This is a genomic window from Streptomyces sp. NBC_01077, from assembly GCF_045162855.1.
Classification (GTDB): domain Bacteria; phylum Actinomycetota; class Actinomycetes; order Streptomycetales; family Streptomycetaceae; genus Streptomyces.
On the sequence record NZ_CP108669.1, the window covers coordinates 9,533,049 to 9,590,719 of the forward strand.

The 57,671-nt window shown below is 66.8% G+C and carries 41 protein-coding genes and 10 pseudogenes (2 of these 51 cut by a window edge); 28 read left to right on the top strand and 23 right to left on the bottom strand.

Annotated features, from left to right (window positions below; all coding sequences use genetic code 11):
* Positions 1-494, top strand: partial view of a helicase associated domain-containing protein gene (locus tag OG462_RS42815; protein WP_406066905.1) — the 3' portion only. Its footprint begins 37 nt before the window's first position; 494 of the gene's 531 nt are visible here — the last part of the coding sequence; its start codon lies off the left edge, out of view; the stop codon is at positions 492-494.
* Here OG462_RS42815 and OG462_RS42820 read toward each other — a convergent pair.
* Positions 420-890, bottom strand: a pseudogene (locus OG462_RS42820) (hypothetical protein); the annotation flags it as partial. The gene OG462_RS42815 and the pseudogene OG462_RS42820 sit on opposite strands and share 75 nt — an antisense overlap.
* Before the next feature lie 107 nt (positions 891-997).
* Between OG462_RS42820 and OG462_RS42825 the strand changes: the two are divergent.
* From OG462_RS42825 to OG462_RS42835, 3 genes are all read left to right on the top strand, one after another.
* On the top strand, positions 998-2,008 hold the full coding sequence (locus OG462_RS42825) for an IS630 family transposase (protein ID WP_406066906.1): 1,011 nt from the start codon (positions 998-1,000) through the stop codon (positions 2,006-2,008).
* 502 nt (positions 2,009-2,510) lie between these two features.
* Complete coding sequence (locus OG462_RS42830; RefSeq protein ID WP_406053947.1) at positions 2,511-2,978, top strand: lamin tail domain-containing protein; 468 nt, start codon at positions 2,511-2,513, stop codon at positions 2,976-2,978.
* 251 nt (positions 2,979-3,229) lie between these two features.
* Positions 3,230-3,421 carry a hypothetical protein gene (locus OG462_RS42835; protein ID WP_406053946.1) on the top strand — a complete coding sequence of 64 codons (192 nt, stop codon included), beginning with the start codon at positions 3,230-3,232 and terminating at the stop codon, positions 3,419-3,421.
* 755 nt (positions 3,422-4,176) lie between these two features.
* Here OG462_RS42835 and OG462_RS42840 read toward each other — a convergent pair.
* Entirely contained in the window at positions 4,177-4,506 is a 330-nt protein-coding gene (locus tag OG462_RS42840; protein ID WP_406053944.1) for a hypothetical protein, read from the bottom strand.
* Positions 4,507-4,669: 163 nt separating this feature from the next.
* Between OG462_RS42840 and OG462_RS42845 the strand changes: the two genes are divergently transcribed.
* From OG462_RS42845 to OG462_RS42865, 5 genes are all read left to right on the top strand, one after another.
* Positions 4,670-5,395, top strand: a complete 726-nt coding sequence (locus OG462_RS42845) for a hypothetical protein (protein ID WP_406053942.1) — start codon at positions 4,670-4,672, stop codon at positions 5,393-5,395.
* 2,337 nt (positions 5,396-7,732) lie between these two features.
* The gene (locus tag OG462_RS42850; RefSeq protein WP_406053940.1) at positions 7,733-9,760 is read left to right on the top strand and encodes a M4 family metallopeptidase; all 2,028 of its coding nucleotides are present in this window, start codon (positions 7,733-7,735) and stop codon (positions 9,758-9,760) included.
* Positions 9,761-10,328: 568 nt separating this feature from the next.
* On the top strand, positions 10,329-10,511 hold the full coding sequence (locus OG462_RS42855) for a hypothetical protein (RefSeq protein ID WP_406066311.1): 183 nt from the start codon (positions 10,329-10,331) through the stop codon (positions 10,509-10,511).
* Complete coding sequence (locus OG462_RS42860; RefSeq protein WP_406053522.1) at positions 10,508-11,380, top strand: IS3 family transposase; 873 nt, start codon at positions 10,508-10,510, stop codon at positions 11,378-11,380. Before OG462_RS42855 ends, OG462_RS42860 begins: the two co-directional genes overlap by 4 nt.
* 1,561 nt (positions 11,381-12,941) lie before the next feature.
* Positions 12,942-13,190 carry an IS3 family transposase gene (locus OG462_RS42865; protein ID WP_406066315.1) on the top strand — a complete coding sequence of 83 codons (249 nt, stop codon included), beginning with the start codon at positions 12,942-12,944 and terminating at the stop codon, positions 13,188-13,190.
* 528 nt (positions 13,191-13,718) lie between these two features.
* Here the strand turns inward: OG462_RS42865 and OG462_RS42870 are convergent.
* From OG462_RS42870 to OG462_RS42890, 5 genes and pseudogenes are all read right to left on the bottom strand, one after another.
* The gene (locus tag OG462_RS42870) at positions 13,719-16,382 is read right to left on the bottom strand and encodes a LuxR C-terminal-related transcriptional regulator (RefSeq protein ID WP_406053936.1); all 2,664 of its coding nucleotides are present in this window, start codon (positions 16,380-16,382) and stop codon (positions 13,719-13,721) included.
* A 189-nt stretch (positions 16,383-16,571) separates the two neighbouring features.
* Positions 16,572-16,922 (bottom strand): annotated as a pseudogene (locus OG462_RS42875) (transposase); the annotation flags it as partial.
* Between the two features lie 53 nt (positions 16,923-16,975).
* Positions 16,976-17,227 (bottom strand): hypothetical protein, encoded by a 252-nt coding sequence (locus tag OG462_RS42880; protein ID WP_406053934.1) that lies wholly within the window; start codon positions 17,225-17,227, stop codon positions 16,976-16,978.
* 99 nt (positions 17,228-17,326) lie between these two features.
* Positions 17,327-17,896 (bottom strand): hypothetical protein, encoded by a 570-nt coding sequence (locus tag OG462_RS42885; protein WP_406053932.1) that lies wholly within the window; start codon positions 17,894-17,896, stop codon positions 17,327-17,329.
* 613 nt (positions 17,897-18,509) lie between these two features.
* Positions 18,510-18,872, bottom strand: coding sequence for a four-helix bundle copper-binding protein (locus OG462_RS42890; RefSeq protein ID WP_406053930.1), 363 nt, complete (start codon positions 18,870-18,872; stop codon positions 18,510-18,512).
* Positions 18,873-19,313: 441 nt separating this feature from the next.
* Here OG462_RS42890 and OG462_RS42895 point away from each other — a divergent pair.
* From OG462_RS42895 to OG462_RS42905, 3 genes and pseudogenes are all read left to right on the top strand, one after another.
* Positions 19,314-20,407, top strand: a pseudogene (locus OG462_RS42895) (IS630 family transposase).
* A 97-nt stretch (positions 20,408-20,504) separates the two neighbouring features.
* Entirely contained in the window at positions 20,505-21,353 is an 849-nt protein-coding gene (locus OG462_RS42900) for an IS5 family transposase (protein ID WP_406066313.1), read from the top strand.
* 443 nt (positions 21,354-21,796) lie between these two features.
* Positions 21,797-22,404 (top strand): annotated as a pseudogene (locus OG462_RS42905) (transposase family protein); the annotation flags it as partial.
* A 51-nt stretch (positions 22,405-22,455) separates the two neighbouring features.
* Here the strand turns inward: OG462_RS42905 and OG462_RS42910 are convergent.
* A pseudogene (locus OG462_RS42910) lies at positions 22,456-22,595 on the bottom strand (IS110 family transposase); the annotation flags it as partial.
* 16 nt (positions 22,596-22,611) lie between these two features.
* Positions 22,612-22,757 (bottom strand): annotated as a pseudogene (locus tag OG462_RS42915) (IS5/IS1182 family transposase); the annotation flags it as partial.
* A 976-nt stretch (positions 22,758-23,733) separates the two neighbouring features.
* Here OG462_RS42915 and OG462_RS42920 point away from each other — a divergent pair.
* The 4 genes from OG462_RS42920 (at position 23,734) to OG462_RS42935 (ending at position 30,523) form a co-directional block, all read left to right on the top strand.
* Positions 23,734-24,711 carry an IS630 family transposase gene (locus OG462_RS42920; RefSeq protein WP_406066907.1) on the top strand — a complete coding sequence of 326 codons (978 nt, stop codon included), beginning with the start codon at positions 23,734-23,736 and terminating at the stop codon, positions 24,709-24,711.
* Between the two features lie 1,558 nt (positions 24,712-26,269).
* Positions 26,270-26,590 carry an integration host factor, actinobacterial type gene (gene mihF, locus OG462_RS42925; RefSeq protein WP_406066238.1) on the top strand — a complete coding sequence of 107 codons (321 nt, stop codon included), beginning with the start codon at positions 26,270-26,272 and terminating at the stop codon, positions 26,588-26,590.
* Between the two features lie 895 nt (positions 26,591-27,485).
* Entirely contained in the window at positions 27,486-29,114 is a 1,629-nt protein-coding gene (locus tag OG462_RS42930) for an ISAzo13 family transposase (protein ID WP_406053500.1), read from the top strand.
* 956 nt (positions 29,115-30,070) lie between these two features.
* Positions 30,071-30,523, top strand: coding sequence for a hypothetical protein (locus OG462_RS42935; protein WP_406053926.1), 453 nt, complete (start codon positions 30,071-30,073; stop codon positions 30,521-30,523).
* 1,023 nt (positions 30,524-31,546) lie between these two features.
* Here the strand turns inward: OG462_RS42935 and OG462_RS42940 are convergent.
* The gene (locus tag OG462_RS42940) at positions 31,547-31,672 is read right to left on the bottom strand and encodes a hypothetical protein (protein ID WP_406053924.1); all 126 of its coding nucleotides are present in this window, start codon (positions 31,670-31,672) and stop codon (positions 31,547-31,549) included.
* A 151-nt stretch (positions 31,673-31,823) separates the two neighbouring features.
* Positions 31,824-31,994, bottom strand: a pseudogene (locus tag OG462_RS42945) (IS5/IS1182 family transposase); the annotation flags it as partial.
* Positions 31,995-32,155: 161 nt separating this feature from the next.
* On the opposite strand from OG462_RS42945, the pseudogene OG462_RS42950 reads away from it, so the two are divergent.
* Together OG462_RS42950 and OG462_RS42955 are read left to right on the top strand one after the other, a co-directional pair.
* Positions 32,156-32,678: pseudogene (locus OG462_RS42950) on the top strand (winged helix-turn-helix domain-containing protein).
* Positions 32,564-33,172 carry a transposase gene (locus tag OG462_RS42955; protein WP_406066281.1) on the top strand — a complete coding sequence of 203 codons (609 nt, stop codon included), beginning with the start codon at positions 32,564-32,566 and terminating at the stop codon, positions 33,170-33,172. Before OG462_RS42950 ends, OG462_RS42955 begins: the two are co-directional and overlap by 115 nt.
* A 77-nt stretch (positions 33,173-33,249) precedes the next feature.
* On the opposite strand, the gene OG462_RS42960 is transcribed toward OG462_RS42955, so the two are convergent.
* From OG462_RS42960 to OG462_RS42970, 3 genes are all read right to left on the bottom strand, one after another.
* Positions 33,250-33,384: a transposase family protein gene (locus OG462_RS42960; RefSeq protein WP_406053922.1), complete on the bottom strand. Its 135-nt coding sequence runs from the start codon at positions 33,382-33,384 to the stop codon at positions 33,250-33,252.
* 535 nt (positions 33,385-33,919) lie between these two features.
* Positions 33,920-34,792 (bottom strand): IS3 family transposase, encoded by an 873-nt coding sequence (locus OG462_RS42965; RefSeq protein WP_406053522.1) that lies wholly within the window; start codon positions 34,790-34,792, stop codon positions 33,920-33,922.
* Positions 34,789-35,097 (bottom strand): transposase, encoded by a 309-nt coding sequence (locus tag OG462_RS42970; RefSeq protein WP_406053524.1) that lies wholly within the window; start codon positions 35,095-35,097, stop codon positions 34,789-34,791. The genes OG462_RS42965 and OG462_RS42970 overlap by 4 nt, the downstream gene beginning before the upstream one ends.
* A 122-nt stretch (positions 35,098-35,219) precedes the next feature.
* Between OG462_RS42970 and OG462_RS42975 the strand changes: the two genes are divergently transcribed.
* Positions 35,220-35,513 carry a hypothetical protein gene (locus tag OG462_RS42975; RefSeq protein WP_406053920.1) on the top strand — a complete coding sequence of 98 codons (294 nt, stop codon included), beginning with the start codon at positions 35,220-35,222 and terminating at the stop codon, positions 35,511-35,513.
* On the opposite strand, the pseudogene OG462_RS42980 reads toward OG462_RS42975, so the two are convergent.
* Positions 35,510-36,654, bottom strand: a pseudogene (locus OG462_RS42980) (transposase). The gene OG462_RS42975 and the pseudogene OG462_RS42980 sit on opposite strands and share 4 nt — an antisense overlap.
* A gap of 1,689 nt (positions 36,655-38,343) precedes the next feature.
* Between OG462_RS42980 and OG462_RS42985 the strand changes: the two are divergent.
* Together OG462_RS42985 and OG462_RS42990 are read left to right on the top strand one after the other, a co-directional pair.
* Positions 38,344-39,105 (top strand): annotated as a pseudogene (locus tag OG462_RS42985) (DUF5954 family protein); the annotation flags it as partial.
* 31 nt (positions 39,106-39,136) lie between these two features.
* Positions 39,137-39,382, top strand: a complete 246-nt coding sequence (locus OG462_RS42990; protein ID WP_406066310.1) for a DUF5954 family protein — start codon at positions 39,137-39,139, stop codon at positions 39,380-39,382.
* A gap of 529 nt (positions 39,383-39,911) precedes the next feature.
* Here OG462_RS42990 and OG462_RS42995 read toward each other — a convergent pair.
* Positions 39,912-41,729: a S8 family serine peptidase gene (locus tag OG462_RS42995; RefSeq protein WP_406053918.1), complete on the bottom strand. Its 1,818-nt coding sequence runs from the start codon at positions 41,727-41,729 to the stop codon at positions 39,912-39,914.
* Between the two features lie 169 nt (positions 41,730-41,898).
* A complete protein-coding gene (locus OG462_RS43000) occupies positions 41,899-42,447 on the bottom strand; it encodes a hypothetical protein (RefSeq protein WP_406053916.1) in 549 nt (182 codons plus the stop codon).
* 1,037 nt (positions 42,448-43,484) lie between these two features.
* On the opposite strand from OG462_RS43000, the gene OG462_RS43005 reads away from it, so the two are divergent.
* From OG462_RS43005 to OG462_RS43030, 6 genes are all read left to right on the top strand, one after another.
* Entirely contained in the window at positions 43,485-44,321 is an 837-nt protein-coding gene (locus tag OG462_RS43005; protein ID WP_406053914.1) for an ABC transporter ATP-binding protein, read from the top strand.
* A gap of 161 nt (positions 44,322-44,482) precedes the next feature.
* Positions 44,483-45,193: an ABC transporter permease gene (locus tag OG462_RS43010; protein WP_406066308.1), complete on the top strand. Its 711-nt coding sequence runs from the start codon at positions 44,483-44,485 to the stop codon at positions 45,191-45,193.
* Entirely contained in the window at positions 45,193-46,293 is a 1,101-nt protein-coding gene (locus tag OG462_RS43015) for an ABC transporter substrate-binding protein (RefSeq protein ID WP_406053912.1), read from the top strand. The genes OG462_RS43010 and OG462_RS43015 overlap by 1 nt, the downstream gene beginning before the upstream one ends.
* Before the next feature lie 41 nt (positions 46,294-46,334).
* Entirely contained in the window at positions 46,335-47,177 is an 843-nt protein-coding gene (locus OG462_RS43020; RefSeq protein WP_406053910.1) for a class I SAM-dependent methyltransferase, read from the top strand.
* A gap of 240 nt (positions 47,178-47,417) precedes the next feature.
* Positions 47,418-47,804: a hypothetical protein gene (locus tag OG462_RS43025; protein WP_406053908.1), complete on the top strand. Its 387-nt coding sequence runs from the start codon at positions 47,418-47,420 to the stop codon at positions 47,802-47,804.
* 270 nt (positions 47,805-48,074) lie between these two features.
* A complete protein-coding gene (locus tag OG462_RS43030; protein WP_406053906.1) occupies positions 48,075-48,287 on the top strand; it encodes a hypothetical protein in 213 nt (70 codons plus the stop codon).
* A 384-nt stretch (positions 48,288-48,671) separates the two neighbouring features.
* Here OG462_RS43030 and tnpA read toward each other — a convergent pair whose 3' ends face one another.
* Positions 48,672-49,100, bottom strand: a complete 429-nt coding sequence (gene tnpA / locus OG462_RS43035) for an IS200/IS605 family transposase (protein ID WP_406053904.1) — start codon at positions 49,098-49,100, stop codon at positions 48,672-48,674.
* 52 nt (positions 49,101-49,152) lie between these two features.
* Between tnpA and OG462_RS43040 the strand changes: the two genes are divergently transcribed.
* A complete protein-coding gene (locus OG462_RS43040) occupies positions 49,153-50,367 on the top strand; it encodes an RNA-guided endonuclease InsQ/TnpB family protein (RefSeq protein WP_406053902.1) in 1,215 nt (404 codons plus the stop codon).
* Positions 50,368-51,128: 761 nt separating this feature from the next.
* On the opposite strand, the gene OG462_RS43045 is transcribed toward OG462_RS43040, so the two are convergent.
* The 5 genes from OG462_RS43045 to OG462_RS43065 all read right to left on the bottom strand — a co-directional run.
* Positions 51,129-51,518 (bottom strand): hypothetical protein, encoded by a 390-nt coding sequence (locus OG462_RS43045; protein WP_406053900.1) that lies wholly within the window; start codon positions 51,516-51,518, stop codon positions 51,129-51,131.
* Between the two features lie 1,484 nt (positions 51,519-53,002).
* The gene (locus OG462_RS43050; RefSeq protein ID WP_406053898.1) at positions 53,003-54,049 is read right to left on the bottom strand and encodes an LLM class flavin-dependent oxidoreductase; all 1,047 of its coding nucleotides are present in this window, start codon (positions 54,047-54,049) and stop codon (positions 53,003-53,005) included.
* A 243-nt stretch (positions 54,050-54,292) separates the two neighbouring features.
* The gene (locus tag OG462_RS43055; RefSeq protein WP_406053896.1) at positions 54,293-56,104 is read right to left on the bottom strand and encodes an aminotransferase class III-fold pyridoxal phosphate-dependent enzyme; all 1,812 of its coding nucleotides are present in this window, start codon (positions 56,102-56,104) and stop codon (positions 54,293-54,295) included.
* A gap of 155 nt (positions 56,105-56,259) precedes the next feature.
* Positions 56,260-56,532, bottom strand: a complete 273-nt coding sequence (locus OG462_RS43060; protein ID WP_406053894.1) for a 2Fe-2S iron-sulfur cluster-binding protein — start codon at positions 56,530-56,532, stop codon at positions 56,260-56,262.
* A gap of 1 nt (position 56,533) precedes the next feature.
* Positions 56,534-57,671, bottom strand: the 3' portion of a protein-coding gene (locus tag OG462_RS43065; protein WP_406053892.1) for a hypothetical protein. Its footprint extends 152 nt past the window's final position; the window shows 1,138 of its 1,290 coding nt (coding positions 153-1,290); its start codon lies beyond the right edge, outside the window — the gene reads right to left on this strand; the stop codon is at positions 56,534-56,536.

Below are 57,671 nucleotides of genomic sequence, written 5' to 3' on the forward strand. Positions count from 1 at the left end.
CGGCGCAGTGGCAGCGGCACTTCGCCGCGCTGCGCGGGCTTGTACGCGACGAGGAGGGGCCGGACCAGGTGATGCCGGGGTTCACCGTGCACGGGATGGACGTGGGGAAGTGGCTGGTCCGGCAGCAGACGCCGGGGGTGTGGGCGGCGCTGAACGAGGGGCAGCGCGAACGCCTGGTGGGCCTCGGCGTCGTCCCGCCAGCCCCGTGGTGGCGCCGGGGTGTGCCCGCGGAGCCGTCCACTGCCCCTATGAGCGCCTTCGAGCGGGGCGTGGCCGCGCTGGCTCAGTACGCCCACGCCTCATTCGAGGTGAGGAACCCCGTAGACGTCATCTCATTTGGTGAGTCTGCGGTAGCAGATGAGGGTACAGGCGATGGCTGTGAAGGCGAGGAAGTGCTCTGCTTTGCGTTCGTAGCGTCGGTGGAGTCGGCGGCAGCCGGCGAGCCAGGACATGGTGCGCTCGATGGTCCGTCTGCGGCGGCCCAGTCGTTGTGAGGGCTCGACTCCTCTGCGGCGATGCGGTGGGTGATGCCACGCTCGCGTAACCCTCGCCGCAGGTAGGGGCAGTCGTAACCCTTGTCGGCGTGGAGCTTGGCCGGCTGGCGCCGTCTGCCTCCGCGACGGGAGCGGATCGGCGGTATGCCTCTTGGCCAGAGGGATCAGTGCCTGGCTGTCGTGCAGGTTGGCCGCCGAGACTCCGACGGAGATGGGCTTACCGGTCCGCTCGGTGAGCAAGTGGATTTTCAGAGCCGTACTTGCCCCGGTCGGCAGGATTCGGACCTGTCGGTCCCCCTTTTCAAGGCCCGCATGTTCACCGAGTCGACCGCGCAGCGGGTCCAGTCCAGATCGCCGCCGCTCCCGGCGTTGCGTGGGGCGCGGGTGCTCCCGCACCTCTGCTTACTGACTTCAGCTCGTCGGGGTGAATCTGTGTGAAGTCCCTGACGGGTGAAGGCGGGTGGCTGTATCCGTGAGGTGTGAGATATGCAGATGGGGGCGGGCTGACGCCGACGGGGCGCCGGCGTCGGGAGACGGTTCGGATGCAGGCGGCTGAACTGTTCGAGCAGCAGATCAAGCCGTCGGAAGTCGCACGGCGGCTGCGGGTGAGTGTGAAGTCGGCTTATCAGTGGCACCAGTTGTGGCGGGATGGCGGTGTTCAGGCGCTGGCCTCCCGTGGTCCGAGCGGGTCGCGGTGCCGGCTGTCCCCGCGGTCTTTGGAGAAGCTGGCCGCGTATCTGGAGCAGGGGCCGGCCGCGCATGGCTGGGTGGAGGACCAGGTGTGGACCGCCTCGCGGGTGGCCACGCTGATCGGCAGGAAGTTCCATGTCTCCTACAGCGTCTCGGGTGCGACCCGGCTGATGCACCGGCTGGGCTTCAGCCCGCAGGTGCCCGCCCGGCGGGTCGCGGAGCGCGATGAGCAGGCTGTCGCCGTATGGAAGGAGGCGACCTGGGCGGAGGTAAAAGGGCGAGGGCGGCCTGCGGGGGCTACGTCTGCTTCGAGGACGAAGCCGGGTTCACCCGCAGGCCGCCGCGGGGACGGACCTGGGGCCGGCCGCGGAGTGACCCCGGTTGTCACCATCAGCGGCCGCCGTTCGGGCCGGCTGTCAGTGGCCGGGCTGATTGCAATGCGGCCGGGTTCCCGGACCCGGCTGTGTCACCGCCTGCGGAGTCATCCCGCGGGGAAAAGTGCCCGTCGCAGTATGGGCGAGCGGGACTTCATCGCGCTGATCGACGGTGTCCACCAGCTGGTCGGGGCACCAATCGTGCTGGTCTGGGACCGGTTGAACACCCACGTGTCCCGCAGGATGCAGGCCCTCGTGGCCGAGCGGGCATGGCTGACGGTGTTCCTGCTGCCCGCCTACTCGCCCGACCTCAACCCCGTCGAGTGGGGGCCCACGTCAAACGCAGCCTCGCCAACCTCGCCGTCATGGCCCTCGACCAGCTCGAAGCCCTTGTCCGTAACAGGCTCAAACGCCTTCAATACCGGTCCCACACCCTCGACGGCTTCATAGCGGGGACCGGCTTGACCCTCGTCGAGCAACTATCACCCTGACGAGCTGACGTCAGTAGACGCTACGAGCCGCCACTGAGAACACAGCCCGCCAGCCGTGCGCCGCTCGCGCAGGTGCCCATGCTCGCCCTGGCGTGCGAGAGGCGGCCTGGATGTGCGAAGAAATGTGCAGAATGGCTGTTACCCGGGCTGGTCACGCGGTTGGCGGAGTGCGCCGGGTGCTGCGACCGGTGGTGCGGGGGAGTGTGTAAGGGCTTGCGGTTGATCATTGGGCGGGTGGGTGTAGCTGTCAGTGAATGTCAGGGCCACGTCTGCCGCGTATCTGTGTCCGGTACAGCCGTCGGTTACGGAAATGTCCGTACCCGGTAACGGGCCCCGTGTGGCGCTCTGGCGGGGTGGGCGGGGCGGCAGAGTTCGGGTCCTCGGCCCAGCACCGGACCGGGACCTGCGCCGCTTTCACCAGCTTCTTTCGGCTGGTGGGGCACTGTTTTTGAGGATCGCCCATGTCTGCTTCTTCGACCGCCCGCCGTATCGCCGCGACCGTTCTCGCAGCCGGCGCTATGGTCTCGATCGTCGCCCTGCCGGCCTCCGCCCACGACGGCGACCGTCACCGGACGCCGAAGGTGGAGATCAGCGCCGTCCAGGCCGACAGTCCCGGACGTGACAACCGCACGGTGCGGTCGCTGAACGCCGAGTGGGTCGAGATCACCAACAACACCCGCCACGCGATCAACCTTGACGGCTGGACCCTGAAGGACGAGGACGGTCACCGCTACAAGTTCAACGACTACCGTCTCGCCGGACGTGCCACTGTCCGCATCCACACCGGTGAGGGCCGCGACACCCGCACGGACCTGTTCCAGGACCGCCGCAACTACGTGTGGGACAACCGCTCCGACACCGCGACGCTGCGCGACGACCGCGGCCGCACCGTCGACATCGAGTCCTGGGGCCACCACCACCGCCGCTGACCCCTCCCGTTGATGCCCCCTCCTCCGCCACGTCCCGGGCGGAAGACGGGGCACCGGCGTGTGGTCGGCCGGGTACGTCGAAAGCGGTGCGCGGGCCGGCCACCGCGTATGGGCAGCGCAGGCCCGGGTCGGGGAAATGCTCTGCGTGGTGAGGGGGCGCCGGTGCCGGGAAGACCAAGGCCGGGCGGACCGTCGCCTCTCGTACCTGCACCACCACCCGGGTCGACAACGGCGGAGCGGAGGTGTGCGTCGTGACCTGCACCTTCCCGGGCGGCCAGCTCTCGGTGCAGGGGATGGTCTTCGGCCATCTCATCCCAGGCCCTCCCTCTTCGTTCGGTAAAGGGATCGCCGGCGGCACCGGGGAGTACGACCGGGCTCGTGGCTCGGTTCACGCATACATGATCGCTCCGGGAGCGAGGCGTTTCACGATCGGTCTCGACTGAAAGGCGGGTGCCACCGGGCCCGTTCAGGGCGGCGTGGGGCACTGCTATGTCTTCGTGTTGATCGTGTCCCCCCGCGCCGCTGGCCTCCCGTGGGGAGCCGGGAGGGAGGCGCGGCCATGACTGCCGCGGGCGACGCGGAGCAGGGCCGACGGCCAGGTCGGCGGGTGAGCGGTGCGGAGGGGCCGCGTGCCTTCGCCCTGCCACCGGGACGGTCGGGTACGCCAGAGTCGTGCACGAACCGGTCAACGGCATGTGCATCCGAGGTCAGCGGTGGCCCGCGAGGCGCTGGTCGTCGTTCGCCCAGGTCCCTGTGGACACCGCAGGCCGGGTCGGCGAGCTCGGTGGCACACGCGGCGGCGTGTATGCGGTCGGGGGAGTCCATGTCGGGGATCCACTTGACGCATGAGCCCGGCGGCCGGCGACGGTTGGCCCATCGGATCGGGTCTGGTGGAGCGTCGAGAAGTCGGCTGTGCCGCGGGCAACCACCCGCGGTGAGCGCCGCGACGACGTGGGGCCTGTCACCGGCTGATGGCGGGCCCCATGGTTCGTCAGACGAGCGCGGGACGGCCGACGTCGGTTGATCCCGTGCGCCCTGGGCGTCAGCAAGCACCGCTCGTGCCTCCTGGACGAAGGCGTGACGGCGCTGGGCGACCCCGCGGTCAAGCTCGGAGTCGTGCCTGCGGTCTCCTGACTCGGCCCACGCCAGGAGCGAATCTACGTATTCCGATGCCCTGTCGACTACCTGGTGTGGGCCGTCAAGGCTCAGCGCAGCTCACTTCGGACAACGGAGTGGTGAGGGAGGTAGCGATGTCCCCGGGCTCACCGTCGAATAGCCGACTCCGCACTTCGTCCACCGCGCTGAGGTATTGCACACAGACCTGATACCGCCGGTCGACAGAGCGGACGCGGCGTTGTCCGTCGAGGGTGGCTTGCACGGTCGATATCAGCGCGCCCGCCTGCGCCTGCCCGGGCGCCTCTGCGGCGGCGGCTTGTCGGTGGCCGGCCTTCCACGCGAAGAACCCCGTCGTGATGCTGCCCAAGATGGCCGACCCAGCGGCGATCAGGGCGATCCCCCACTCACTCATGCCGGGATCCTGTCATCCGGGACTGACACTGCGGGGTCGCTTCGAGGGCTTCCGCTGCGAACGCGTTGTCCGGATTCATATGGCTGATCCAATGTCTGCCGGATTGTCAGTGCCGGGCCTTACCTTCGAGCCAGGAGTTCTTCGCGGGCGGAAGGCGGGTACGTTGGCGAACATCGTCTGGCACGAGAAGTGGGGCATCGAGCTGGACCTGACCCGGGATGACCTCGGGCACGAGAGCATCCCGGGGCTGTGGGATCTGCTCTACCAGGAGGCACAGGTCGACGCGCTCAGAAACGTGCCGCTGCCCAAACGCGGTCTGCAGTGCGGCGGCGTGTGCCGCAAGGCGGGCGCCGTCGCGTGGATGTACTTGCGGGAGCGGAACGGGCGCAGGGAGGCTGTGCACGAGCGGTCTGAGGACGAGGCGCGCCATCGGGCACCGCTGTCGGACGAGCACAAGGCATACCAGGAGCGGATCGTCCGTACAGCGCAGAGCGCGGGTTTCCGTGCGGACAGTGAGGTGCGCACTAGTGTGGGTCCTCGGTCATGGATCCAGACCGACACGCTGGTTCAGGGTGAGGGCGGGCGCCTGCTCGGGTGGGAGGTGCAGCTGTCGTCCGCCGGCGTCGAAGGCCCGCGTAGCGTGAAGGCGCGAGCAGCGAAGGCGGCGAAGCATGGGATCACGCCGGCGTGGCACACCGACCGCTCGGACTACGCGAGCCGGAGGGACACCCACTGGACGCGAAGCGACAGCCTGCCGGCGGAGGTGATCGCGAAGTCGGGCGACCTGCGTGTGGTGTCGGGGTTCAGGGCGCTCGACTTCTGGCGTTGTGACCATCGCGCCCTGTACCGGTGCCCGGAGACGCAGCGGCGGTGTGTGAGATGCACGTGACGCCGAAGCCGAGGGACGTGTTCTTCGACGACCTGGTGCGCAAGACGGCGGCTGGACTGATCGTTCCTGTCGAGCACAGCCTGGGGTCGAAGGTGCAGCGGTTCTGGGTGACGGACACGGATCAGGAACGGCTTGAGGACCTCAACAGCGGTCGCCCGGTGTTGCCGTCGGCCGATCCGGAGGACGAGCGGGAGCTTCCCACCGGCGCCAGCCACCGCGCGCCGACGTGTCGGCCGTCCGACCAGACTGCAGCTGTCCCCTCCACCGAGCCCGTCGTGACGACGGGCTCGATTCCGATCCAGCCCTCTGCACCGTCCCGGCCGGTCGGGGCGTGGCCGTCTGCGACGCCCGCCCCTGCGCAGCCGCCTGCACCCCCTGAGACCGCAGCGCCTGCGATTCCTCGGCAGTCAGGGCCGGATGGGGCTGTTGCACCGCTCCATCTGGACTGGCGGGGGAGCGAGCACTGGGCGTCTGAGAAGCGACCGTGCCGGTATTGCTCGGTCGCCACGAACCTTCGAGACGAGGAGGGTGTGCCGTCGCACAAGACCTGCGCGGAGGCTCTGGGGCCGCGGCGTCCGCGGTCTGCCAGCCCTGGCGTGTAGAGGGTCCGCCGAGCGGGTCTGCTCTGGCCCGGCGGGTTGTGAACCACCTTGCTGTCGTCGGCCCCATCGCTCCGGGCGAGGAGGAACCCGGCCGCCGCGACGGTCCGCCGCTGCCTCGAGGAACACCCTGACCGCAGCCGGCCGCGTTCACCGTGGCCGGCGGCCCGTTACTCGCCCGCGCCTTTCCCCGATGGGGCGCAGGAGAGCTCTCCCCGGCTGGGTGCGGAGTCTTGCCGGTCGGCACCAGTCGTGTCATGGCGCCACGCATGAGTGGTGACTGCTCTGGTTGCTCGCAGGACCGCATCCGGAGACTGAACACGTTTGAAGGTCAGCCCGAGCACGGAGGAATTACATGTCAACGAAGTTCAAGGGACGCCGTTACCGGCTCGGCCTGCTGGCAGGAGTCGCATCCGTTGCCCTTGGCCTGCTCGGAGCGCTGCCCGCGCAGGCGGCTGTGGGCGGGGACTGGGTGGGCAAGGGGGGCTGACCGGTTCGATGTGGATCCCCGATAGCGTACTGGTGTGCTCGGGGAGCCCGCGCAACGGCGTCCTCTCGTGACACATAAGCTTGCGTTCAAGGTTTCCCCTCGGCCCTCCGGCCCGGGGGACTTTTTGTGGCGGTTTTTGTCGGCGGAGTGGAGGGGTGCGGGGGGCTGGTGGTGCGGCCGGTCCGGGTGGCATTCTGCGGTTTCGCGGGAGTGCCCAGGATCCTGAGGAAGCGCTGATAGCCGCGGCAGACGCGTCCGGGGTGAGCCGGTCCGGTGTGAGGGGTTTCTCCCGGGGCTGCGTAGATCGCTGGTGAGGGGCCGGCCGAGGCAGGCGACGACTGCACACGTCTGCCTTCACCAAGACCTTCAAGGCCGACATTGCACCGGTGCACCGCGCCTCCGGCGGGAGTCACGCCGTGGTCGCCCGCAGGGGCGAGAACCGCAGACTGGCCGCCGGTTGGCTACATGTGGGCCTTCGCCGCCCTTCCGCCCCAGGCATCACGGGCCCACTGCACCGCTGCCGAGAGGGAGGTGAACGCCACACCCCACCCTGCGTAGCCTCTTCAGCAGGACTCTGCGGCCGTTCTGCGACTGCCTGCAAGACCACACCCTTTTACGACCCTGAGCGAGTTTCACCGGCAACTTCGCACTGGTCGCATGAGCGCCTAACCTTGACCCGGCAGCGATACATGAGATGCCTCATGGGCGACCGGATACCGAGGTCTAGCACGCGCTACGCGTGCCGCCCCGCTGACTGCCTGGCCGCCTTCCGCGGCCTTGCCGTGACCATCTGCTGCTACGAACACCTCATCACATATGGCGCGGTCTTGGAGGGGTAGGAGCCCGAGCGCACCGGAGAGTACGAAGACTGCGCCGGCACGTACGTGGCGAGCACCCGGCCGGTCTGCATCGGTTGCTCCTGCTGCACATGTGCGCTGAAAAGATGCCCTTCAGTGTCGGCCCTGCAGCCGAACCGCCAGTCCACGCCGCCGGCGGTGTATCCCGCCAAGGTCGGCACACTGCGGTGGACCTGTCGTACGTGCGACGCAACACCCCCGCGCGATGGGCGATTTCAAGCCAAGTCGTTGACGCGGTCCTGACAGGGGCTGTACTCGGCTGTCACCCTTCGTCTACTCCGCATCTCGCATGTCGAACGCACCAACGTTCGATCGCTCCACTGCTTTTGCATGCGCCACCCGGCCGAGCCCCGTCCGGTCGGCCGGTACCCCCCTCGCAAAAGGAGTTCGCGTGAGATCCATATCCAGCCGTCGTGCCACCGCGACCGGCGCTCTGATCGCTGCCGCCGCCATGCTCGCCGCCGGCGTGCAGACCGGCTCCGCCACTGCGGCGAACACCTCCTGGACCGCGGCGCCCAAGGCCCAAGCCGGCGGCCAGGCCAACCCCGGCAAGCTCCCGGCCGACCTCACCCCCGCCGAGCGCACCGCGCTCATCAAGGCGGCCGACGCCGGCAAGGCCGCCACGGCCAAGGAACTCGGCCTCGGCGCCCAGGAGAAGCTGGTCGTCCGTGACGTCGTGCAGGACCGCGACGGCACGACCCACACGCGTTACGAGCGCACCTACGCCGGACTGCCCGTCCTGGGCGGCGACCTGATCGTCGCCGAGACCAAGGCCGGCGCGACCACCGGTGTCACCAAGTCCACCCGCGCGGAGCTGAAGAACATCTCCACCTCCGCCACCGTGGCCCCGGCCGCCGCCGAGAAGCAGGCCGTCGGCCTCGCCCAGGCGGACGGCTCGGACAAGGCCAAGGCCGACCGCGCCCCGCGCAAGGTCGTCTGGGCCGCCAACGGCACCCCCGTCCTCGCGTACGAGACCGTCGTCGGCGGCCTCCAGCACGACGGCACCCCGAACGAGCTGCACGTCGTGACGGACGCGAAGACCGGCGCGAAGCTCTTCGAGTGGCAGGCCATCGAGACCGGCACCGGCAACACGCAGTACAGCGGCCAGGTGACGCTCGGCACCGCGCCCTCGTACACGCTGACCGACACCGGCCGCGGCAACCACAGGACGTACAACCTCAACGGCGGTTCATTCGGCACCGGCACACTGTTCGGCAACACCACCGACACCTGGGGCAACGGTCTCCCCTCCAACAGGGAGACCGCTGGCGCGGACGCGCACTACGGCGCCGCGCTCACCTGGGACTACTACAAGAACGTGCACGGCCGCACCGGTATCCGCGGTGACGGCGTCGGCGCGTACTCCCGGGTCCACTACGGCAACGCGTACGTCAACGCCTTCTGGTCGGACTCCTGCTTCTGCATGACGTACGGCGACGGCGCGGGCAACACCAAGCCGCTCACCTCCATCGACGTGGCCGCGCACGAGATGACGCACGGCGTCACCTCCAACACCGCCGGCCTGGTCTACAGCGGCGAGTCCGGCGGCCTCAACGAGGCCACCTCGGACATCTTCGCGGCGGCCGTCGAGTTCTACGCCAACAACGCCAACGACCCGGGCGACTACCTGGTCGGCGAGAAGATCGACATCCGCGGCAACGGCACCCCGCTGCGCTACATGGACAAGCCGAGCAAGGACGGCTCGTCCAAGGACGCGTGGTACTCGGGCCTCGGCGGCATCGACGTCCACTACTCCTCGGGCCCGGCGAACCACTGGTACTACCTGCTCTCCGAGGGCAGCGGCGCCAAGACCGTCAACGGCGTGAACTACGACTCGCCGACCTCCGACGGCCTGCCCGTCACCGGCATCGGCCGGGACAAGGCCTCGCTGATCTGGTTCAAGGCGCTCACCACCAAGTTCAGCTCGAACACCAACTACGCCGGGGCCCGCACGGGCACCGTCGCGGTGGCCACCGAGCTGTACGGCGCCGGCAGCCCCGAGGTGCTCGCGGTCGAGAACGCCTGGGCCGCCATCGCCGTCGGTTCCCGCCCGGGTGGCGGCGAGCCGCAGCCGGGCAAGGTCTTCGAGAACACCGCCGACGTGTCCATCCCGGACAACGGCGCCGCGGTGACCTCGACGGTCAACGTCACGGGCGTCACCGGCAACGCCCCGAGCAACCTCTCCGTCGGTGTGAACATCGTCCACACCTGGCGCGGTGACCTCGTCGTCGACCTCATCGCCCCCGACGGCTCGGTCTACAACCTGCACAACCGTACCGGCGGCAGCGCCGACAACATCGTCCAGACCTACACCGTCAACGCCTCCTCCGAGGTCGCCAACGGCGCCTGGAAACTCCGCGTCCAGGACAAGGCCCGCCTCGACACCGGCTACATCAACAGCTGGAAGCTCACCTTCTAGTACAGCCGTATTGAAGGAACGGCCTGGCCGAGCCGCCCAGGGCCCCGCCGGGACGGGGCGGGCGCTGACCTGCCGGAGGCCGTCCGGGACACGACGCCCCGCACACCTCAGCCCGCCGACGCACATGTCGAACAGCGCCGCCTGCCCGCCACAGCGAGGGAACTCATGAGGGGAGGCCTGTCGGCCAGTCGAGCTGCACGACCGGGACATCCCGGTCGTGCAGCTCGCTGATCACCACGTCGGCGATGGGGTCGTACAGGCTGGTGACGACCACGTGTGCTAGTCACTGGTCGCCGTCGCTCCCTGTGTCGCTGTCCTGGGTGAAACCGTTGGTGTCGGGGCTGGTGCCGGTCGAGGTTCCGTGGCCCGGCATCTGGGCTTGATCCGCTTTGACGGACATCGGAGATCAGGGGCTTGGGCCCCGGAAGGATGATGTTCATCATGGAGAGCATGGGGAAGAAGAAGGCGCGTCCTCGGCGCTCGTTCACGTGGGAGTTCAAGGCCGAGATCGTCGAGCTGTCGCCGGCGGGGTGACCGCTCGGTCGGTCAGGTCGCCAAGGACTTCGACCTGACCGAGACCGCGGTCCGCGACTGGGTCCGCCAGGCCCAGGTCGACGCCGGTGAACGTGACGGCCTGACCAGCAGCGAACGCGAGGAACTGGCGGCTCTGCGGCGGGAGAACCGCCGCTTGCGCGAGGACGTCGACATCCTCAAGCGTGCGACGGCTTTCTTCGCGACGGAGACCCGGTGAACGTGGACCCGTTCACCGAGGCGGAGAAAACAGCAGGTCACACCGTCAAACGGACGTGTGAACTCCTCAAGGTCTCCCGGACCGCCTACTACGCCCGCCGCAACGGCACCCCCGGCCCCCGTTCGGTGAGAGACGCCGAGCTGACCGAACAGATCACAGCCGTCCACCAGCAGTCCCGCGGCACCTATGGCGCCCCGCGCGTCCACGCTGTCCTTCAGCGTGAAGGAGCCGGCTGCGGGCGGCGCCGGGTCGCCCGTCTGATGCGACAGGCCGGCCTGACCGGCCGGCACCGCAGGCGCCGCCACCGCACCACCGTTCCCGACCCGCACACGGTGACCCGGCCTGACCTGGTGCTTCGCGACTTCCAGCCCGACCCCGCCGCGATCGACACCCGCTGGTGCGGGGACATCACCTACATCGCCACCGACGAGGGCTGGCTCTACCTCGCCACCGTCATCGACATCGCCTCCCGCCGCGTCGTCGGCTGGGCCACCGCCGACCACCTGCGGACCGAACTCGTCGCCGACGCCCTCACGGCCGCCTGCCGAACCCGCCGCCCGGCCAGCCCGGTGATCTTCCAGTCCGACCGCGGCTGCCAATACACCAGCAGTGAACTCGCCACCCTGGCAACAGATTTCGGCATCAGGCTTTCAGTCGGACGCACTGGCCAATGCTGGGACAACGCCCTCGCCGAATCGTTCTTCTCCACCCTCAAGAACGAGCTCGGCGACAGCCGGCCATGGCCCAGCCGGGCCGCAGCCCACACCGCGATATTCGAGTGGACCGAGAGCTGGTACAACTTGCACCGGCTCCACAGCAGCCTCGGCTACCGCAGCCCCGCCGAATACGAGACCGCCCTCGCAGCCTGACCACCACACCAAACGTGTCCGTCAAAGCGGAACAAGCCCAATCACCGCTACAGTTCGATCACATCAGCTCTTTCGGCCGGTACGTGTTCCTTCACCTGACCGAGGCCGACTGCTGCGCGAACCATCGGTCGGTGACGATGAGAGCGGGCGATAGGTCAAGGCCGTCAGGTGATGACTCCGGGAGCGCTGGCAAGTGCACTCTGGTCTGCTGAACTTCGGACGGGAAGCGGAGCCCCGATAGAACTGGCAGCCGGCCAAGTCAACCGTTCACAGCACCGGAGGCTCTGCTGTCCGGTCAGTGTGTCATCACGCGTGATCACGGTAGCCAATGGCCTGTTCGCCCACGGGCACCTTGGGGAGCTCGCCCAGATCCACCCGCTTGAGATGGCCGGTGTGGCCCTCGCCGAGACCGGTGCCGTTCAGCAACGGCTGCCGGAGGATCTCCGCCCGGGTGGTGGTTTACCTGCTGCCGGCCGCAGCCCCGTTCGAGGAGTGCGGCTACCCGGCTGTGCGGCGCAAGTTCACTGCCGCACTGGTGCGGGCGCCCTGCTCGACCTGCTGCGCGGACCGGCCACCGCGATCCCAACAGGCTCCCTGACGAGCGAGCTGGAATGTCTCGCTCAATCGCCCGGCAGTCTGCCCGCTACGCGCCTTCGACTGTCGCCCCTCAGGCTTCAACTCGAAGGAGCAATGCAGGGCGAAGATCATTCCGTACTCCACGATCATGATGAGTAAACACTCCACTGTTTCGCATCGCGGAAGGAGGTGACCGGCAGGTCTTTCCGGGGCGAGCGGGCGGGTTGGGGTCAAGGCGACCCCTGTGGTACCGAAGGGGACTTCACGTGATAGGACCAATAGTTCGCGTCAGGCATGCGGGAGCTCAAACTCGCAATTGTCCTGAGGGTTCCGGAGGTCATGGAACGGCCCCCTCTGCAGATGCGAGGCCCTTCTCCTGGGGCAGTCGGATTGGAATGCCGAAGCGTGTAAGCGGCTTTTCGTGCGAGCAGGAGACGCGGCAGAGCGAGGCTGGACGCGCAGGTTCTCACTACGGGGCGTCGGCCCTTCGCGTCGTGTCCGGGTTCACGGTGGCCGACAGGTGCTGCCGCCCCAGGCGCTCCAGCCGTGATTCCTGTCCGGGCGCGGAGCCGGACGGTCTTCTGCAGGCGAGCCGGCGTCGTGGCTGGAGATTCGGCCGACGGACGCCGGCCCTCCAGGCGACGTGTGGATTGGAGCCCTCTCGGTGATCTCTCCAGGCCTGACGGTGCTTGGCCGGATGCGCTGGTCATGGCAAGTGCCGAGGGGGCGGGCTGTCGAGCCTGACGCGAGGGGTGATCGGGCATTCTTCGACACCGGGGAAGGAGTGGAGTGCTTCTGCTTCGCCACTTTCTCGTGAAGCCAGCCCAACGCGAAGAGCACTTCGTACTCCATGATGGCGATGAGCAATCGCTTCTCTGTTCCACATTGCGAAGGGCCAGGGCGGGAGGGCTAAGCGAAGCGGGACGAGCTCGCACAGGATCACCGTGCTTATCCATCGCCTCCCGTAAAACCTACGGCGTCCCGGATCCACGCCGAACTGAGACGTCTGGGCCGGCGGGCGAACCACAAGCGCATCGCCCGGGTGATGCGGGAACGCGACATCCGTGGTGTCACCCGCCGCAAGCGGCGCTCGCTGACCCGGGCGGACAAGAAGGCCCGGCCGTTCTCCGGCAGCGCCGCCCGGCCCGGTTCGCCAGCCGGGTGCTGCCGGAGTGGACCGTCCGTGCACAGCCCCAGCGCAGATGCGGCCAGAGCACGGCAGGCCCGCAGATGACAGGAGCCGTAGCCGGGCAGGTGTCCTGGTCGACCGCCCACAGGTCGCCGCCGGCACCTGGCCGTGGCGCTGCGTCTCTGCCTTCCAGCGGTTGCGGCGCCGGACGCAGCTCCAACTCGTTGGTGCGGGAAGGCCGTTCAGGGCGGACGTGGCAGCGTCGCTCCTCCGTCATCCGGGTCGCCTTCAACGGCTCGGCAGCGTGCACGAAGTCGCTCTTTCCTGCTTCAGTGGCCCGCGTCTCCTGGCACCGCTGATCGTGGACGGTGCACAGATCCCTTTCTCCCATCTGGGCCGTTTCCAGTCGGGCACGACCGCGCACCAGGGACAGACCGAGTGCCGGGGCGGGATGCGGATCACGTCATCGTGGAAGAGCGCATCGCAGCCGGGGCCGTTGATCAGAGCGGTCAGTCATCTCCAGCTGGTCCCGGGCCTCACGCCAGTCCGGATCAGGAGCGCCGGCAGCCGGCGAGCCCTTCACGCCTCGCGCTGGGCCGGGCGAAGCCGGGCAAGGTCATGGGGCAGCTCCTTTTAGGGTGCATCCGCCTGGCTGAGTGTCTGAGCAAGTTCACGTCGGTTTGTGACACCAAGTTTGGTGTAGGCGTGCTGCAGGTGGTTGTCCACTGTGCGCACTGACAGGTGGAGGCTGGTAGCGATATCCCTGCTGGACATGTCTCTCGCAGCCAGGTGGGCGACCTCCTGCTCGCGGCGCGTGAGTACTGCCGTGCTCTCAGCCCGGGCAAGCAGCTCGGTGCGGACTCCTTGGCAGCGGTCCGCGCAGGCTTTGCCACGCTGCTCGGCGGCTGTGGCGTGCCGGGTTCCTCCGCGCCGCCGCCAGGCCACGGCGGCTGTATTGAATGCCTCGGCGGCGAGGAGGTCTGCTCCGGTCTCCTGTAGTTCGCCGGCAACCTCCTCGAGCAGCTCGGGGGCACCATCAGCGAATGCCACCGCCAGGTGGGCGCGCGCTGCGGCGAGGTTCCCGTCGCAGGCATCGGCCAGTTGCGACAACCGCGTCACGACGTCGGGAGCACCGCCGAGGCGGGCGGCTTCGGTCAGGAGAAGGGCCTCGGAGGTGGCGTACCCCGCATCTTGGGCCGCCGCAGCCGCCTTGAACAGCAGTTTCCGGGCCTGTCCCAGATGGCCTTGGGCAGCCTGGACCCAGACGTCCCCCAGGGAATCCTCTCCCACGAGTATTCCAGAGGCCGGATGCTGCTGACTCTCAGCAAGAACGGCTTCGGCGGCCGGCAGGTCACCGAGCATCGCAGCAGCCGCGGCAAAACCGGAGTCGATCAGCCGGGTGCCGAACATGTCGTTCTGCTTATGGGCCTCCCTGGAAGCCTCGTCATAGAGGTCGCGAGCCTCCCTTATACGCCCGGCGAAGAATTCGCTGCGTGCGGTGAAGAACAGACCCCACAGATACGTCACCGGAAGGTGCTCGGACAATCCGTGAGTGATTACTTCCCGACCTACCGATCGTGCTTCCGTGAACCTCCCCAGCTCACTCAGTGCAATTATCAAGGGAACACGCTGGAAGATGGGCTGCTGAAACTGTGATTCCCGCTCCAGCTCGGTATGCACCGCATGGGCGTGATCGGCGACACCAAGCGCGAAGAGACTCTTTCCGGCAAGGGCACTGTACGTCGCCCGCATGAGAGAACCATAAAGCCACGCATCAAGGACTTGCGGGTTCGCAATATCCTTCTCCAATTCGTCCACCGCTTCGAGTAGTCGCAAACCCGGGACCGGCTCTCCTGCCGCACAGCGATGGATCCCCTCATTGACCTGGAGCGTTCCCCTTCCGTGCCCCTCTCCGACTCTCTCCTGGGCGCGCATGAGAACATCCAGGGCCTCTTTCATGCGGCCCTGCATCTGAAAATTCATGTTCCATTCTTGAGCGCTGCGCACAATTTCATCGTCGGTAGCAGCAGATTCATAGGAGCGAAGGAAATGGATTTCCGCCTCGTCGAATTGCTTCAGACTGGAATGCGCTTCGCCGAGAAGCAGGTGTGTTGCGTGTGTGTGCTGTTCGGGTGGCAGGGCCTGCAGTAGATTGATGACCTGCCTGTAGTCATGGGCATGGCGGGCCAGGCTGGCGGCTCGGATGAGGAGGTCCGGCGCGGCAGTGCCCTCACTGGCCAACTGCAAGACTGCCAGATTCAGGGGATCGCCGCGGCGCCGGATACCGTGACTCTTCACCCGCTGAGCCTCTTCCACCTGCAGAGACCGGCGGCGCACACGGGGTATTTGATCACGCAGGACCTCGCCGTACAGCGGGTGCGAAAACTGCACTGCAAATCGGCGCCGGTCGGTGGTGACCCGGATCAGCCCTGTCTTCTCCAACTGCATCAGAATCGCCGTGGAGGCCTTCGCCTGTGCATCGGCCAGCGGCAACGGCTCAGTCAGTGCCAGCAGCTCAAGCACCGGACGGGCATTCGGATCGGCTTCCTGGAGCCGGGTGCTGATGAGCTCGGCAAGCTTGGGCGTGCCCTGCACTCGGTCCCCAGCCAGTTCCCAGGCGCCCTTGTCCATGCGCAGGGTTCCGGCCTTCAGCGCACCGCTCACCAGCTCCCATAGAAACAGTGCGTTGCCCCCGCAGACAGCGCGGAGCCGGTGCAGGGTGTGCCGTCGGATCCTGCCGCCCAAAGCTGCGCCGAGCACCGCTTCCGTCTGCTGTGGGTCGAATTCCGAGAGATCGATGCGGTGTACTGCCTCCCCGCTGGTGAGTGTCTGCACCGCTTCGCTCACTGGTTCTCCGGTGCGGACGGTGCCAACGACCCGGACCACTCCGGCATCGGTCAGCTGCTGAAGCAACATGGCCGATGCCGCGTCCAGGAGTTGCAGATCGTCTATCAGGAATGCCCACCGGGAGCGCTGTGGCCCGGCCAGGGCGTTGACGACTGCCTTGAAGGCTTCCACTGGCTCAGCCATGTCGACATCGGCCGGCAGCAAGTGAGCGATCGCGCCCAACGGCACGGTACCTGCCGCTGCGGTAGCCGTCGCCCGCCCCGTTTTGAAGTCAGCCTTGCCCGCCCTGGCTATGCACTCCTCAGCCAGTCGCGACTTACCCACCCCGGGCGGCCCGAAGATCGCCACACCGCGACAGCGCCGGTCCGCCCACACCTGCGCAAACTGTCGCAGCTCTTCGTCCCGGCCTGTCAGTGGCCATCGCGTCGTTGCACGTTCGTGAACAGCCATGAAAGCCTCCTGTGCGGCGCTCCCGAGCCTCCGGAACACCCTGGCCTTGTGCCTCCAGGATAGTGACCGGGCAAATACCTGACACGCTGGCGCCGAGGTGCGCTGCGATCCCGTGGCGAAGCGGCGGTGCATGTCCGCCTTGGCGCCTCCAGCTTGATCTTCAACCTGTGCGGCGTAGGCGAGGAGGGGCTTCCTCGCTTTCAGTTTCGCGGCGTCTGATGTGCGGACTGTGCGGACGCAGTGGCGTGGGGTGGGCCGGACGCTCATGTGTCCGGGCGGTCCTCCAGGGCCGGGGCGGGAGGGCTTCGGTGCTTTGGCGGGACAGGTCGCCTTCGGGCGGAGGACCGGAGACCGCGACGGACTCGGGCGGGGCGAGCCTGCCGGGCGGGGTCGGCTTCTCCCACGGCCGAAGATCGGCCGCCAGCGGGCAGGCGAGCCGGAGCTGGGTGAAAACCGTGAAGATCAGCCAGGTCCAGCGGCCGTCGGCTTCGCGCGCAACTTCGGGCAGGTCCGGTTCAACAGCCGGAAGGTGTGCCCGATGCACCGTGGGAATGCTTGCAGAGATTGAAGGCATTCGAGGATTCCGGCAGCACCTACGGCCGCCGGCGTGTTGAGGCTCCGATGCCGGCTGCGGGAACGTAGTGGGCGTAGGCATCGACGAGGTCGCCCCAGACATGGCGGACCGTGATGGACCGCTGGGAGACGTTTGAGTGGAACTGCTGCTCGGGACCTGGCTCCTGGTCGACGTGGTAGATCTCCACGTGGCCGAGACCGTCGTGGTCGAGGTTCCGCTTCAGCCGTCCCGAGCGGGAGCGGGTTCTCGCGCCGATGGCTCCAGTAGGCACTGCCGTTCCGCTCCAGGGCGGCCGTCGGCCGAGCCCGTCAGCGAATCGGCGAGCGGTGCACCGGCGCGCGGGCACCGGTGGTAGGACGGAGCGGCCGGGTCAGAAGATTTCTTTGGAGGCGAACGGGGACAGCTCGGTTCGCGCCGCTTCCGCTGCTTCATAGAGTTCGGTCGTTTGGCGGACGGTGTTGTCCAGGGCGTCGACTACGGCTTGCAGCCTTGCCTCGGCGTTCTGGTTGAGGCCCTTTCGGTCGAGCTTCAGGCGGCCGGCCTCGTGCTCGGCTTTCAACCAGGAGGTGCAACAGTCCACAATGCCTGCGAGCGCTCTGGAGCTGCTGGACACGTCGTCGATGATCCGCTGGACATCGGAGGCATAGCGGAGGCCGTTTCTCTTCTCGACGGCGGTGGACAAGGTGTGCAGAGACATAGCCCATACGTCGGTGAGGCGCCTGGTGCGCTCTGAGGAGTGGGGGTTCTCCGGATTCAGGTCCACAAGGTCCAGGCCGGCCTCACGAATGACGTTCAGTACGCCTTCGGCCCAGTCGAGTGACTCAATTCGCGCTGGAATCTCCAGACTGTCCCACTCGAGACCTCTGCTCAAAGAGGCGTTGACGACGGCCAGCCGCCTCTTGAGGTCGATGCGCGGATCCGTGACGAACTTCTCGCTCATGAAGATTCAGACCCTCCTTCCACCACCATGCCGGTGTGCGGGTCCAGCCACTGCGCTAAATCGCAGCAGGACCATTGATCCCTCACGGTCCCGTCGCCCACAGGACGACTCCGCTCTCCGGCAACACGCTCGATACCCCCTGCCGGCCCGCGGCGGGTTGTCGTGTGATGCTGCGGTGTCACCGGGTTTTACGGGCCGAGGGTGCTGACTGTTCTCGTCTCTTGTCTTCGCCGGGCCGGGCCGACGATCAGGTGATGGCCGGAAGACCAGTGAGGCGCCGCCAGGCGGTGGTGAAGGCATCTGCCCAAGGCAGGATGATCTCGGCCGGGCGGGCCACCCCGCAGCCGGATGGGCTTCGACTACTCCACTTCGCCCTCGACGACCACCATTCGTGATCTCAGAGAAGGCAGGCCGTCCACGGCCGTCTGCGGAAATCGGGCGGGTACGGAGCCCGGAGCACCGGGCAGCAGCGGACACCGCAGAGCTCTTCCGGAATGCCGGACGGTTCCATTCGGAGATCGCTCGCTTGCTGACGGAAATCTGCAGCGCGGCGGGAGGCACGCCCCGAAGGCTGGGGCACCCTGCCGGAGCCCCAGCCTTCGCATGCTGTCTGCTACATCGCATCGGCCATCGAGCGGCACATCTCGGCGCAGCTGCGACACGCCTCGGCGCAGCGCATCAGTAGGGCATCGTCGGGCATGGACATACAGGCCTCCGCGCACATCTCGCAGGCTTTGGAACACAGAGTGCACATCTCGGCTGTCATGGGTGAGCGCCGCATCATCATGTCAGCGCACATGCGGGTCAGCTCGGAGCAGTCCATGAGCGCACGCATGATCTGCGTCTGGGCATGGCCGTCCGTGGACATGCAGGCGCTCAGGGACTCTTCACACACGGTGTGGCAGGACATGCACGCTTCGATGGCGTTCTGCATCTCGACGCTGAGCGGGGATACGGCAGACTGCTGCTGAGCCATGATTCCTCCTCGGACCGTTGGAAGCCGGATGCCGGCCGCCATGCTCCCGTTCTACGCCCCGCCGCTCATGTCCACCATTTGAGAGTGGGCGTACTCGTGGGTCCAGGTATCTGCTGCAGCGGCGTCTCCGGACGTGCGTCGGCCGCAGCTGCGGACGACGTTGTCGAGAGTGCGTCGAGCGGCGAACCCGCACCGGTGTCTCCGGTGCGGGGGCGGGCGGCTGCGTGGGACGGGTTACGTCGTGCTCAACGGTGCGGCCGCATGCTGTTCGCAGCTGGCTTGGTTGCCGCTGCTGGCTGCAGGGGCCTGTCCTAGGCCCCTGCGTGGGACACATTGGGGATGCCTGCCGTGTCAGCCCCAGAGGACCACAAAATCGTCTATTTCCGGGTGAGTGCCCGGTACTCTACTGACCTGAGTCAGAGGTTTGTCGTTAGTTTGGGTATGAGTCGTCCGGGTTCGAAGATTCCGCCGTTGTCAGTGACTGATGCCCAGCGGGTTGTGTTGGAGGGCTGGGTGCGTCGGCGCGGGTCGTGTTGGAGTGTGCGGACGGCCACTCGATCATGGACGTGTCCCGCCGGCTGCGGATCGCTCCGGACACGGTCCGCACCTGGCGGCGGCGCTTCTTGGAGAACGGTCTGGACGGCCTGTGTGACGAGCCCAGGCCGGGTGTCCCGCGGAAGATCACCGACGCGGACGTGGAACGGGTGATCATCAGGACGCTCGAGGAGACACCGAAGAACGCAACACACTGGTCGACGAGGTCGATGGCGGCGGCGACGGGCATGTCGCAGTCGACAGTCTCAAGGATCTGGCGGGCGTTCGCGCTGGCACCCCACCGGTCCCAGACCTTCAAGCTGTCGACCGACCCGTTCTTCATCGACAAGGTCCGCGACGTCGTCGGCCTCTACCCCGACCCGCCGGAGAAGGCCCTGGTCCTCTGCGTGGACGAGAAGTCGCAGATCCAGGCCCTGGACCGGTCCCAGCCCGTCCTGCCGATGATGCCCGGCGTCCCCGAACGACGCAGTCACGACTACATCCGCGCCGGCACCACCACCCTCTTCGCCGCCCTCGAAGCCGCGACCGGCAAGGTCATCGGATCACTTCACCGCCGCCACCGGGCCATCGAGTTCAAGAAGTTCCTGGCCAAGCCCGACAAGGAAGTCCCGGACGACCTGCAGATTCATCTCATCCTGGACAACTACGCGACCCACAAGACACCCGACATCAAGAAGTGGCTTCTGGCACACCCGCGGTTCCACCTGCACTTCACACCCACGAGCGCGTCATGGCTGAACCTGGTCGAGCGATGGTTCGCCGAGCTCACACAGAAGAAGCTCAAGCGTGGCGTCCACCGCTCCGTCCCGGCCCTCGAACGCGACATCCGGTCATGGCTGGCCGACTGGAACAACCAACCCAGACCCTTCGTCTGGACCAAGAGCGCCGACGAGATCCTCGACAAAGTCGCCGCCTACTGCCACCGAATCTCTGACTCAGGTCACTACCCGCACGAGGCGACCTCAGAGGGTGTTCGGTAGCGGTATCCCCCTATCCGCCCGATCTACGCTGAGGCGAGATGGACGTGTCTTCATGATCTCGTAGCGGGTAGCGCTTCGGGGCTGTATTGACTATGTGGTGACCGAACGACGTGCGTATCCCTCGGACTTGAAGGACGACCAGTGGGAACTGGTCGAGCCGCTGCTTCTGCAGTGGCGGGCTGCTCGGGTCGAGGGCCGGGAACCCACTACCGACCTGCGTGAGGTCGTCAATGCGATCCTCTATGTCGCCCGAACAGGGATCGCGTGGCGGTATCTGCCTCATGATCTGCCGCCTCACACGACGGTCTACGGCTACTTCCAGGCGTGGGAGGCGGACGGCACTACAGAGGAGATCCACGACACGCTCCGTGAACAGTTACGGAAGAAGAAGGGCCGCCGGATCCTGCCCACAGCCGCAGTGATCGACGCCCAGACGGTGAAGGCATCACCGAACGCACCGGAGGCCACGCAGGGATACGACGGAGGCAAGAGGGTCAAGGGCCGTAAGCGGCACATCGCCACTGACACCCTCGGGCTCCTCCTGGTCCTGATCGTCACCGCCGCCGGCGTGCAGGACACCAACGGCGGCAAACTCGCCGCCGACGAACTCGCCACAAAGTTGCCCACCGTGACGAAAGCCTGGGTGGACGCCGGATACAAGGCAAAAATGATCGCGCACGCCTCGGACCTTGGCATCGATGTGGAAGTCGTCTCACGTGATGCGGAGCAGAAGGGCTTCGTGGTCCAGAAAGTCCGATGGCGTGTGGAGCAGACTTTCGGGATCATGAGCCGGTACCGCCGCCTGCACCGCGACTACGAAGCCTTGCCGACCCGGTCCCGGTCAATGATCCACTGGTCCATGGTGAACTCCATGGCCAACCGGTTGACCGCCAGCCCGAACAAAACCGGGCAATACCTCCGCCCGAAACCCCCCGCGACAGCCTAAAGCAGTACCGAACACCCTCTCAGAGCCTGCTCTGCTTTGACGTGCACCATCGGTGTGCCGATCAGGCCGCCGAGGCGGTCTCGTATTCGGCGTAACTGAGGTGGCCGGGACCGTTGTGGAGCCGGTGCAGGCTTTACCCGGTTCTCGAACTACTCGAGTATTGCGTGTGTAGGCAGCCCTGCTGCGCCAGGGGTGGTTGCCGTCCACCTCATTCTTCAGGAGGAGAAGAATGATTCTGCCGACGTGTTGTCCCAGAGCTGGCCGGTGCAGCCGACGGACGGCCGGATGCCGAACGGTGTTGCCAGGGTGGTGAGTTCATGGCTGGTGTACTGGGTGGATTCAACTGGGCGTCGCAACACCTCAGGTCGGAGGTGGAGCGACGGGTGTTGGACCGTGGCAGCGCCGGGTGCGTGAGTGCCCGGAGACAGCTGCGGCAGTACTTTGAGAATGAGATGTTTCCACGGTTCGCGGCCGGTTTCGATGTCTCCACCGCAATGGCCTGGCGGTACGTTGACGAGACCGTCGAGGGCCTGGCCGCATGGGCGCCGGGCTTCCACAAGGCCCTCGTCGGCCCGGGTGAGGGCGGCTTCGTCATCGTCGACCCCACCCTCGTCCCCAACGACCGCAGCTACGCGGACGAGCCATACTACTCGATGTAAAACCATCGCCATGGGATGAACGTGCAGGTCATCGCGCGTGGGGGTGGGACACCGCTGTGGTTCCCAAAGGCCCTGCCGGCTGGACCCACGACGTGACCGCAGCCAGACCCCGCGGCATCATCCTGGCCCGCCTCACCCGCCAGATCCTGAGTCTCGCAGACCGGGCCTACCAGGGCGCCGGCGTAGCCGTCCCCCTCCCTCCCGCCACCGCGAACAACCAGAGCACTGCCAGTAGTTCAACCGTGATCACGCCCGCTTGCGGGCACCCGGTGAACGCGCCTCGCCCAGCTCGAAACCTGGCAGGTCCTCCGGTGAGCGCGACGTCCCACTAACCGCGCCACCAGATCACAAGAGCCATCCCCACCCTCCTGAACTGCGGGTATTCAGAATGAAAAGGTTCACCAAGGATCTTCGGAGTGGTCACCGATGGTGGTTGGTGGTGTTCATGCGGCGAGGGAGATGCCGGGGGTTCGGGATTCGTAGAAGGTGCCGTCGCGGAGCATGGCAAACAGGACGCTGATGCGCTGGCGGGCGAGACGGAGGAGTACTCGGGGGTGGTTCCATCGCGGACTCTTTGACGGTCACGGTCACGGTCGCGGCCCGATGCCGAATCCGGCAGCGAGCCGGCGCATAGGTGTCACCGCACCGCAAGGTGGCCCGGAGAGCAAGGCCTGACGTGCGGTGGGAAGGCGCCGCCATTGCGTCCCGATCGCCTGTCGCCCGGCTGTCCGGTCAGGAACCGCAAGGCGCGGCTGGATAGATCGGCTGAGGATGGGTGGACAAACTCGTGAAGCCCCCGGCGGACACGGGTGGTCTCGGTCGAGGACCCGTCTGCCGGGAGCTTCGTCGCTGCGCAGGACTGTCCAGCTCGCGGTCGACACCGCCAGCCGGAAAGACTCACTGCGCCCGGTGAGGCCCTACGAATGCATGCGAGGAGATTTTGTTGTTGAAATTAACGAGAACCCTGTATGAGTCGCAACTGTCAGCCTCTGTCTTCCCGCTGCCGCAGAAATTCCCGATCGGGGAGTGGTATAGAGAGGCGCCGCTTTCATTAGGGTTTTCATAGGCTCGAACCGGTTGCACATTCCGATTGCGGGTGGATGACGCCGTGTTCTGAACGCTGACCGCAGTGTTCCAGTAATAAACCCCTGCACTTATATAGTCGTTTTCGTTGGTTCGGAAGTCCGCTACAGGCGGGTAGTTGGACGTGTCGACTACGTATGCGTCGTAGATGCAAAACTCTCTGAGATCACATTTCCCATCAAACGAGTGTCCTGCGACGCTGCTCGTGCCAGCCGAGCTGAGGGTGTCGTCAGCGCCGGCGGCACTGCTGGCGCCGGCGCCAGCGAGCAAGAGAGCGAGAGCGGCGCCCGCGGCGGCTGCTGTGCGCTTGATCATCGAGCTTCCTATCGTCGTCGAATCCGAATTCGCTCGTGGGTCGCGACGCCTGTGGCGAAGAAAGAGACCGCAATAGCTCTACGGTTCCCTGATACGCGGTTCGAGGTCTATTCCTGGTAAGTCAGGATGGTGGAGTTTGGGTTTAATCCATCCATCCCGGCTGCTTGGGAGGATAGATGAATCGCCGGGAGGATTACTAGGGTAATCAATACCCTCCCCTCTATTGATCCGAAACGGTTTGGGTTCTGGGTCGTTGGTGGGGTGTGAGCGATCTGGTGGGGGACGCGCGGCATCTGTCGCCGTCGGCGCAGGAGGCCCTGCGGCTGCGGGCGGTGGCCGCGTTGGTGGCGGGGCGGGACCGTGAGGACGTGGCGGCGGTGTTCGGGGTGTCGCTGAAGGCGGTCGACACCTGGTGGGCGAAGTGGCAGGCCGGTGGCCGGGAGGCGCTGGTCATGCGCCCGCGAGGCAAGCCGGTCGGGGTGCATCAGGTGCTCGGGGAGGCCGAGCAGGCCGCGGTGCGGCAGGCGGTCCTCGATCACCGGCCCTGCGACGTGGGGCTTTCCGGTCAGCTGTGGACGCGGCGGTTGGTGGGCGAGCTGATCGCGAAGCTGTACCGGGTGCGGCTGACGGAGGTGGGGCTGGGCAAGTACCTGAAGCGGTGGGGACTGTCCTTCCAGCGCCCGGACAAGCGGGCCGTCGAGCAGGACCCGCAGGCCGTGCGCCGCCGGCATCAGGAGACCTGGCCGGCGATCCGGGCGAAGGCGGGGAAGGACGGCGGCGAGGTCCTGTTCGCCGACCAGGTCGGCATCCGCTCCGACCAGGTCACCGGCCGTACCTGGGGCGAGAAGGGGAAGACCCCCGTCGTGCGGCGGACCGGCAACCGGTTCTCGGTGAACGCGATGTCGGCGATCAGCACCAAGGGCCGGATGCACTTCATGGTCTTCACCGAGAGCTTCACCGCTGAGGTGATGTGCCGCTTCCTGGACCGGCTCGCCGCCCACCCCGACGACGTCGAACTGCACTTTCTGCCCCCGTACTCGCCCGAGCTGAACCCTGACGAGCTGGTCAACGCCGATCTCAAGCACAGCCTGCCCAAGCAGCACCGAGCCCGGGACCAGGCCGAACTCGCCGCGGAGACCCGCCGCTTCTTCCGCAGACGCCAGCGTCAGCCGCACATCGTCCGCGGTTACTTCGGCGGCCCACATGTCCGCTACGTCCTGGACGAGAACCCCATGTTTTCTGATAGGACGCTGAGTACTCAGATCTGCTGGCTCCTGCATTCCGTGCTCGGCTTGTCGTGACCGGCGCCGATCCCACAGGATCGGAGTCAGTGGCCGTGGATGGGCACGGCCCGCGGCTCCGGCACGGCCAGACGCCCGGTGCTCACCTGCTGGGCGCGATGACCGGTCACTGCCGGACCGTCACCTGGCTATGGGTTGCCGACAAGACCAACGAGATCACCTGCTTCGCCGCGCTGTCGCCTTACGGCCTGACCGGGGTCACGGTCACGGCGGATGCCCTGCACGCCCAGCGCAGTCACGCGCGTTTCCTGGTGGAGGAGAGGAAGGCGCACTACCTGCTGGTGGTCAAGACCAACCAGCCCGAACCGTCACCGCAGGCTGCGCTCGCCACTGGAAGGACGTCACCGCACGCCGCTGCGACCGTGGGATCGGCGATGGTCGGCGCGGGGAGACCCGGGCGACCAGAGCCCTCAATGTCACCGACCTCGCCCTGGACTTCCCCCCACACCGCTCAGGGCCGTGCGCATCCGGCGTCACCGTACGCACATTGTGACCGGCACCGGCAGCCGCCAGATCATGTAAGCGATCACGGACCTGACCTCTCACCAGGCCTCGCCCCAACGGTTCGGCCGGCTCGCCAGGTCGCAGTGGACCATCGAGAACCGGCACTTCGTCCGTGACACCACCTTCCGGGAGGACGCCTCGAACATCCGTACCGGCCGCGGCCCCGAGAACATAGCCACCCAGCGCAACCTGGCGATCAACACCCTCCGCGCCGCCGGGCACCGGAACATCGCCGTCGTTCTGCTCCACGCCTCCTACGAGTCTTTCACCCGCCCACTCGACCTCCTGGACAATGCCTGACCAGCCGGTCCACGTGATCACCGCGACCTTGAAACGCCCCTGCATCCGCTCCTTCGACCAGGGCCGAACCCACCGCCATCGTGCCTACCTCCAGGACCGTCTGTTTCAGGACGACACGGGAGGTGCAGGGGTTCCAGAGCAGCGGGCGTCTGATGGCAGCCTGCGGATTCGCGGCCGGGTTGCATGCACGGGCCGAGACTCACGCCTTGAGCGGTCTTGCGTCAGTACACCAGCCGGACTTGATGACTGACGTGCAGGTTTCGCTGGGCGGAGCGAGTGCCCCGGGCTGTCGATGAGCCAGGGACAGTCTGACTGGCCCGCTCCTCGACCGTGCGACCACGCCGCGGCAGCGGCGGGGCATCTTCCCGGGGTGACCAGCGCGCGTGTCGGCGATCAGTGGAACCTGGACCGGGGTGACCTCTTCGTGACCATCGGCCATCGATTCGGCCGGGTGGAAGAACACCGCCGCATGCGCTACTACGTACCGGCCCTTGACGGCGGGATCGCAAGGCCGGACTCCGTTCCCGCAAGGGCTGGAATGCGGTCCGCCTCCGCGGTGGCTGTGGCGAGCAAGTGTGCGGTGCGGGATGGTGCGGGGCGAGCAAAGGCGGTCCGCACTGATGGTGCCGCGACCTGCCGGAGGGAAGAGTGGTGGACCGCAAGAGTATTGCTTTCCCTGTCATGAGCCGCGGTATGAGGGCAGGCTGACCAAGACATCCGACTCATCGAGAGGCCGCGCATGGCGATACCGCCGATGACCCAGTCCGAACGGGCTGAGGCGTCCCGAAGAGCAGTTGCTCTGCGACGTGAACGTGCCGGTGTCCTTCGCGATCTGGAGCAGGGGCGTACCAGCTTGGAAGCGATGCTGGAGCGCAGGGACGACGTGGCCGGCCCGATACGCGTCCGTCGGCTGCTCGAGGCTCTGCCGGGTATCGGGCCGGTCAGGTCTGCGAGACTGATGCGGGAAGCGGGCATCTCCGAGCGCCGGCGGATCAAGGGGGTCGGGCCCAGGCAGAGGGAACGGCTTCTCGCTCTGCTTGCCGTGCCCCCATACGGCCCCTTCCTGCCGTCCTGAGTGGGGACCGTTCCATATCGGCGACCCCCGGGGTTCGCGGTGAGGGCGACGGCGCGAACGTGCGTGGCCTCTTCGAGCCGTACACGGTGTCATGGGACGTGCCCTGACTGCGTACCGGCTCTCGTTCGAAGGATCACGGGAGCCGGAGTCGGGGCAGGCGTGAGCGACCTTGGCCTGATGCCGGCCGGTCGATGTGTGTCCGACGACGGAGGAGCGATCCTGAGCATGAGCCGGTCGCGGATGTTGCCGTACACCCCTGCGCCGGAAGCGATCGGAGATCGCCTACCCCGGCCCATGGCGTTCGGGCAGGTCCCGCCACGGTACGCGTGGGCAGCTTCCGCCGGAGCCCGTGCACGACGTGAGGCAGGTTCCGCACCGGCCGGCTCATCCGACACGGCGCTGCCTACGACGTTGTCAACGCCCACGACTCATCAGTGAGTTCGGTTCGACACGACGCGAGCAGAGGTGCGAGGGACCGGCCTGGGGACGCCGTGCAGGCCGACAGGCCTCATGGTCCGTAGCGCGGCCGCAGCGGCCTCTCCCCTCTGTCCACGCCTCGACTCACAGCCGCCGGGAGACTCTCAGCGCACTGCGGCTGACGCCATGCCTCAAGTGGGGTGAGCTACTCGCCTCACGCATGGAGCACGTCTACTCATGTCAGCGGGCTGCTTTGAGCGCCCACTGGAAGATTCGGACGACACCGGACTGTTGGTTGTTGTGCACGGTCGGCAGACTGCCGCACCTCCCTGATTCCATCGAGCCACGAAGCTGCTCAGCGGAGGGGCGGCCCGGCCGTCGCCGGTCTCATCGTGACTTGCGGGTGCGTGGGTGAGCCTCCTAAGGGTCTGCCGATCATCAAGGTGTTGCTTTCAGAGCTCGGGCGCGTTGGTGTCGTATGCGCATCCCGGACGAGACTCGTGATCAACTTGCCGTGAAGTTCGCGGTGTTGTTCCCACACCTGGACGAACGACAGCGGCGGCTGCTGATGGCCGCGGAGGCCCGAGGACTGGGCCATGGCGGCATTCGGGCCGTGGCCCGGGCGGCCGGGGTGAGCGGGACGACGGTTCGCAAGGGCATGTCCGACCTGGAGACAGGCCAGTTCCTGACCGGGCGGGTGCGGCGGCCGGGCGGCGGACGCAAACGCGTCGCGGACCTCGACCCTGGACTGCGGGGTGCCCTGCTGAGCCTGGTCGAGCCGGACGAACGTGGTGATCCGATGTCGCCGTTGCGGTGGACGACGAAGTCGACCCGCACGCTGGCGGCCGAGCTGACCCGTCAGGGTCACCGGGTCGGTGCGGACACCGTCGCCGGTCTGCTGCGGCAGGAGGGGTTCCGGCTGCAGGCCAATGCCAAGACACTCGAGGGCAGCCAGCATGCCGACCGGGATGCCCAGTTCCGGTATCTCAACGAGCAGGCACGTGATCACCAGGATGCCGGCCAGCCGGTGATCAGCGTGGACACCAAGAAGAAAGAGCTGGTCGGCGACTTCCACAACCATGGCCGTTCCTGGCGGCCCACAGGCGAACCGGTGCCGGTCCGCGTCCACGACTTCGCCGATCCGCTGCTGGGCAAGGCCATCCCTTATGGCGTCTACGACCTGGCGGCCAACACCGGCTGGGTCAATGTCGGCACCGACCACGACACCGCCGCGTTCGCGGTGGAGTCGATCCGACGCTGGTGGCACGGTCAGGGCCGGGCCGACTACCCGCAAGCTTCCCGGCTGCTGATCACCGCCGATGCGGGCGGGTCCAACGGCTATCGCGCCCGGGCCTGGAAACTCCACCTCGCCCGCCTGGCCGCGGAAACCGGGCTGGTCATCACGGTCTGCCACCTGCCGCCGGGCACGTCGAAGTGGAACAAGATCGAGCACCGGCTCTTCTCCCACATCACGATGAACTGGCGCGGTCGCCCGCTGACCAGCCACGAAGTCATCCTCGAGTCGATCGCCGCGACCACCACCCGCACCGGACTGCGGGTGAAGGCCGAGCTGGACACCAACACCTACCCCACCGGCGTCGGTGTCGGCGACGCGGAGATGGCGGCCCTGCCGCTGACCCGGCACACCTTCCACGGCGAGTGGAACTATGCCCTGCACCCCCAGCCGAGCCCGGCCGTCCCGGCAGCCCGCAACGGCCGGCCACCGACACCGCCGTGGCACTCGGCGCTGCTGTCCGACCCCGAACTGACGGGCCTGACTCCACACCAGCTGCAGAACCTCATCCACACCCTGGCCGCGAAGGGCCTTCCCCGCCGCGGACGCCCACCCCGCCTCACCTTCGCCGACCAGGTCCTGGCCACCGTGCTCCACCTGCGCGTCAACCTGGCCGCGGAACCTCTTGCCGTTCTGTTCAACAGCAGCCGCACCGCAATGCACCGCACCCTGCTGAAGATCAGGAAACTGCTTGAAGCACAGGGCATCATCATCTCGCCGGCCGTCATCCCACCGACCGCCCTGCCAGCCCTTCGAGCCCGAGTGGCCGCCCAAAGCAGCAGCCCCAACAGCAAGATCAAAGCGGCAGGTTAATGATCGGCAGACCCTAAGGGCTCGCAGAAGAACAACACGCGGACGAGCAACGCGCTGACCTGCTGTGTCAAGGCCTAAAACACGCAAGTTTATTCTCTGCGAGCCCTTAGTTGCAGCGGTCCGACGGTAAACGCCGAGCTCGACACGGGCGAGTGTCCCACCGGCATACGCATCAGCGATGAGATCATCGCCGGCCTGCCGATCACCCGCCACCACTTCCACTGAGACTGGAACTGCACCGTTCACCCCGCGGACCGCCCCTGCGTCTTCCCCGGCAACGCGCGAGGTCGGACACGTTGCTCCCCGGGCTGGAAGAGCGCCGCAAGGGGGTCCGAGCTGTGGCCAGCCGCGGACCGTGCCACGCCTGCGTCATGGTCCGCAAACCCACCCTCACTCCCGCCAGCCAGATCCTGGTGGCCATCCTCTACCAAGGACATCGGAGCCGGCCGCCCGAGTGCAATGAGCACCGGGTACTCACGCCTTTCTATGGATTCACACGGGAAAATGGGTAAGCCGGTTGGGTTGCCCGGCGGCATCGAGAAACGAGGAGTCCATGATCTAGAGCCCAGACATTCCGGATGCGGCGGTACAGTCTGTGACGGAAATTTCGCTTTGAGTCCGTGAATCGATACAGGCCTGCAGCGCAATCCGCCTCGCGTGTAGCGAAGTAGCCGAAATAAGTGCTCGACGAGCCATCACATGCTTTCCTTCGGCGACATGGGGGAGAGCTGGAACTCTGTTCCCTGCACATGGCGCGGCGTCACCAATCGAGATTCCTCTGCCCACTAGACAGGATGATACGAATGGCCACCCGCATGTCCGATTCCGAATCTATACGGCAGAGCGGTCCCGAACCCTACGTTCCATGTGTCGATGGCGGTAGGTGCGAAGCAGAGAGGACTGCACGCCACCAACTGTGGTGGACGATCCACCAAATGTCCGGAGGCCATGGGCGTGTGCCACCCAGCACCGAAGACCTCCGCCAATGGTCTGGCGTACTGATCGACGGTCTCATCGCATACCGGGACGACGTCATTCGCCTGAGCGGGCAGCAAGCAGGCTTCTGGCAGATGCGATTGATCTTGGCAATCGAGAAGTACCTGCAGCCCGTATTAGGCGGCCTCCCAGCCAGACGCTGGCTCGTCCACGCCCGTCACCGCACCCATGCCCGTCCCGGTCCCGCAGTCGACCGACAGCTCTACCAGGTCTGGGTCCCCCATCTGGTCTTCACGGTCCGTGAGATCATCGCCGAGACCGCCGTAGTCGCTGCACGCGCTATCCGCGCCGATGAAGAACCCGTCACCGCGGCCCATCTGCTCCAAGCCCGTCACACCCTCCAACATGCCTGCCGCCGTCTGAACGATCCGCCCCCCGACCCGAAACCAGCCAGACGCAAGCGCACAGGGTGAGGGTGCCGACCGCCGGCCAGACGTCATCCGACCCCAGGCTCCACGGGGTGGCCACCGGGACAGGCGAGCCCGGGACGAGGCACCGAAGACGCCGTCGGCCGCCAGACCGCAGGGAGGCTCCTCTGCGGACGCGGTGCCTGCACGAAGAAGCCCAAGGAACTGACAGCGGCGCTTCATCCCCCGCAGGGCCTCCACCTTGCCTGTGGCTGGACGGTGAGCATCCGCAGCGGCCTCATCCGATGCTCCAGGCAGCGAGACCGGGCGGCCCCGCCGAGCAACACCCGCATTTTGGGAGAAGGACTACACAACGATGATCACCGTCGTAGGGCATGGCGACCTCACCGCGCCCACGTTGGCAATGCTCGAATCCGAGCTGACTTCCCGTTTGACCGCCTGCGCGGCTGCGGACGGGACGCTAGTGATCCGAGCCGGTCAGGGGCTTCCGGTCGTCGCCGGACGAGCCGCGGGAGCCGCGGGCCTGGCACCGGTGACCGTCCTGCCCGCAAAGGCGGGACTGCCCGTCCCGCTACGCCAGGGCCACAGGCCGGTCGAAGAGCTGCTCAAGCTGTCGCAGCAGACACGGCTGCTCGAGTACGACCCGTCGAGCCGTGACTCGTGCATCGCCGCGGACGAGACCCTGATCCGCAAATGTGCCAAGATCCTGGCCGTATGGGACGGCTCCCCCTCCACCGACCGGGATGCCACTGCTCACCTCGTCGCCTACGCACTCGGACGTGGTGTCGAAGTTGAGGTCCTCTGGCCCGAAGGAGCACGTCGCATACCGTGGGGCCCGCCAGGCCTGCCTGGTCGCGATCGCCCGACGGGTGCTTGCGCAAGCAGGGCAAGGGGAATCTCTGCTGAACGGCCTCGGCGCTCTGTCGACAACGGGTAGCGGCAGAGCGCCGAGGCCGATCAACGCATTCGATACGAGCCGCGCACGGCAGACATGCCGAGCCGCTGTCATCGGAATTAAATCAAACCCTGCCAAGTCGGCAGAGAGGAGTAGGAATGCTCAAATTGCGATCAGCCCGCGTCGTCATCGCTGGGATCGTCGATGACGCTGATGTCAGTCCGGTGGCAGGTGTAGTAGCCGTCACAAATCGGCTTCGGGCTCTGCTCCGGGATCAGCAGCTGCAATGCCTGTAGCATCGTATCTCCATGTTTTTGACGTTTAGTCCGCAAAGTGCAGCCGCCTTGGCCGGGCGGGACACGTGGCGGTAAATCTAGTCTCCAGGTTCACGACAGCTCCTGAGTACTAAGTACCGGGATCTCTAAAGAATCCGGTGTGACTGGGGCGTTTTCATCCCGAATAGCTGCAGGTCAGCCGTGTGTGGACGGCCTGGGCGAGGGAGCTGATGCGGCGGGTGGTACATCTGGCTCGGGCAAGGACGGTGGCTCCGGCGCCCTGGTAGGCGCGGTCCGCAAGGATGAGGATCTGCCTGGTGATGCGGGCATGGGCGATGCCGTGGGCACGCGTGGGCATTATGGTTCGTTACTGACTTCAGCTCGTCGGGGTGAATCTGTGTGAAGTCCCTGACGGGTGAAGGCGGGTGGCTGTATCCGTGAGGTGTGAGATATGCAGATGGGGGCGGGCTGACGCCGACGGGGCGCCGGCGTCGGGAGACGGTTCGGATGCAGGCGGCTGAACTGTTCGAGCAGCAGATCAAGCCGTCGGAAGTCGCACGGCGGCTGCGGGTGAGTGTGAAGTCGGCTTATCAGTGGCACCAGTTGTGGCGGGATGGCGGTGTTCAGGCGCTGGCCTCCCGTGGTCCGAGCGGGTCGCGGTGCCTGGCTGTCCCCGCGGTCTTTGGAGAAGCTGGCCGCGTATCTGGAGCAGGGGCCGGCCGCGCATGGCTGGGTGGAGGACCAGGTGTGGACCGCCTCGCGGGTGGCCACGCTGATCGGCAGGAAGTTCCATGTCTCCTACAGCGTCTCGGGTGCGACCCGGCTGATGCACCGGCTGGGCTTCAGCCCGCAGGTGCCCGCCCGGCGGGTCGCGGAGCGCGATGAGCAGGCTGTCGCCGTATGGAAGGAGGCGACCTGGGCGGAGGTAAAAGGGCGAGGGCGGCCTGCGGGGGCTACGTCTGCTTCGAGGACGAAGCCGGGTTCACCCGCAGGCCGCCGCGGGGACGGACCTGGGGCCGGCGCGGAGTGACCCCGGTTGTCACCATCAGCGGCCGCCGTTCGGGCCGGCTGTCAGTGGCCGGGCTGATTGCAATGCGGCCGGGTTCCCGGACCCGGCTGTGTCACCGCCTGCGGAGTCATCCCGCGGGGAAAAGTGCCCGTCGCAGTATGGGCGAGCGGGACTTCATCGCGCTGATCGACGGTGTCCACCAGCTGGTCGGGGCACCAATCGTGCTGGTCTGGGACCGGTTGAACACCCACGTGTCCCGCAGGATGCAGGCCCTCGTGGCCGAGCGGGCATGGCTGACGGTGTTCCTGCTGCCCGCCTACTCGCCCGACCTCAACCCCGTCGAGTGGGTATGGGCCCACGTCAAACGCAGCCTCGCCAACCTCGCCGTCATGGCCCTCGACCAGCTCGAAGCCCTTGTCCGTAACAGGCTCAAACGCCTTCAATACCGGTCCCACACCCTCGACGGCTTCATAGCGGGGACCGGCTTGACCCTCGTCGAGCAACTATCACCCTGACGAGCTGACGTCAGTACTGTGGCCGGTATCGATCACGTGCCGTCGGCGATGACGCAGTCGCCCTCGCCCAGCCTCGATCAGAGCCTCGTGCGGGCCCGGTTCACATGCTCCTGCTCGGCGACGTACCGCCAGACCGTCGCGGCCGAGACGCCGAAGCCAGCCTTCAGGGCGGGCGGTGTCTTGTTCTGGCGCAGACGCACCAGCGCGAGCAACGCCCTCTGGAGGCAGGATCAGCTTCCTCCCCCGCATACGATGTTGGCACCTTCATGCGTGGATGAGCCGGGAATTGTGTCGACCAGCGCATGTGGGATCTCGACCGTGGCACATATGGGACCGAGCGAGACTCCTCGGACGATGCGTGGTGGGTAGCGGACACCCCTGCAACGACCAGGAGCCTTGTCTCGTCACCCGACTCCGGCGACCTGCCAGTTCACCCCACAGAGACGGGATGCAAACGCCTCAGTTCAGGGCGAATTGTGCCTCCGAGGTGTATCCTTCTCATCGGTATCGGCCAGACACCAACGAGGTGTATCGGTGTCGGCGGTGCCGTGACTGGGGGGCTATGTCTTTGGTCAAGCTGGTCGGGTGGTCGTTCGAGGCGTCTGGAACGATGTGTCTCCGTGCATCCTGATGATCAGGTTGGTGAGTGTGTCCCTGCGGAGCTCGCGGTGTTCCTCCGGGAGGCGGTCGACGGCCGCCCGGTGAAGTGGGCTTGTTCCGCTTTGACGGACACGTTTGGTGTGGTGGTCAGGCTGCGAGGGCGGTCTCGTATTCGGCGGGGCTGCGGTAGCCGAGGCTGCTGTGGAGCCGGTGCAAGTTGTACCAGCTCTCGGTCCACTCGAATATCGCGGTGTGGGCTGCGGCCCGGCTGGGCCATGGCCGGCTGTCGCCGAGCTCGTTCTTGAGGGTGGAGAAGAACGATTCGGCGAGGGCGTTGTCCCAGCATTGGCCAGTGCGTCCGACTGAAAGCCTGATGCCGAAATCTGTTGCCAGGGTGGCGAGTTCACTGCTGGTGTATTGGCAGCCGCGGTCGGACTGGAAGATCACCGGGCTGGCCGGGCGGCGGGTTCGGCAGGCGGCCGTGAGGGCGTCGGCGACGAGTTCGGTCCGCAGGTGGTCGGCGGTGGCCCAGCCGACGACGCGGCGGGAGGCGATGTCGATGACGGTGGCGAGGTAGAGCCAGCCCTCGTCGGTGGCGATGTAGGTGATGTCCCCGCACCAGCGGGTGTCGATCGCGGCGGGGTCGGGCTGGAAGTCGCGAAGCACCAGGTCAGGCCGGGTCACCGTGTGCGGGTCGGGAACGGTGGTGCGGTGGCGGCGCCTGCGGTGCCGGCCGGTCAGGCCGGCCTGTCGCATCAGACGGGCGACCCGGCGCCGCCCGCAGCCGGCTCCTTCACGCTGAAGGACAGCGTGGACGCGCGGGGCGCCATAGGTGCCGCGGGACTGCTGGTGGACGGCTGTGATCTGTTCGGTCAGCTCGGCGTCTCTCACCGAACGGGGGCCGGGGGTGCCGTTGCGGCGGGCGTAGTAGGCGGTCCGGGAGACCTTGAGGAGTTCACACGTCCGTTTGACGGTGTGACCTGCGGTTTTCTCCGCCTCGGTGAACGGGTCCACGTTCACCGGGTCTCCGTCGCGAAGAAAGCCGTCGCACGCTTGAGGATGTCGACGTCCTCGCGCAAGCGGCGGTTCTCCCGCCGCAGAGCCGCCAGTTCCTCGCGTTCGCTGCTGGTCAGGCCGTCACGTTCACCGGCGTCGACCTGGGCCTGGCGGACCCAGTCGCGGACCGCGGTCTCGGTCAGGTCGAAGTCCTTGGCGACCTGACCGACCGAGCGGTCACCCCGCCGGCACAGCTCGACGATCTCGGCCTTGAACTCCCACGTGAACGAGCGCCGAGGACGCGCCTTCTTCTTCCCCATGCTCTCCATGATGAACATCATCCTTCCGGGGCCCAAGCCCCTGATCTCCGATGTCCGTCAAAGCGGATCAAGCCCAGAAGATCGCTCCTTCCGTATGCCATGGATGCGGCGGTCGGGTCTTCTTCGTGCTGGTGAACGCGTCTGGGGCGGAACGGGAGTGCTCTGGCTGCGGGAGCCGTGCGTTCATCGCGGACAGCGAGGAGTACTGGAACGAGGAGTCCTGGGAGGACGACGAGGCCGGTGCGGCCGGCTGCCCGTGCGGCAGCGAGGAGTTCGAGGCCGCGGTCGCGTTCTCGCTCGGCGGCGACGGATCCGTCCGCTGGGTGACCGTTGGCCTGCGGAGCATCAAGGACGGATTCTCCGGCGTCTATGCCGACTGGAAGATCGACTACGCACCGACGGATCACCTCCAGACCATGGTCTAGGTCTGCGGAGCGATGGCCCGAACGGGCTGTGGTTCGTAGAAAGTTCCGTCTCGGAGCATGGCGAACAGGATGTCGGCCTGGCGCCGGGCGAGGCAGAGCATGGCCTGGGTGTGGTGCTTGCCCTGGGTGATCTTCTTGTCGTAGTAGGCCCGGGAGGCTGGGTCGCGCAGGGCAGCGAAGGCGGAGAGGAAGAAAGCCCGTTGAGCAGCTTATTTCCCCTCCAGGACGGCTGTTCACCTCGGATCGAGGACCCCGAGGTGGGGGTCGCGGGGGCGAGGCCGGCGTATGCGGCGAGGTGGCCAGCGGTCGGGAAGGTGCCGCTGGCGCCGACCTCGATCAGGATGCGGGCTCCGGTCCTGACGCCGATGCCTGGCATCGAGGTCAGGACCTTCGAAAGAGGATGGTCCTCCAGCAGTTCCTCGATCCGCCCGGCCAGCAGCTTGCGCTGCTCAAGGACGGCCGCCAGGGAGCCTGTCAGGCTCGGGACGATCAGCGCGGCCGCCTCGGTTCCCGGACCCGTCACGGTCTGCTCGTCCAAGGCGGCGAAGATCTCCTCGACCAGCCGCTCGGCCATCCGCGGTGCCTTCGGCCGCAGCAGGGTGACCAGGCGTCGACGGCCGGCCTTGCGTATCTGGGCCGGTGAGCCGAACCGTTCCAGCAGGGTGAGGACGGCCGGGTGCTGCAACCGGGGCCCGAGCACCGTTCCAGCGACGGGTGGATCTAGGTGAGCAGGCCGTGCAGGCGGTTTGCGACCCGGGTGGCTTCGCCGGCCAGGGCGTCGTCGAAGCCGACGATCATCTCCAGTTCGGCGATGATGAATGCGTCCCTCGCGTCCGTCTTCGCTTCGCCGGATAGAGATCGGCGATCCGCCGCATCGTCAGCCCCGGCAGACAGGCGACCGGACAGCCCATGCCCCTTGCGACCGGCAGCGGCAGAGTACCGATCGAGGCCGGCTGATCGACGACGAGCACCTTTCCGCGCGTGGCCTGGAGTTTCGCGAACAGCTCGCGGGGCTTCGGCTCGGCGTTGGGCAGCCGCCTGTTGAACGCCTTCTTGCCGGCCGGGGTGACGGCGGGGCGTGGTGTTCGCCCTTGCCGACGTCCAGGCCGGGGAAGACGTCGATGTCGCCGGTGTCGATCACGTGCAGGCCCCTCCATCGCGCTTTCGTCCGGCCTTGCCTCGGCACAGAGCTGCCACATTCACGTAACGGAGAGCTCTTCCGGCTCGGGTGAAGCCGGTGCTCAAGCCCCTCATCAGCGGTCTGTCGATGCCTTCGGGCCCAGTGACACCCCCCCCGGGATCATCAACAACAGGAGGGGGAAGTCATGCCGGACTCGAAGGTCGGAGGCCCCATTGCGGAGCCATGAAAAGGTAACGGGGGGTCACCCTGGCGGCTCCTGAAGGGTTCGGACGGCCGCCAGTCTGGGCACGGGATCAGAACGGTACGGTCCCTCGGATGAGGCGAGGGCGAGGTCGGTCCTTTTCGTGAACCCGTGCCGGTCGCCCCCTGGAGTGCACCCCTCCGGCTTCTCTCCTGTCACACCCCGCGGTCGCTACTCATGTGCTGCCCCTGGCGTACGGCATAGCTTGGACTAGGGGCGGGTGGACTGGACATACGGCAACCCACGCGTTCCACCGTGGAAGTCATCCTTCAGGACAGAAACCCCTGATCCTGGATGTCCGTCAAAGCCGAACGATCCCGCCCTCAGGAAACGCAGCAGAGGAGTGCCGCCCTCGCCGTGGCTGCACTTCGTGTGGTTCAAGTCGAAGCGGAAGTCGGTCACCTGGAGCGCAGTCGCGCGACGGTGGGGCCGAGAGCGTCTGGCTCGGCCGCAATGCGCATCGGCCGTCGATGCAGTGGGACCCGCCCGTCGGGAGGGCCGACGGGCGGGTAAACCGGCACAGGGGGGTCGGTATGTGCCGGCTTGACGGCACACTTCCCCCAGAAAGCGCCGTCACTCCACCTTTTGCCTCGAGAAGGCCACTTCCCTGGCAGGGCAAATTCGATCATGCGGGGACGGTGTCAGGATGAGTAGGTGGTACTCCAGGGTGAGGCTGAGTGTTCGTCACCGAGAGGGGAGGCATAAAGGGGCGGTCACGCAAGGAGCGTCAGTGGATTTCCTTGTGCTCCACGACGTCCGAGGACGTCGACGTGACTGCACTCTGTTCCTGAGCAGCGGTCAAAGGCCGAGCCTCGGGCCATCGGGGGCTTCCTCGCGGCGTGGTCGGCATATATATGAATCCGCGGAGAGGACTCCGACGGGCTGTGCCGAGGCGATGCCGCCACGCCCATGTCCGACCTCGAAACGGGGCATCGTAGCCTTCGTGAACCTGGTGAGACGCATGCCGAACGTAGCTACCCCTTTCATCCTGCCGTCGGCTCATGCGCCCTCGAACTCCAGGACCTCAGGCCGAACGGCATGTCCCGTAAGCAACTCGGCGACCCCACTGACACCTTGCTCCCCGGGTTGGAAGAGCGCCGCGAGCGGGTCGGAGCCGTGGCCCGCGGCGGGCCGTGTCCTCGAACCGGCAGAGAACGAGATCGAACCGGTGTGTTGATACCCGGCACTCTCTTGAGTGCTCGTGAAGGGGCACGGCCTGGAAGGCGACTGTTGAGGAGGGTTGTGTCGGTGTGGGGGACGGTGTGGGGTCGGAGATTTGTGTGAGGACGAGAGCGTCGTCGTTTTCTCCGGCCGACCGGGGGTGCTGGTGTAGGGGATATTCCGGTGAAACCATGATGTGAGCGCAGAGTTGCCGCGACGATGGTGGTATGAGTGAGATGGGTGCGTGGCCGGTGGTGAGGGTTGTGGTGGGGCCGGTTGAGGTCGTGATGGAGGCCGGTACTCTTGGCGCGGCGGTACGCAGCAGCGCTCTGGCCGTACGGGGACCGCTGTTCGGGGTGGCCTCGCAGGGCAAGGACGACGGTCAACGGTGGCGTGTGGTCGTCGAGGTCACCCACGGCTGTCCGCAGCAGGCCCGTGACGGGCTGAACTCGCGGTTCTGGTTCCGGGCCAAGGACGAGGCGGACAGCAGGCGGGAACGGCGTGCGCTGCTGGCGGTGGTCGCCCGGCTGGAGAGCGAGTACGTCGACGAGCTCACCGTGCTCGGCATGCGCTATCGCGTCGTGCGGGCGGAGGAGTACGTGGCTCTCGATGCGCACGGCGACATCGAAATGCCATGGCCCACCGACTTCGGACCTCTCATTCCTGGCTGGGGCTCCGGGGCGGGCGCCCGCGGCCCGAGGGTGGACGGCGATCTCGTCCTGGACCCGGACGCACCCCTTTCTCCCGTTCAGGCGGCGGAGCGGCTGGCGTTGCGTTCCCTGGTCTACTCCGACACCAGGTTTCCCGGCCCCGTACTGCAGGACTCCGCGCGGGCTCTGGAGAGTCACCCCGATGTCGTGCTGATGCCGGTGGCGTTCCTGATCATCGAGCGGTCGGGTGAGAAGTCCTGGACGCCGGGCAGCGGTCTGCATGCCACCGTCCACGACGCACGCCGGACCCTGGCCTTCGCCCTGGCCTGGTGGGAACCGCGCAAGCGAGGTCTGATCCCGCGCGACGCAGAGAGAGACGTCGACGCGCGCACCATGGTCGCCGAGAACACCGGTCCCCTGGCCGCCGAGCTTGCGGTGTTCGCCGAGGCGGCGGACCGGCTGCGCGCAGGCAGGCAGGCTCGACGAGGTCGAGGTCCACGGCACCGTCTTCAGGATCGCCCGGGCCCGCCGCCTGCTGCGCTGGGGCTCCGACGGGCCGGAAGGCCCCCGCCCGTCCGACATCAACACGCACGCCCCCCGGGCCCTCCACCCGCGTATCGACGAGGATGGGACCATCCATTTCGAAGAGCCCACGGAGGAAGAAGACGCCTCGTGAAACATACGGGACCGTCACCGCACCCCCCTTACTCCGTCGAGGAGGCCGAGATCGAAGTCCGGCTGTCGTGCGGGACGGTACGCGACCCACGGGATTTCTGATGCCCAGAGCGCAGCCGGCTTGGGCTGACCGGCTGCACGCCTGTGTCGCATCCCTGTACCGGGCTCCGACGCCTTGAGCTCCATGTGCCGGGTTGCGCGACCCCCCAGTGGCTGTGCTCATGAGAACCGACAGCAGGTGCCTCGTGCTACCTCGAGGTCGGCGAGCTCCGTGGGGTTGATGAGCAGGGCCTCCGGGTCGCTTTCCCGAAGGGCTGCTCGCCGACTCGGCCAGCACGATCTCGGCCGCCCGAGGGCCCCCAGGCGGCGCAGAGTCCCGAAACCCACATGTCCCGCCAGGAGGCAGGAGAGACACCTGCCAGGAGGCTCGGCGCCGAGGCGGTGAGCCCCTGGCAGGACCGGTCCGGGTCCGTTCCCGGCGCTGCGGCTGTGATGGGTGCGCCGGGAACGGAGCATGGGGTTAGCGAGTGTTAGGTGCGGAGGTAGGGGCCGCCGGCCGCGGCGTACATCGGGTGGGTGCCGTGTTCCGGCTGCCAGAGCGCCGGTGTGCCCAGCGCGGTGGGGGCGTCGGCGATTCCCGCGCCCAGGCGGGTGGGGTCGGTGCCGGGCAGGGGGCGGCATGCGATGCGCAGGAGGGCGAGGAGGTGGCCGGCGCGGGCGGGGGTGCGGGGGATGGCCTGGGTGCGCAGGTGGTCGTGGTGGGCGAGCAGGAGGGCGGCCAGTCCGGTGACGTGGGCGGCGGCGATCGCGGTGCCGTCGGCGGGGGTGTAACCGTCGCCGAGTGCGGTGGTGATGATGGCGGTGCCGGGTGCGACCAGGTCCACATCGGGCCCGGCGGGGGTGAAGGGGGCGGGGTAGAAGCCGGGCCACGGCGGCCGGGTGGCCTCGAGAGGGCTTCGGGCGGGGTAGGCGCCGGTGTGGGCGATCGCCCCGACGCTCAGAACGCCCGGCAGGTCGGCGGGGTGGGTGACCGGTCCCGCGGTGTCGCCGGCCGGGGCGATGACCGTGATGCCGGCGGCGTGCGCGTCCATGAGTTTCCACGCCACCAGCTGGGACGGGACGGTGTAGGCAAGGCTGATCTGGGCGATGTCGATGTCGTGGGCGATGCAGTAGTCCACAGCCTGCAGCAGGTCGCTTACACGTCCGCCGGGGAACAGCTTCAGAGCGTGCAGCTCAGCCTCTGCGGCGATCCCGGTGATACCGCTGTGGTTGTCGGCTGCCGCGATCACGCCGGCGCACCAGGTGCCGTGTCCGGTGGCGTCGCTCTGCCACGCCCCGTCCGGGCCGGTGAAATCACGCCCCGCCTGGACCGTGTCTTTGAGATCGGGGTGGGAGGTGTTCACGCCGGAGTCCAGCAGGGCGATCTTGATGCCGTGGCCGCGGTAGGTGGGCGGGAGCTGGTGCAGCCGCATCGCCTGGATTCCCCAGCCGGTCACCGCACGCCCGGGAAACCCTTCGAACGTCTCCGCCAGTGCCTGCACCTCGACGGTGATCTCCCCACTGCCGCCGGTGGGGCAAGGACGGTCGATGCGCAGCGGCCAATAGCCACTGACCGGGCGGACATACAGCGACTGGAGGGTGGCAGGAGTATCCGCGGAAAGACGCAGGCTCACCCGCCCGTCGCGGCCGGTCACCCCGTGCGCCGACGCCGCACCGACCGCCCACACATGCGCGCCGGTCAGCACATCGCCATCGCTGCCCGTGACCAGCACCCGGATGTGCTCGGGCTCCTCAAGCGGCACCGCCAGCATGGGATCCAGCAGCGGTACGGCGCTCACACTGCCCAGCACCGGGATAGGGGCGTAGGAGAGGGGCTGGTCGATCTCGACGACGACCTGCGGGTTCGCCGCCAGAGCGCGGGCCCGCTCATCCGGCATCGCCACCACCGCCACCGGCGGGCACGCCGGGTGAGGCTCGGCGATCGCGCCCAGACCATGCGAACGCGAGGGACGCACCTGCGCTACCGGCTCCACATCGGGGTCCTCCTCCAGCAGCGCGAACAGCGCAGAGGCCTCGATCGGCGGCACCCCGACAGCCAGCAGCCCCACCGGCCGCGGCGCCACCAGATACCGCCCCCACCCCAGCCGCACATCCTGCGCCCGGCTCTGCGGCGCGGCCGGCTCACGCCGCTCCTCGCTCCGCCCGCCGGCCGGCGGGCCTGCGGCCCGGGAAGGTGTCCCCATCCCGCTCTGCACACCGCCGGGCTTCACACCCTTGCCGCCATTACCCGGCCTCGCACCGCTCGTGCCGTTGCCCGGCTTCACGCCACTGCCGTCCTGCTCACTCATCAGCCAACCGCCGTCTCACCTGTTGTGTCCCGAAGAGGTCGCTGGCGGGAGCAAAGGACCCACGCCTCCGCTCCCGCCCACCGCCCAGACCTCACAGGCCCGGCACGGCGCGCATCCGGCCGGGCAGCGTGGCACCCTCTACGAGGGTGCCACGCTGCCCGGCCCGGTCTCACATGCCCGGCTGCTGCCCGAACTGCCCCTGGCCGAACGAACCCTGCCCCATGCCCTGGAACTGCCCGAACTGGCCCCGCGTCTGCTGCTCCCACGGCTGCTGCCCGAACTGCCCCTGACCGGACTGGTCGTACGGGCTCGACTGCCCCTGACCGCCGATCTGACCCAGGGCCATGTGCATGATGGGTGCGATCCGCCGGGCGCACTCGCTCAGCACCTGACCGAACACGTGCGGCGGGATCTGCCCCTGCGACTGGATCCCCATCAGGATCTGCGGGTCCATCCGCAGCTGCTCCACCACCGCCGACACCGCACTCGCCGCACACTTCAGCGACAGCTCTGTCATCAGCAGATACATCTGCTGCTGCCCCTGCTGCCCCTGCTGCCCCTGCTGACCGAACTGCCCCGGCCTCTGCTGGCCCAGATCCTGGCCCTGCCCCATCCAGGGCTGCTGCTGAGCGAAGGGGGCCTGGCTGAACTGCTGGCCGTAGCCGTACGGCTGCTGCGTCTGCGGCTGGCCGATCTGCTGAGAGGTGTAGACGGACATGCGGGACTCCTCCTTGAGTTCCGGCGGAAGAAACGGCGGATCCTGAACCCGGCCCACCGCACCCGCAGCAAACCACCAACCGACCAAGAACACATTCCGGGACATACGCCCATCAGGAGTAGCTCGCCAATGTCCGCCCCGGACCGGAAGGGAACGGCCACCATCCCTGTAGCAGGGCCTCGCATGAGATCACCGGCACAGGACGCACGCACCCCCGGTCGGAGAACGGCGAAGGGGGCGGCCCGACACACATGACATACCCCGGTAGGCCGGAAGGGCCTGCCGGGCTCCGCATCAGGGCGGGCGGGGCCGTGAGGCGTGTGTGAAGCGGCGATGGTGCCCAGTGGAGTGGCACCCGAGTGTGTGCGGGCGCCGTGGGCGCCGCTGAGAGTGCCCACGATGCCGATACCGCGGCCCGTGCTCGGCATCCGCGCAAGAGCCCGTCCCACGCGCCCTCCTGCGCGGCGGGGCCGCTATCGGCGCCCCACACCCGCCCCCGGCCGCCCCACTGAAGGTGCGGATGCGGCGCGAGCGGCGGCTCGGCATGCGCAACTGTGTTGGTGACCCGCTCGGAAACGGCGGGCAGCACCGCACCGCCGTCCGTATGTCACGTCCGATGCAGCCTGCGCAGCGTGACGGGCGGAACGGACGGCTGAGGCCGGCGCTCCACGACCCCGGGTGCGGATCGACACGTTCAGAAACAGCAGGCCTGGGTGCGGAACACCTCAGCCGAGCAGCCGGAGACCGGGATTTGAGTAGTCACTACTCAATACCGGCAGCCAAGGTTCGTTTCCTTGGCCAAGGTTGGGCGGAACCGAACAATTCTGCTGCCGACGGGACCTGAAATGACGGATATTGATGGCGTGACAGAACCTCGCAATCTGGTCAGCGCCCCGGGATTGCTGACGAGCGGGCTCTCGGTTACCGTCTGAACTGTCCAGGCCTTCCCAGGACTCTTCGAGGAAGGTGCTGCGCTGCTTCCGCATCCTGAATGCGCCGAGGCCGGCACCCCTCAGTGAACGAGATGGTGCGCCGAGATGTTCGATCAACCCGCCGGAAGTCAGGCAGACGGACTCAGAGTCACGGGTCCAAGGGTCGCCATCAGGGATGTCAGCAGAACGTTTTTGAGCAGCGGCCGCGAAGTCAAGGCCCTGGGCCCGGTGAGCCTTGATATCGATGACGGTGCATTCATCTGTGTTGTCGGCCCGTCGGGATGCGGGAAGTCCACCCTGCTACGGATACTGGCAGGGCTTATTCGACCGACATCTGGTTCCGTGGAGATCAGGAAAGAGGGGGCCGGGACTCTTCTGTCCATGGTGTTCCAGGATCACAATGCCTTTCCATGGAAAACGGTTCGGCAGAACATTCGATTCGGCCTTGACATTATGTCTCCTCGGCCGTCCAAGAGCGATAGAAATCAGCGCGTGGACGAGCTGCTGCGCAGACTTGGCATAGCAGATTTTGCGGATGCCTATCCGGCGACACTGTCGGGCGGGATGAGGCAGAGAGTTGCCATCGGTCAAGCTCTTGCCGTCGATCCTGAAGTGCTCCTCATGGATGAGCCATTCGCCTCGCTCGATGCACAGCTTCGGCTCAATATGCAACTTGAGCTGGTGAGGCTTTGGGAGAATGACAGGCGGACTGTCATATTCGTCACCCACAGCCTTGATGAAGCTATTTTTCTCGGCGATCGGGTGATAGTTCTCGGCCCCAGGCCCGGCGTTGTCTGTGATGCCATAGAAATTCCTTTCCCGAGGCCTCGGCACTTCTCTATTCGATCGCATCAGGAATTTGGTGCGATCGAAGCGCAGATCTGGCGGACTCTTCAGGAAGCAGGGGGAACTCTGGTCCCGCCGCTTCCCGCGGACGGATGAACAGGAGCTGCCTTGTGTTGCAGGGAAGAGGAGACCCGGCACGAGGCCGGGAGACGGAACTGATCACCATCCGGCCAGGGGACATGGAGCGGAATCCTCGCAGATATCTCAGATTCCGCCGGATCACCGAGTTCTCCTGTGCCGTGGGATTGCCGTGCGTGATGCTTCTGGTGTGGCAGGCGATGTCCTCTGCAGGACATATAGATGGGGACTTCCTTCCGGCGCCGATTGATATTGCGCGTACGGGGCTCGGAATGATGGGCGACGGAATGCTCTACGACGCAGTGCTCTACAGCATGACAAATACAGGAATAGGTTTCACTATCGGGGCGGCAGGGGGAGCGCTGACTGGTCTGGCTGTGGCGTTGACCCGGCTGGTCCGGGTTGCCACCGGCCCGCTCATCTACGCGCTGTGGACAGTTCCGAAGATCGCGCTGCTTCCCCTCTTCCTCATCATCTTCGGGTTTGGTGCCGCCCCACAGATCTGTCTCATCGCAACGAGTACCTACTTCCTCGTGCTGATCCCGACCATTGCCGCAGTGGCTTCCATCCCCAGTTCCTACCGTCAGGCCGCACTGTGCCTGGGTGCCAACCGGCGTCAAATGGTGAGACATGTGCTGCTTCCGGCAGCCCTTCCCCAGATATTCATTGCACTGAGGCTGGCCAGTGGTGCCGCCGTTCTCGTCATGGTTGCCGCAGAGTTCACGCAAGGTGATCAAGGAGTGGGCTTCCTGATCTGGAATTCTTGGTCTCTGCTCCTGACGGAACGCATGTATGTGGGAATCGTTACTGTATCCATCCTAGGTGTCGTTTTTACGCAATTGGTCGTCATGCTGGGCAGACGCCTCACCCCCTGGAACGAGGAGCGCTGATGAACCGGAACACCCAGATCTGCTCGGGGACTCTGCTTGTGGCACTGGCTTTCCCGCTGGTGTCCTGTACCGGGTCACCCGAAAGCAAGGACGCGGCTGCGCAGCCAAAGTCACAGCCGGCGCCGGCCGTCACCGAAGACGGCGGTGCGCCTGCTCCCGAGCCTCTGGCGAAGAACACAAAGGTCACCATCGCGATGGCAGCTCTTGCCGAGAATTTTGCCGGTGTTCTGCTCGCAGACCAGATGGGCGAGTTCAAGAAGGAGAACCTGGATGTGTCCGTTCAGGTGCTGCCCACGACTGAAACCCTGACATCGATGGCCCAAGGCCGTATCCAATTCCAGCCCAGCGGTCTGACCGCTGCCACTCTCAACGGAATCTCGAGCGGTGACACGTATCGTGTCGTGGGCTTCATGTATGACACGATCGGCGAAATCAAGGAAGGGATCTGGATCGGCAACAAGTACTTCGACGCAAATGGAAAGGTCGACCCTGAGAAAGTCCGGGGCATGAAGCTCGTACTCGGCCCTATCGGTATTGGACAGTCAACTGCCGGGTCCGCCAGTAAATGGCTGCAGAGCATCGGCCTGAGTCTCGAAGACGTTCAGATCGTTAACATGAGCCCGCCCGACACCGTCGTTGCCATGAAGCAAGGGGCCGTCGACGGAGCCTACCTCCTCGGACCTTTCTGGCAGCAGGTCGAAGCATCGGGAAAATCGCGCTATGTGACCGGCACAAGAGGAAACGTCGCGTCATACATGATGCCCACGCGCTTCATGGAGGAGAAGCCTGAGGTGGCTGAGGCGATCATGCGAGCCGTCCTCCGTACACACCGAACGTACCTGGACGGCGACTACCACAAGGATCCTGAAGTGGTGAAGGCCCTCTCGAAGGCGATGAAGGTTCCCTCGGACGTCTTTACCAAGACCGAGACGCCCTTCAAGTTCACCAGCGACTTCCAGTCCGCCTTTGCCGAGAAGGCAACCCTGGACCTGCAGGGCGTATGGCTGAACGCCGGAGGAGTGCTCTCCTACAAAGAACCCCTTCCGCCCGAGCGGATTGTGGACCTCAATCTGGCCCGAAAGGTTGCAGGTGAGCAGTAGGTGAATCTGGCCTGCCGCATCCGATGTGCCGAGGAGGAGCCGTGAGCCGCCAAGAACCGGCGAGAGAGCGGGAACTGAAGGGCTATGCATACGAAGGGAGCGATGACGCACTTTTCCTCAGGATGTTCAGCGGTCTGGAAGCGTACTGCGACCCCATCACCGGCAACTTCATCGACGAGCTGCCTCTGCCCGGCGGGGCTGCCTGCCTGGAACTGGGGGCAGGCGGGGGCTCCATGGTCAGGCGGCTGGCCGCGCGGGTGGGTCCCACGGGACAGGTCGTCGCCGTCGACCGGGATCCCCGGTTCGTTACTCCTGCACCGAACGTGCGCATCGTCCGGCACGACCTGCAGCTGGGCCTCCCAGAGAGCTGCCGTGGCCCGTACAGCCTGATCCACGCACGTCTCACCCTGTCCCACCTGCCCAACCGCAGGCAGTTGCTTGGCGAGCTTGTCGATGCCCTGGCGCCCGGGGGATGGCTAGTGGTCGGAGAATTCAGCCAACGGCCGCTACGTGTGCTGAACAGCCCGTCCGAAGACGATTCGGCCCTCTTCGGGCGGCTCATGCACAGGTTCACAGAGATCGTGATGGACCATGCAGACATCGAAGACGACTGGGCGCACAAGGTCTACGCGGCGATGTATGCCAGCGGGCTGGAACGACTCCGGATGACAGACCACGCAGAGAACTGGACCGGAGGGAGCCCGGGTGCGGAACTGAACTGGGTGGCTGTCAATCTGGTTCGGGACAGAATGATCGCCGCCGGCGTCACCGAAGACGAAATGCGCCGGTTCCGCCAGTTCACAGCCGATCTCCGGGCCGCCTCACTCTCCTGGGAGTTCGTCTGTGTCAGAGGCCGGAAGCCTGCCGGGCTCGAGAACAGCTGAAGCCGGAAGCATGGCCCTGCATGTTTCTCATGCCCGGGAGCCTCAGTGCCGGCGTGGCACGGTGTGCTCCGGCACCGGGGAGTCTCCCCGGCAGCGGGTCATGCCTGGCTGCCGGGGAGACTCCTGGTGATGGCGAGGAGCTGCGGCTCCGCCCGGCGGCCGCCAGGGCGTAGAAGACAAGCCCGGTTCACATCTGATCGGGCGATCGCCCATCCGGCCTGACGGAGTGAGCACAGATCCATGACGGCTGCACGATGGAGCGGCCTCGCGCCACTGAACCGGCAAGTGCGTGACGCCGTCGGCGTACTTCGTGTTCACGCGATCGGTGAAGTCACGGCCAGCCAGACCCTGTGCCTCTGCCACGGCCTGGGCCGCGACGGTGGCCCGGCGCCAGCCGCGCTCGCGCTGACGGACTCTCTCGATTCCGAGGATCCGCATGATTCCTGCGACGCGTTCGTGGTCTATCCGCATCCCCTCGTCGCGAAGTTCGGCGCTGATTCCAGGGCACCGCAGATGCCGTCGGAGTCCTGGCGGACCGCGGGTATCCGGGCCGCGGTGCGGCGCGCCGGTGGTAGAAGCCCGAGCCCCCAGCAACGAGCACAACGCGTGACGCCGAATCGGCGCTGATGAACGTCAACGAACTGGCAGCGGATCATCAGCAGGCCTCCCCTGAGAAATACAGGGCAGCCGTGCGGAGGCCGTGCGGAGCGAGCGCCGGAACGGTGCCCGTCAGCAGCTCGGAACCGGTCTTCCCCAGCGCCTCCTGACGCGGTGGCCTTCGGCCGCCTGGTGCAGGCGCTGGTGTCCGGCTGCGGATACGAACGCGCTGCCGACGAGCACTGCTTGGCCACGAGGCTACGGTGCCGCCGGGGACAAGTGGATCCCGGGCCCCGCGTCGTGAAGAACCTGCTGCTGGTCCTGTCCGCCTACGGTCCCATGACCGGCCTCGACCCGGATCACCTCGTCGAGGACGGATGCGTCACCAAAGCGCTCTCCAGCGTGAACGTGCTGAAGATCGCGTGTGGTGGTGCGCCCCGGACCGTGCCGGCGGGACCCGAAGCCGCTTGGCAGATCCGGGGCTTGTACCGGTGGAAACCCTGCGCCTTGTGACCTGGGCGAAGAAAGTCCTGGTCTTGCCGACACACTCACGTATTTTCGGTGAAACCAGATTAATAGGTTCTAGAGTGCTGATGAACCTGGCCCGGAAAGCGCAAACGGGTCTGGGCCTGGCTGGCTCCTGTTCCCGGACGTACAGGAGCCAGCCACGAGGGCACGCGCTGCGGAGCATGCCCTCGCAGGGTCACACTCCGGGGCAACGCGCCAACGCCCGGGCAGACATTGCCAGGTTGAACGGGACCTTGCCCACGGGGGTCATCGTCTGGCGCCCCATCCCTTGATCTTCGCAGGGAATCCCGGCCTTCAGGCCGGGCGGGAATCCGATCCTCGGCCCGGAGGCGCGAAGCGCCGGAGTTCTCTGCGCCTCCGGGGTGACGGTCAGGTCGGCCGCTTCTGGTTCTCGATGTACTCCCGGACGATGCTCAGGGGCGGCCCGCCGCATGAGCCCACGAAGTACGAGGGAGCCCAGAAGACCGAGCCCATGCCGATGCGGTTGATCCGGCCGGTGTACTCGGCGCGTAGGTAGCGGGAGCTGACGCCCTTGAGGCTGTTGACCAGCTTGGACAGGGCAACTTTCGGCGGGTAGTGCACCAGCGGGTGCACGTGGTCGCCCTCGCCGTTGAACTCCCTCAGCTCGGCCTCGAACTTCTCGCAGACGTCCCGCATGATCGCTTCGCAGCGGGTCAGCATGTCGTCGTCGAAGACCTCACGCCGGTACTTGGTGACGAACACCAAATGGGCATGGAGGTTGTAGACGACGTGGTTTCCCCTGCGAATATCGGGGTCAGGTTCCCAGCGTGGTGACATCCGCCAAATGTATGGTGATCGAGCGAACCGGCGTGGGAGGGGGATGGGTCGGGTGATCCGTGCGTACAAGTTCCTCCTGCGGCCCACCGTGGGCCAGCAGGTCGCGCTCGGCGAGATGCTGCGGGATCACTGCTCCCTCTACAACGGGGCGCTCCAGGAACGCCGCGGCGCCTGGCGGCACGTTTCGAAGACGAGCGTCACATACGGGCGGCAGTCCGCGCAGCTCAGGGAGATCCGGGCGTTCGATCCGGAGCGTCAGGGCCGCTGGTCGTTCTCCAGCCAGCAGGCCACCTTGCGCCGGTTAGACAAGGCGTTCGCGGCGTTCTTCCGCCGGGTCAAGGCCGGCGACACCCCGGGCTACCCGCGCTTCCGGGGGGTGAACTGGTTCGACACGGTGGACTTTCCCAAGGACGGTGACGGCTGCCGCTGGGATGCCGCCCCGCACGCCCCCGCCACCCGCGTCCGCTTCCAGGGCGTCGGGCACGTCAAGGTCCACCAGCACCGGCCGGTGGCCGGCAAGGTCAAGACCGTGTCCGTCAAGCGTGAGGGCAAGCGCTGGTACGTGATCCTGACCGCCGAGCAGGCCGCCCCCGAGCCGCTGCCCCAGACCGGGTCCGTGGCCGGCATCGACATGGGCATCGCCCATTTCCTCGCCGACTCGGGCGGCGGGTTCGTTCCCGACCCGCGTCACGGGCGGAAGGCCGCCGCGAAACTGGAGGCCGCGCAGCGGGCCCTCGCCCGGTTCCCCCGCGTGCGCCGGGACAGGCGCACCGGAAATCACCAGCGGGCCGTTCGGAAGGTTGCCGATCTGCATCGCAGGGTCCGCCGTCAGCGGCTCGACCACGCGCACAAGACCGCCTTGGACCTGGTCCGCGCACACGACGTCATCGCGCACGAAGATCTCAGGATCCGCAACATGGTCAAGGCCCCCGCGCCGAGGTCCGACCCCGAACAGCCGGGCGGCTTTCTGCCCAACGGGGCCGCCGCGAAGGCCGGGCTGAACCGTTCGATCTCGGATGCCGGATGGGGGGTGTTCCTGACGATCCTCACCGCCAAGGCTGAAAGCGCCGGCCGGGAAGTGATCGCCGTGGACCCCCGCAACACCTCCCGGACCTGCCCCGCATGCGGGCACGTCGCCAAGGAGAACCGGCCCACCCAGGAGAAGTTCCACTGCGTCGCCTGCGGCCACACCGCGCACGCGGACACGGTGGGAGCGATCAATGTTCTACGGGCCGGGCTGGTCCGTCGCGAAGCCCCACCGGCATAGCGAGAAGCCCCCTCATTCATGAGGGGGAGGAGTCACCTCATGGCCTGTCCCTCCACCTTGACGGCAGCCGCTGGGTGGATTCATTGGTGGTGGACAGTGATTGTTCATCGGGCGGTGTCAGTCGGACCGGCACTCGGCGGTCATGCCGTTTCCGGCCCGAGCACAGATGCGGTGGCGTGCGGGCCGACCGAGTCGGATGCGTGGCGGACTTCTGGGCGCGGTGCGTGCCGACTCGCAGCCGCAGCGCCCGACGACGGTCACTGCTCTGGGCGGGCGGCTGCCGCACGCTGCGCGTGGTGACGGCGCATCCGTACGACCCGGGTGCGGGACCCGTTGGGCGGACAGGCACAGGTTCTGCCCCCGGCGCTCTCGACACGGCGCCGGGACCATGAAGGCACCCGCGTGCCAGGGTCTGAAGTGCGGGTCCGTTCCCGGCGCTGCGGCTGCGGTGGGGTGCACCGGCCGGGGAGGCTGGCAGCGGGGCCGCAGGCGCGGCTCTCGGGCGCTGGAGGGCGTCAGGTTCTGCGAGGGAGTCTCGTCGAGTTTACCGGGGACAGGTTGCGCGGGCAGTTTGTCCGGTGCGGAGGGCCGTTGTGTGACGCGGCCCGGCTCGTCGGCCGTGGGCGTGTTGGGGTGCGCGGAGGCGGTGTGGCGGTGTTCGGCGGCCGGGCTGGTGACGTCGTGCTTGCGGGCGGCAGGTGGGCTCGGGGGTCGGTTCTGGTCTCCCGGGGCAAGTGGTACCGGCCGGGGTGGGTGGGTTGTCAGGGTGCGTGGGGTGTGGTGTGGGCCAGGGGGCCGGGGCTGCCGTAGAAGGCGGCGTGCAGGGCGGCGGCCAGTTCACGGGCCCGGGGCTCGCTGTCGATGTCGTGGAGCACGTAGTAGACAGGGCCGGCGAAGGAGTCGGAGCGGATCTCCCGGGCACGGATCAAGCGCGTGACGGCCTCGTGGACGGTGTCGTGCATCGCCGGGTCAAGGGTGTGTTGCGGAGCGGTGAGTGTGTCGGCCTTGACCGTCCACCGCGGGCCGTGATGCTCGACCGCGATGAACACTGCCTGCTGCTCCTGCGCGGCCCGGTAGGCGGCGTTGAAGGTGTCGGGGTCTGTTGCGTCCGGGATCAGGCCGGCGGGGCAGGGGATCGGCAGCGGCTGCATCGGATCATTCTTCCAGGCGGAGGGGAAACCACTGTGTTGACGTGGTGCGTGTCTTTGGGGGTGTGGGCGCGTTGAGGTGTGTGACGCGTGCACTGGTCGGGGCGCCCCACGCCCGGACCCGCGCGGTCGGCGGCCCCGGTTCTACGCCTCAGCGCCGGGGCCGCCCCACAGATCCGCGGTTCCCTTTCCCGGATCATGCGACCGGCCATCCTGGTTTTTCCTCCGGACCGGGACTCCGCGCCACCAGCCAGCGACGGCAAACGCTGCTGCTGAACGTGAGCGAAGCCGGTGCTGGTTTGCAGGAGCTGGTCCGCTCGCATGGCTCCGTCGGCTTCATACGGGACGACACAGTCTTCGCGGCGCGTTTGGGTGTGGTGTCTTCCCAGGTTGCAGGGCGGGTGTCAGGCTGCGTCAAGGTCGGCCCAGTGGTCGATCAGTCCGTCGGGATGACCAGTAGCGTGTCGTAGACGCGGTCCTCGTCCAGCCCCCAGGACTCCAGCACGGGCCGGGCAGCCTGTCCTGCAGTGCGGTACGAAGCCCCTGCCGCCACGGACGGTTTCCCGGGGCAGGTCCTGCCCGCGAAGCAGGAGCGGCCTGTCGCGCGGTCCGGGAAGGGAGCCGCGGATCTGCGGAGCGGCCCCGGCGGAGGTGTGGTACCGGGGCCGCAGGTCCGGGCGCGGGGTGCCCGAACCGGTACATGCGTCACACAGCTCAACGCGCCCGCGGCCCCGGGGAAACGCATCACGTCAACACGGTGGCGCTTCCTTCGCCTGGAAGGTGGCCAGCTGGTGCGTGGCAGTGCGGTCCCGGCCCGGCCCGCGGTTGCGCACGCAGGCGGATGTGCTCGCCCATGCCCGGGCCGAAGGGATCGAGCTGCGGCCGGACGCCACCGCGGTCCAGCTCCGTCGACCCTTGGCCGGTCGCAGCGGACGCCGCGCGTGCGTCTCGGGCAGGAAGTCCACCGTCGCCGACGACCGGGGCCGCACCCTTGTGGGCCGACGCCTTGCGGCCTGGGCGGATGAATGACGCCGCCGCCCGCAACGAAGGCATCGGTGTCTGCCTCCGGCGCTTCCCGACGCGGAAGTCCTCCTGGGCGACGGATCCCCCGAGCTCCGACGCGATCACCCTCCCCGGCTGTGACCCGCTCGGGAAGGGAAACAGAATCAGCAAGCAGCCCGCCAGAGGTCCTCCAAGCCGCATACGAGCCCGAGACCACCACTGATCCAAGCGCATCACCGTCGAACACTCCCGCGCCGGCTACGAACGCCGACCCATTGGGCCAACCGACGGGCCACCTCACCAGCCGCCTCTCGAGCCATCGCCAGCCTCGTCTCCGGCCACAACAACACCAGCCGGCGAACCTGCAGCGCTCAGGCTCCAGATCAATCATCCACCAGCTCGTAAGCGCAACTCGGCAGCGACCACCGCGCGCTCAGCACCTTCAGGCCTCACGCCCGCTCCACGGCGGCTGAGGTGGAGCCGGGTCAGCTGGAGAACGCTTCGTCCGCGAAGGCGGGCACGACCTCTTGAGCGAACAAGTGCAGCGAGTGCAGGGCCTGCTGCTGTGAGAGGCTGCCCCAGGCGAACGCGCAGATGACGTAGTTGCAGCCGCTCACTTCCAGCAGCTCTGCAACCTGCTCTCGCACGCGTGCCGGTGTGCCGAACAGGATGGTCTCGTTCTGCACCGCGCCATCCCACCCGAAGACCTGCTCCATGCTGGGATCGTTGTGGGAGTGCCACAGCTTGTTGAGGGAGCCGAACCAGTTGTCGTAGGCGACATGCGTGACGGCCCGCGCTTCGGCTTCGGTGTCGGCGACGAACACGTGGCGAAGGATCCCTGCTTTGGGCTGGGTCACGTGACCATTGAGACGGTTGCGGTCCTGGAGGCTGGATTTCCAGTTCTGCCAGTAGGCGTCTGTCAGCTGGCGGACGAACCCTGCCGGTCCGAGGCCTACGAAATTGAAGCCGTTCACGGCCGCGTACTCGATGCTCTCAGGGTTGTGCGTCGGGTACCACAGCGGAGGGTACGGCTGCTGCAGGGGCTCCAGTTCCATGGGGACGTCATGGAACCGGTAGTGCTCGCCCTCGAAGGAGAGACGCGAGTGCGTCAGGCCGGACGTCAGCAGGGCAAGTACCTCGTTGAAGAGCGCACGTGTCTCGCCGGTGTCCACACCGTAGTACCCGAGCTCGTAGGGCGAGGCACCGCGGCCGACACCGAGTTCCAGCCGGCCGCCCGAGAGGTGGTCCAGCATGCAGACTTCCTCGATGAGCCGGAGGGGGTTGTAGAGGGGCAGCACGTAGGCGAGCGGGCCGAGGCGAATCTGGCGTGTCCGCTGGGCCGCCGCCGCGAGGAACAGGGCTGGCGACGGCGCCATGCCAAGAGGTGTCGCATGATGCTCGGCGAGGTGATAGGCGTAGAACCCCGCCGAGTCAGCGGCCTCCAGCAGCCGCAGGCGCTCGGCATAGAGCCGGTGCGGAGGCAAGTCGGCACGGTCCAGCCAGTCAAACAGGCCGAAATCAATGTGATTCATCCTTGTGTCCTTTACTCGCTTGCGGCCCAGCGCATGCCGGTGTGAGCGGGGGAAGGAGACGTTGTCGGCGGGTGGGACGGGGTATGCACTCGTCCCTGGCTGGCTGGGCATCGGGACGGTGTTCCGCGCGGTTTCTGCCTCCGGCCGATGTCCTGCGGCAAGTGTTTCGCGCCAGGTGCGTCGGCCGGCAGGCCGGCATGAATGCAGGTGGCGCGGTGGAGACTGTGCTGGCCGCTCACCCCTCTATCCGGGAAGCAGGCCGAGCTGGGTGAGGAAGGTGACGTTGTCCCAGTACAGGCGCTGGCTGTGGATCAGGCCGCCGGAGTACTGCAGGATTTCCACGAACGTGAACTTGAACGCCCTGTCGGTCGGAGGGACGGTACCGTCCGGGCTGACGAGCGGGCCGGTGTGGGTGCCGGAGTACATGCCCTCGATGATGACGGTGTCACCGTCTTCGAAGGTGTGCAGGGCCTCGATGCGGGCGTCCGGGGCGGCTGTGTGGAAGACCTCCTGGAACATGCGGACCGCTCCAGCGCCTTTGAGCTCGCCGTTGGGGGTAGTCGACTCGACGTCCGGGGCGTAGTGAGCCATCACTGCATCGATGTCCCCGGAGTTGATGGCGGTGTAGTGGTCTGAAGCGAGTTCCTTCAGATGGCTCATGGTGTCTTCCTCTCCAGTGTTTGGTTCCGGCTGGGTACTGACAGGCGCACGGGCGGGGACCGCGGTGGCGGTGTCCGTCACAAGCCGGGGGATCCGTTCGGCGATATACGGACGCAGGCTCTGCAGCGTCCTGTGCATCGCGTCCAGGAACACATCGATGTGCCGGTCAGTCATAGGCGTGGACAGGGTGAACAGGCCACGCCGCGAGAGGTGGATCCCCCTGTTGAGCAGTTCGAGGTGGACCAGCTCGGGGAGTTCAGCCAGGTCCGTCTGCAGGGCCTGGACGTCGCGGGCGTTACGCAGCGGGCCTTCGCCCCAGTGCAGGTGTGCCTGCGAGCCGATGCCCGTCACCTGCATCGTGATGCCGGCGTCACGTGCGACTTGAGGAAGCTCACTGATCAGGCGTTCACCCAGGCCGTTCAGCCGGGCCACTGTCTGGGGACCGAACATTTCCAGAGCGGTCGCGCCGACATTCAAGGCCAGACCGTTTCCGACGAAGGCTCCCGCGTGATACAGAGGCGCCGGCCGGGTCGGGTCAAACTGTTCCATGATCTCCGCTCGCCCGCCGAGCACGCCCAGGGGGACACCGCCACCGACGATCTTGCAGACGGTGGTGAGATCAGGCCTGAGGTCGTAGCGCTCCTGCAGCGGACCAAGCCGGAAGGTGGAGCACTCGTCGAGGATCATCAGCACACCGAAATGACGGGTGAGAGCGCGCAAGCCGTGCAGGTAATGGACATCGGCCGGAATACAGCCGGCGGCTCCCATCATGGGTTCGACGATGATCGCTGCGATCCGGTCGGCGTGCGTGGCCAGGACCTGCGCCGCCTGATCCAGATCGTTGTAGCGGACCAGGAACACTTCCGCCCCCGTGCTCGGCGGAACCCCGCGAGGCACCTGAACAGGAGGAAACTCCCCGGGCAGGCCCGGCTGAGGGATCAGGGGGCCAGGCATGCCTGCGAACATGTTGAGCGCGGCATCGTTGTAGACACCGTGGTACCCGCCGTCGATCTTGATGATCGCATGCTTACCGGTAAAGGCGCGCGCGGCACGCAGCGCGAGCATGGTCGCCTCGGTGCCGGAGTTGGTATAGCGGACGAGATCGACTGAGGTGATGCGCTCGCACATGATCCGGGCGTGGCGCTGCTGCGCCTCCACGGGAGCGCCAAGCGCGGTCCCCTGGGCGAACTGCTCCGTGGCGGCGGCCGTGAGAGCCGGGTGGGCATGCCCGTGGACCATCGAGCCCATGTTGTTGATGAAGTCCAGGTACGTGTTGCCGTCTACGTCGGTGAGTGTGCAGCCGGCGCCATGGGACATGAACGTCGGATACGGCGTGAAGTGATTGATGGTCCGGGTGTCCCCGCCGGGGAGCCAGCACTTGGCATCCTCGTGCATGAGGCGAGACTTCTCGGTCCTCTCGCGATATGTGCTGCGAATGTTGTCGGCGACAGCTGACGATTCTTTGATCACTTTACTCGCCTCCCGTGCGCGCGAGAGGCGCTGCACGACAGCAGGGACGCGCACCCGGCACGGGCGCGGGCGGGCACTGTTCAGACGTAGCGCAGGTGGACGTCGCCGAAGGCGATGCACTGGCAGGCGAGCCGCCAGTCGGGTTCGGCGTCGACGACCTTGAGGATCCCTTCCTCGCGGACGGTGGGCGCGCGCAGATTGGCGGATCCGGATACCACCTGGACCAGGCATGTACCACAGCGGCCGGCCCGGCAGCCGAAGACGATGGGGAGGTTGTGCTCGGTGCTGACGTTGAGAAGCGGCGAACCCGCGGGGACATGCACCTGCTGGGTTCCGACCCGGATTGTCACCATGTCAGTGCCTCCGCTCTTCCTGTTCTGACAGTCCGACGGCTTCGGTGTCCCTCACCAGGGCACCCGTCTCGCTCATGAAGTCGCGGTAGTTGCGTTCCGACGAAACAAAGGCACGGCCGGTGGTCGTCGCGCCCCGGAGTGTCTGCCCAGCCGTGTACCGGTGAAGTGTGCGATGAACGGTGTACATGTCCACACAGGACTGGTACGCCTCAGTCAGCTCGGTGTGTTGCCGCTGCTGCACCCACGAGCGCAGTCCCGGAGTGTGGTCATGGATTGAACGGAAGAATTCCTTCCACCGGCCCGGGACGAAACGCAGTCCGTTCGCGCGGGCGCTCGCGGCCCCTGGATGGGAATAGTCGACCTGGAAGAGCGAGTCCAGCATCAGCATGAACGGCAACTGGTAGCCCGATGCCGCCCCGTTGAGGTCGTCGTTCACCCAGCCGCCGGTGAGCTGGATCTTGCGGAACTCCACCGGGTCCACCTTCGGTACGAGATGCCTCACGCAGAAGTAGACGTTGCGCAGTGTGTCGTGAACACATCGCAAGGCGAATGCCCCCAGCTCGGCATCGTCCGCAGCAGCGCACTCCAGCGCCAGGGCTCCCCAGCCGTAGATGGGTATGCCGAAGGACTCGACGGCGAAGAAGGCGCGGTAGAAGTTGAGTTCAGACTGGTTGACCCCGTTGAGCCAGAAATAGGGCCTGATCCGGTTCAAGTCGGCGAGTTCACGGTAGGACACCCGATCGCCGTCCGAAAGACCGTCGACCTGCCATGCACGCATCGTCATGATCAGCTGATTGAACCGGGGCAGGATCCCCGACGACTCAGACAAGGCGGTGAGCAGGACATCGAAGCACGGCGGCATCACGCTCGGACCGCTCGCCGCCTCAAGAACCGGACTGCCCTGGCGCCACATGTGATTCAGGTAGATCAGCGGAACCATCAACAGCTCCTGCTCCGGCAGGGGCAGGGAGATCGCAGACTGGATGAGGCTGACCAGAGTTCCGGCACGGTGGGCCAGCGCGTCGTTCTCTGCCTCCACCCACTTGCGGAACTCCTGCGCGTCCTCTTGGGAGTACAAGGTGCTCGCCGACTGGCACAGCGAGGCCAGCGCCGACAGAGGTTCGGGAAATTGGTAGTCA

What these genes read in the sequence shown, in the direction of transcription:
- OG462_RS43010 (WP_406066308.1), top strand. Translation starts at nt 44,483, where the DNA reads ATGCTTCTGGTGTGGCAGGCGATGTCCTCTGCAGGACATATAGATGGG.
- OG462_RS42930 (WP_406053500.1), top strand. Translation starts at nt 27,486, where the DNA reads ATGCGCATCCCGGACGAGACTCGTGATCAACTTGCCGTGAAGTTCGCG.
- OG462_RS43050 (WP_406053898.1), bottom strand. Translation starts at nt 54,049, where the DNA reads ATGAATCACATTGATTTCGGCCTGTTTGACTGGCTGGACCGTGCCGAC.
- OG462_RS43045 (WP_406053900.1), bottom strand. Translation starts at nt 51,518, where the DNA reads ATGCAGCCGCTGCCGATCCCCTGCCCCGCCGGCCTGATCCCGGACGCA.
- OG462_RS43055 (WP_406053896.1), bottom strand. Translation starts at nt 56,104, where the DNA reads ATGCACGAGGATGCCAAGTGCTGGCTCCCCGGCGGGGACACCCGGACC.
- OG462_RS43000 (WP_406053916.1), bottom strand. Translation starts at nt 42,447, where the DNA reads ATGTCCGTCTACACCTCTCAGCAGATCGGCCAGCCGCAGACGCAGCAG.
- OG462_RS42940 (WP_406053924.1), bottom strand. Translation starts at nt 31,672, where the DNA reads ATGCTACAGGCATTGCAGCTGCTGATCCCGGAGCAGAGCCCGAAGCCG.
- OG462_RS42970 (WP_406053524.1), bottom strand. Translation starts at nt 35,097, where the DNA reads ATGGAGAGCATGGGGAAGAAGAAGGCGCGTCCTCGGCGCTCGTTCACG.
- OG462_RS42840 (WP_406053944.1), bottom strand. Translation starts at nt 4,506, where the DNA reads ATGAGTGAGTGGGGGATCGCCCTGATCGCCGCTGGGTCGGCCATCTTG.
- OG462_RS42995 (WP_406053918.1), bottom strand. Translation starts at nt 41,729, where the DNA reads ATGAGTGAGCAGGACGGCAGTGGCGTGAAGCCGGGCAACGGCACGAGC.
- OG462_RS42870 (WP_406053936.1), bottom strand. Translation starts at nt 16,382, where the DNA reads ATGGCTGTTCACGAACGTGCAACGACGCGATGGCCACTGACAGGCCGG.
- OG462_RS42890 (WP_406053930.1), bottom strand. Translation starts at nt 18,872, where the DNA reads ATGGCTCAGCAGCAGTCTGCCGTATCCCCGCTCAGCGTCGAGATGCAG.
- tnpA (WP_406053904.1), bottom strand. Translation starts at nt 49,100, where the DNA reads ATGTCACCACGCTGGGAACCTGACCCCGATATTCGCAGGGGAAACCAC.
- OG462_RS43015 (WP_406053912.1), top strand. Translation starts at nt 45,193, where the DNA reads ATGAACCGGAACACCCAGATCTGCTCGGGGACTCTGCTTGTGGCACTG.
- OG462_RS43005 (WP_406053914.1), top strand. Translation starts at nt 43,485, where the DNA reads ATGTTCGATCAACCCGCCGGAAGTCAGGCAGACGGACTCAGAGTCACG.
- OG462_RS43025 (WP_406053908.1), top strand. Translation starts at nt 47,418, where the DNA reads ATGACGGCTGCACGATGGAGCGGCCTCGCGCCACTGAACCGGCAAGTG.
- OG462_RS43060 (WP_406053894.1), bottom strand. Translation starts at nt 56,532, where the DNA reads ATGGTGACAATCCGGGTCGGAACCCAGCAGGTGCATGTCCCCGCGGGT.
- OG462_RS42830 (WP_406053947.1), top strand. Translation starts at nt 2,511, where the DNA reads ATGTCTGCTTCTTCGACCGCCCGCCGTATCGCCGCGACCGTTCTCGCA.
- mihF (WP_406066238.1), top strand. Translation starts at nt 26,270, where the DNA reads ATGACCCAGTCCGAACGGGCTGAGGCGTCCCGAAGAGCAGTTGCTCTG.
- OG462_RS42885 (WP_406053932.1), bottom strand. Translation starts at nt 17,896, where the DNA reads ATGAGCGAGAAGTTCGTCACGGATCCGCGCATCGACCTCAAGAGGCGG.